Annotated in this window: 52 protein-coding genes and 1 riboswitch (2 of these 53 running past the window's edge); of the genes, 36 read left to right on the forward strand and 16 right to left on the reverse strand. The window is 73.0% G+C overall.

Annotated features, from left to right (window positions below; translation table 11 throughout):
- The 3 genes from murQ to Psi01_RS19740 form a co-directional block, all read left to right on the forward strand.
- Positions 1–689: the 3' portion of an N-acetylmuramic acid 6-phosphate etherase gene (murQ, locus tag Psi01_RS19730; protein WP_204065507.1), read on the forward strand. The gene continues 229 nt to the left of window position 1, outside the view; 689 of the gene's 918 nt are visible here — the last part of the coding sequence; its start codon lies off the left edge, out of view; the stop codon is at positions 687–689.
- Positions 682–1824, forward strand: coding sequence for a serine hydrolase domain-containing protein (locus tag Psi01_RS19735; RefSeq protein ID WP_239127854.1), 1143 nt, complete (start codon positions 682–684; stop codon positions 1822–1824). Before murQ ends, Psi01_RS19735 begins: the two co-directional genes overlap by 8 nt.
- Before the next feature lie 114 nt (positions 1825–1938).
- Positions 1939–2934 (forward strand): alpha/beta fold hydrolase, encoded by a 996-nt coding sequence (locus Psi01_RS19740; protein WP_204065509.1) that lies wholly within the window; start codon positions 1939–1941, stop codon positions 2932–2934.
- Positions 2935–2938: 4 nt separating this feature from the next.
- Here the strand turns inward: Psi01_RS19740 and Psi01_RS19745 are convergent, their stop codons facing one another.
- The gene (locus tag Psi01_RS19745) at positions 2939–3157 is read right to left on the reverse strand and encodes a hypothetical protein (protein ID WP_204065510.1); all 219 of its coding nucleotides are present in this window, start codon (positions 3155–3157) and stop codon (positions 2939–2941) included.
- 101 nt (positions 3158–3258) lie between these two features.
- Here Psi01_RS19745 and Psi01_RS19750 point away from each other — a divergent pair, with 101 nt between their 5' ends.
- Positions 3259–3747 carry a GNAT family N-acetyltransferase gene (locus Psi01_RS19750; protein ID WP_204065511.1) on the forward strand — a complete coding sequence of 163 codons (489 nt, stop codon included), beginning with the start codon at positions 3259–3261 and terminating at the stop codon, positions 3745–3747.
- 3 nt (positions 3748–3750) lie between these two features.
- On the opposite strand, the gene Psi01_RS19755 is transcribed toward Psi01_RS19750, so the two are convergent.
- Complete coding sequence (locus tag Psi01_RS19755) at positions 3751–4299, reverse strand: GNAT family N-acetyltransferase (RefSeq protein ID WP_204065512.1); 549 nt, start codon at positions 4297–4299, stop codon at positions 3751–3753.
- A gap of 139 nt (positions 4300–4438) precedes the next feature.
- Between Psi01_RS19755 and Psi01_RS19760 the strand changes: the two genes are divergently transcribed.
- Entirely contained in the window at positions 4439–4918 is a 480-nt protein-coding gene (locus tag Psi01_RS19760; RefSeq protein WP_204065513.1) for an NUDIX domain-containing protein, read from the forward strand.
- A gap of 12 nt (positions 4919–4930) precedes the next feature.
- On the opposite strand, the gene Psi01_RS19765 is transcribed toward Psi01_RS19760, so the two are convergent.
- Positions 4931–5380 carry a nuclear transport factor 2 family protein gene (locus Psi01_RS19765; protein WP_204065514.1) on the reverse strand — a complete coding sequence of 150 codons (450 nt, stop codon included), beginning with the start codon at positions 5378–5380 and terminating at the stop codon, positions 4931–4933.
- A 165-nt stretch (positions 5381–5545) separates the two neighbouring features.
- Here Psi01_RS19765 and Psi01_RS19770 point away from each other — a divergent pair, with 165 nt between their 5' ends.
- From Psi01_RS19770 to Psi01_RS19790, 5 genes are all read left to right on the forward strand, one after another.
- Complete coding sequence (locus Psi01_RS19770) at positions 5546–6796, forward strand: sensor histidine kinase (RefSeq protein WP_204065515.1); 1251 nt, start codon at positions 5546–5548, stop codon at positions 6794–6796.
- Positions 6793–7461 (forward strand): response regulator, encoded by a 669-nt coding sequence (locus Psi01_RS19775; RefSeq protein ID WP_204065516.1) that lies wholly within the window; start codon positions 6793–6795, stop codon positions 7459–7461. The genes Psi01_RS19770 and Psi01_RS19775 overlap by 4 nt, the downstream gene beginning before the upstream one ends.
- A gap of 109 nt (positions 7462–7570) precedes the next feature.
- Positions 7571–8173 (forward strand): PadR family transcriptional regulator, encoded by a 603-nt coding sequence (locus Psi01_RS19780; RefSeq protein WP_204065517.1) that lies wholly within the window; start codon positions 7571–7573, stop codon positions 8171–8173.
- Positions 8174–8390: 217 nt separating this feature from the next.
- The gene (locus Psi01_RS19785) at positions 8391–8804 is read left to right on the forward strand and encodes a hypothetical protein (protein ID WP_204065518.1); all 414 of its coding nucleotides are present in this window, start codon (positions 8391–8393) and stop codon (positions 8802–8804) included.
- Positions 8805–8959: 155 nt separating this feature from the next.
- Positions 8960–9916, forward strand: coding sequence for an SDR family oxidoreductase (locus tag Psi01_RS19790; protein ID WP_204065519.1), 957 nt, complete (start codon positions 8960–8962; stop codon positions 9914–9916).
- Between the two features lie 12 nt (positions 9917–9928).
- Here the strand turns inward: Psi01_RS19790 and Psi01_RS19795 are convergent, their stop codons facing one another.
- Positions 9929–10333: a nuclear transport factor 2 family protein gene (locus tag Psi01_RS19795; protein ID WP_204065520.1), complete on the reverse strand. Its 405-nt coding sequence runs from the start codon at positions 10331–10333 to the stop codon at positions 9929–9931.
- An 84-nt stretch (positions 10334–10417) separates the two neighbouring features.
- On the opposite strand from Psi01_RS19795, the gene Psi01_RS19800 reads away from it, so the two are divergent.
- On the forward strand, positions 10418–10999 hold the full coding sequence (locus Psi01_RS19800; RefSeq protein WP_204065521.1) for a TetR/AcrR family transcriptional regulator: 582 nt from the start codon (positions 10418–10420) through the stop codon (positions 10997–10999).
- Positions 11000–11104: 105 nt separating this feature from the next.
- On the opposite strand, the gene Psi01_RS19805 is transcribed toward Psi01_RS19800, so the two are convergent.
- Complete coding sequence (locus Psi01_RS19805; RefSeq protein WP_204065522.1) at positions 11105–11587, reverse strand: MarR family winged helix-turn-helix transcriptional regulator; 483 nt, start codon at positions 11585–11587, stop codon at positions 11105–11107.
- Here Psi01_RS19805 and Psi01_RS19810 point away from each other — a divergent pair.
- The 3 genes from Psi01_RS19810 (at position 11586) to Psi01_RS19820 (ending at position 17391) form a co-directional block, all read left to right on the forward strand.
- Entirely contained in the window at positions 11586–12077 is a 492-nt protein-coding gene (locus Psi01_RS19810; RefSeq protein ID WP_204065523.1) for a pyridoxamine 5'-phosphate oxidase family protein, read from the forward strand. The genes Psi01_RS19805 and Psi01_RS19810 overlap by 2 nt on opposite strands.
- A gap of 121 nt (positions 12078–12198) precedes the next feature.
- On the forward strand, positions 12199–13212 hold the full coding sequence (locus tag Psi01_RS19815) for a hypothetical protein (protein ID WP_204065524.1): 1014 nt from the start codon (positions 12199–12201) through the stop codon (positions 13210–13212).
- 48 nt (positions 13213–13260) lie between these two features.
- A complete protein-coding gene (locus Psi01_RS19820; protein WP_204065525.1) occupies positions 13261–17391 on the forward strand; it encodes a chemotaxis protein CheB in 4131 nt (1376 codons plus the stop codon).
- Between the two features lie 25 nt (positions 17392–17416).
- Here the strand turns inward: Psi01_RS19820 and Psi01_RS19825 are convergent, their stop codons facing one another.
- Positions 17417–17845 carry a MarR family winged helix-turn-helix transcriptional regulator gene (locus tag Psi01_RS19825; RefSeq protein ID WP_204065526.1) on the reverse strand — a complete coding sequence of 143 codons (429 nt, stop codon included), beginning with the start codon at positions 17843–17845 and terminating at the stop codon, positions 17417–17419.
- Positions 17846–18044: 199 nt separating this feature from the next.
- Between Psi01_RS19825 and Psi01_RS19830 the strand changes: the two genes are divergently transcribed.
- The 3 genes from Psi01_RS19830 to Psi01_RS19840 are packed head-to-tail and all read left to right on the forward strand — an operon-like array spanning position 18045 to position 20071.
- A complete protein-coding gene (locus tag Psi01_RS19830; RefSeq protein WP_204065527.1) occupies positions 18045–19001 on the forward strand; it encodes an RNA ligase family protein in 957 nt (318 codons plus the stop codon).
- 45 nt (positions 19002–19046) lie between these two features.
- On the forward strand, positions 19047–19766 hold the full coding sequence (locus Psi01_RS19835) for a restriction endonuclease (protein ID WP_204065528.1): 720 nt from the start codon (positions 19047–19049) through the stop codon (positions 19764–19766).
- Entirely contained in the window at positions 19763–20071 is a 309-nt protein-coding gene (locus Psi01_RS19840; protein ID WP_204065529.1) for an antibiotic biosynthesis monooxygenase family protein, read from the forward strand. The genes Psi01_RS19835 and Psi01_RS19840 overlap by 4 nt, the downstream gene beginning before the upstream one ends.
- A 23-nt stretch (positions 20072–20094) precedes the next feature.
- Here the strand turns inward: Psi01_RS19840 and Psi01_RS19845 are convergent, their stop codons facing one another.
- The 3 genes from Psi01_RS19845 to Psi01_RS19855 form a co-directional block, all read right to left on the reverse strand.
- Positions 20095–20301, reverse strand: coding sequence for a hypothetical protein (locus Psi01_RS19845; protein ID WP_204065530.1), 207 nt, complete (start codon positions 20299–20301; stop codon positions 20095–20097).
- A 61-nt stretch (positions 20302–20362) separates the two neighbouring features.
- Positions 20363–21793: a rhamnulokinase gene (locus tag Psi01_RS19850; RefSeq protein ID WP_204065531.1), complete on the reverse strand. Its 1431-nt coding sequence runs from the start codon at positions 21791–21793 to the stop codon at positions 20363–20365.
- Entirely contained in the window at positions 21790–22779 is a 990-nt protein-coding gene (locus tag Psi01_RS19855) for a LacI family DNA-binding transcriptional regulator (protein ID WP_204065532.1), read from the reverse strand. Before Psi01_RS19855 ends, Psi01_RS19850 begins: the two co-directional genes overlap by 4 nt.
- A 191-nt stretch (positions 22780–22970) precedes the next feature.
- Between Psi01_RS19855 and Psi01_RS19860 the strand changes: the two genes are divergently transcribed.
- The 9 genes from Psi01_RS19860 to metH all read left to right on the forward strand — a co-directional run bounded on the left by Psi01_RS19860 (position 22971) and on the right by metH (position 36215).
- Entirely contained in the window at positions 22971–24473 is a 1503-nt protein-coding gene (locus tag Psi01_RS19860; RefSeq protein WP_204065533.1) for a sugar ABC transporter ATP-binding protein, read from the forward strand.
- Positions 24470–25540: an ABC transporter permease gene (locus Psi01_RS19865; RefSeq protein ID WP_204065534.1), complete on the forward strand. Its 1071-nt coding sequence runs from the start codon at positions 24470–24472 to the stop codon at positions 25538–25540. The genes Psi01_RS19860 and Psi01_RS19865 overlap by 4 nt, the downstream gene beginning before the upstream one ends.
- On the forward strand, positions 25530–26504 hold the full coding sequence (locus Psi01_RS19870; protein ID WP_204065535.1) for an ABC transporter permease: 975 nt from the start codon (positions 25530–25532) through the stop codon (positions 26502–26504). The genes Psi01_RS19865 and Psi01_RS19870 overlap by 11 nt, the downstream gene beginning before the upstream one ends.
- Positions 26501–27583, forward strand: a complete 1083-nt coding sequence (rhaS, locus tag Psi01_RS19875; RefSeq protein WP_204065536.1) for a rhamnose ABC transporter substrate-binding protein — start codon at positions 26501–26503, stop codon at positions 27581–27583. Before Psi01_RS19870 ends, rhaS begins: the two co-directional genes overlap by 4 nt.
- Positions 27584–27647: 64 nt before the next feature.
- Positions 27648–27965 carry an L-rhamnose mutarotase gene (locus Psi01_RS19880; RefSeq protein WP_204065537.1) on the forward strand — a complete coding sequence of 106 codons (318 nt, stop codon included), beginning with the start codon at positions 27648–27650 and terminating at the stop codon, positions 27963–27965.
- A 13-nt stretch (positions 27966–27978) separates the two neighbouring features.
- On the forward strand, positions 27979–29127 hold the full coding sequence (gene rhaI, locus Psi01_RS19885) for an L-rhamnose isomerase (protein WP_204065538.1): 1149 nt from the start codon (positions 27979–27981) through the stop codon (positions 29125–29127).
- Positions 29128–29239: 112 nt separating this feature from the next.
- Positions 29240–31285 (forward strand): bifunctional aldolase/short-chain dehydrogenase, encoded by a 2046-nt coding sequence (locus Psi01_RS19890; RefSeq protein WP_204065539.1) that lies wholly within the window; start codon positions 29240–29242, stop codon positions 31283–31285.
- Between the two features lie 174 nt (positions 31286–31459).
- Entirely contained in the window at positions 31460–32344 is an 885-nt protein-coding gene (locus tag Psi01_RS19895) for an NmrA family NAD(P)-binding protein (RefSeq protein ID WP_239127855.1), read from the forward strand.
- A gap of 132 nt (positions 32345–32476) precedes the next feature.
- A riboswitch (S-adenosyl-L-homocysteine riboswitch) is annotated at positions 32477–32553 on the forward strand.
- Between the two features lie 14 nt (positions 32554–32567).
- Positions 32568–36215, forward strand: coding sequence for a methionine synthase (metH, locus tag Psi01_RS19900; RefSeq protein ID WP_204065540.1), 3648 nt, complete (start codon positions 32568–32570; stop codon positions 36213–36215).
- A gap of 4 nt (positions 36216–36219) precedes the next feature.
- On the opposite strand, the gene Psi01_RS19905 is transcribed toward metH, so the two are convergent.
- Together Psi01_RS19905 and Psi01_RS19910 are read right to left on the reverse strand one after the other, a co-directional pair.
- Complete coding sequence (locus tag Psi01_RS19905; RefSeq protein WP_204065541.1) at positions 36220–37053, reverse strand: metallophosphoesterase family protein; 834 nt, start codon at positions 37051–37053, stop codon at positions 36220–36222.
- A gap of 121 nt (positions 37054–37174) precedes the next feature.
- Positions 37175–38434 carry an amidase gene (locus tag Psi01_RS19910; RefSeq protein ID WP_204065542.1) on the reverse strand — a complete coding sequence of 420 codons (1260 nt, stop codon included), beginning with the start codon at positions 38432–38434 and terminating at the stop codon, positions 37175–37177.
- 278 nt (positions 38435–38712) lie between these two features.
- Here Psi01_RS19910 and Psi01_RS19915 point away from each other — a divergent pair, with 278 nt between their 5' ends.
- The gene (locus tag Psi01_RS19915) at positions 38713–39048 is read left to right on the forward strand and encodes a YciI family protein (protein ID WP_204065635.1); all 336 of its coding nucleotides are present in this window, start codon (positions 38713–38715) and stop codon (positions 39046–39048) included.
- 75 nt (positions 39049–39123) lie between these two features.
- On the opposite strand, the gene Psi01_RS19920 is transcribed toward Psi01_RS19915, so the two are convergent.
- Complete coding sequence (locus Psi01_RS19920; RefSeq protein WP_204065543.1) at positions 39124–39981, reverse strand: class I SAM-dependent methyltransferase; 858 nt, start codon at positions 39979–39981, stop codon at positions 39124–39126.
- A 93-nt stretch (positions 39982–40074) separates the two neighbouring features.
- Between Psi01_RS19920 and Psi01_RS19925 the strand changes: the two genes are divergently transcribed.
- The 6 genes from Psi01_RS19925 (at position 40075) to Psi01_RS19950 (ending at position 45807) form a co-directional block, all read left to right on the forward strand.
- Positions 40075–40668 carry a TetR/AcrR family transcriptional regulator gene (locus tag Psi01_RS19925; protein ID WP_204065544.1) on the forward strand — a complete coding sequence of 198 codons (594 nt, stop codon included), beginning with the start codon at positions 40075–40077 and terminating at the stop codon, positions 40666–40668.
- Between the two features lie 141 nt (positions 40669–40809).
- On the forward strand, positions 40810–42021 hold the full coding sequence (locus Psi01_RS19930) for a cytochrome P450 (RefSeq protein ID WP_204065545.1): 1212 nt from the start codon (positions 40810–40812) through the stop codon (positions 42019–42021).
- A gap of 281 nt (positions 42022–42302) precedes the next feature.
- Positions 42303–43067 (forward strand): lytic polysaccharide monooxygenase, encoded by a 765-nt coding sequence (locus tag Psi01_RS19935; protein ID WP_204065546.1) that lies wholly within the window; start codon positions 42303–42305, stop codon positions 43065–43067.
- 156 nt (positions 43068–43223) lie between these two features.
- Positions 43224–43901: a DUF305 domain-containing protein gene (locus tag Psi01_RS19940; protein WP_204065547.1), complete on the forward strand. Its 678-nt coding sequence runs from the start codon at positions 43224–43226 to the stop codon at positions 43899–43901.
- 113 nt (positions 43902–44014) lie between these two features.
- Entirely contained in the window at positions 44015–45154 is a 1140-nt protein-coding gene (locus tag Psi01_RS19945; protein ID WP_204065548.1) for a sensor histidine kinase, read from the forward strand.
- Entirely contained in the window at positions 45151–45807 is a 657-nt protein-coding gene (locus Psi01_RS19950; protein ID WP_204065549.1) for a response regulator, read from the forward strand. The genes Psi01_RS19945 and Psi01_RS19950 overlap by 4 nt, the downstream gene beginning before the upstream one ends.
- Here Psi01_RS19950 and Psi01_RS19955 read toward each other — a convergent pair.
- Entirely contained in the window at positions 45780–46541 is a 762-nt protein-coding gene (locus tag Psi01_RS19955) for a DUF2306 domain-containing protein (protein ID WP_204065550.1), read from the reverse strand. The genes Psi01_RS19950 and Psi01_RS19955 overlap by 28 nt on opposite strands.
- A 174-nt stretch (positions 46542–46715) precedes the next feature.
- Between Psi01_RS19955 and Psi01_RS19960 the strand changes: the two genes are divergently transcribed.
- Together Psi01_RS19960 and Psi01_RS19965 are read left to right on the forward strand one after the other, a co-directional pair.
- Positions 46716–47702: an NAD(P)-dependent alcohol dehydrogenase gene (locus Psi01_RS19960; RefSeq protein ID WP_204065551.1), complete on the forward strand. Its 987-nt coding sequence runs from the start codon at positions 46716–46718 to the stop codon at positions 47700–47702.
- 356 nt (positions 47703–48058) lie between these two features.
- Positions 48059–49423: a phosphoribosyltransferase gene (locus tag Psi01_RS19965; RefSeq protein ID WP_204065552.1), complete on the forward strand. Its 1365-nt coding sequence runs from the start codon at positions 48059–48061 to the stop codon at positions 49421–49423.
- 54 nt (positions 49424–49477) lie between these two features.
- Here Psi01_RS19965 and mmsB read toward each other — a convergent pair whose 3' ends face one another.
- The 3 genes from mmsB to chvE all read right to left on the reverse strand — a co-directional run bounded on the left by mmsB (position 49478) and on the right by chvE (position 53500).
- Positions 49478–50743, reverse strand: coding sequence for a multiple monosaccharide ABC transporter permease (gene mmsB, locus Psi01_RS19970; RefSeq protein WP_204065553.1), 1266 nt, complete (start codon positions 50741–50743; stop codon positions 49478–49480).
- Complete coding sequence (mmsA, locus tag Psi01_RS19975) at positions 50740–52269, reverse strand: multiple monosaccharide ABC transporter ATP-binding protein (protein WP_204065554.1); 1530 nt, start codon at positions 52267–52269, stop codon at positions 50740–50742. Before mmsA ends, mmsB begins: the two co-directional genes overlap by 4 nt.
- Positions 52270–52366: 97 nt before the next feature.
- The gene (chvE, locus tag Psi01_RS19980) at positions 52367–53500 is read right to left on the reverse strand and encodes a multiple monosaccharide ABC transporter substrate-binding protein (protein ID WP_275424578.1); all 1134 of its coding nucleotides are present in this window, start codon (positions 53498–53500) and stop codon (positions 52367–52369) included.
- 369 nt (positions 53501–53869) lie between these two features.
- On the opposite strand from chvE, the gene Psi01_RS19985 reads away from it, so the two are divergent.
- Positions 53870–56315, forward strand: partial view of an AfsR/SARP family transcriptional regulator gene (locus Psi01_RS19985; RefSeq protein ID WP_239127856.1) — the 5' portion only. Its footprint extends 722 nt past the window's final position; the window shows 2446 of its 3168 coding nt (coding positions 1–2446); the start codon lies at positions 53870–53872; the stop codon falls past the right edge of the window.

Genomic DNA, 56315 nt, shown 5'->3' on the forward strand with positions numbered 1-56315 from the left:
GGCTGGCCGTCCTGGACGCCTCGGAGTGCCCGCCCACCTTCGGCACCGATCCGGAGCTGGTCCAGGGCGTCATCGCGGGCGGCGTGCCCGCCCTGACCAGGTCGGTCGAGGGGGCCGAGGACGACGCCGGCGCCGGCGCCGGCGCGATGGGGGAGCGGGAGGTGGGCCCGCTCGACTCGGTGGTGGGCGTCTCGGCCAGCGGGCGGGCGCCGTTCGTGCTCGGAGCGCTCCAGGAGGCCGCCCGCAGGGGAGCGCTGACCGTGGCGCTGTCCTGCAACGCCAGGACCCCGATCTCGGCCGCGGCCCGGTACCCGATCGAGGTCATCGTCGGGGCGGAGGTCGTGACCGGCTCGACCCGCCTGAAGGCGGGCACCGCGCAGAAGCTGGTCCTCAACATGATCTCGACGATCACGATGATCGGGCTGGGCCGGACCTACGGCAACAACATGATCGAGGTGTCGGCGGCCAACTCCAAGCTCGCCGACCGGGCCGCCCGGATGGTCAGCGACATCACCGGCGCCGACCTCTCGGCGGCCCGCCCCGCCCTGGAGGCGGCGGACTGGAACGTGAAGGTGGCGATCGTGATGATCCAGCAGGACCTGGACGCCGACGATGCGCGGGCCCTGCTGTCGACGTACGGTGACAGCCTGGAGGCGGCGCTGGCCGCCGGAGGGGTGCGCGGTGCTTGAACGGGTGCTCGCCGGAGCCGTGCCGCAGGTGTGCTCGGCGGCGGTGGCGGTGATCGCCGTGGGCGGGCGGGTGGTCGCGGCGGCGGCGACGGGCGAGGCCGTACGCTACGCCGGGGTGTCGGAGGAGCTCGTGCCGGGGCCGCCCCCGGCCCGCCGTGACTCGGTCTTCGACCTCGCGTCCGTCACCAAGCTGTTCACCACGGCCGTCGTCCTGTCGCTGGCGCAGGAGGGGCGCCTCGATCTCGACGAGCCCGTCGCCGCCCGGCTGCCCGCCTGCTACGGCGGCCACCCGCGGACCACGCTCCGCCATCTGCTCACCCACACCGCGGGCCTGCCGCCCGGCCGCCGGGTGGACCGGGAGCTCCCCGGCGCCGGTCCGGAGGTCCACGCCGCGCGGATGGAGCGGATCCTGTCCACGCCGCCGCCGTACGCGCTCGGCGAGCGCTATCTCTACTCCGACCTCGGGATGATCACCGTCGGCCGGGTGGCCGAGCTCGCCGGGGGAGCGCCCCTCGACGAGCTGCTCCGCGAGCGCGTCACCGGCCCGCTGGGCCTGGCCGACACCGGCTACCGCCCGCCCGCGTCGATCCTGCCCAGGACCGTCGCCACCGAGTACAAGGCCGAGCGCCCCCACCCGGGCTGCGTGCGCGGGGAGGTCCACGACGAGACCGCCTACGGCCTGGGCGGGGTGGCCGGGCACGCGGGCCTGTTCTCCACCGCCGACGACCTGCTCCGGTTCGCCGAGACGCTGCGCACCGGCGGAGCCCCGATCCTGGGCGCGGACAGCGTCGCGGAGATGACCCGCGACCACGGGGTCGGGGACCCCGACTTCCGCCACGGCCTGGGCGTGCGGATCGGCGACCCGGCCATCGTCGGCCCGCTGCCCGACGCCTACGGCCACTCCGGCTTCACCGGCACCTCCCTGGTCGTCGACGCGGCCCGCGCCCTGACCGTCGTCCTGCTGACCAACAACGTCCACCCGCTGCGCGGGCGCCCCGGCATCCGGGCCCTGCGTCACGCCGTCGCCGCCGAGGCGCTGCGCCTGTCAGGGGACGGGGACCTGTCAGGGGAGGGGCCGGATCATTCCCGGGTCGTAGACCGCGGTCCCAGAGGCCGGACCGGACCGGTCGGCTGAAGGGCCGATCCGCCCGGCGGGCTCCCGATGGAAACCTGATCACCGGGGGACGGCGGCCGGTCATCGCCGGACGCCGTCCCCGCGACCATCCGGCGGCACGTGGGGATCGGGCAGATGAGAGCGGAATCGGGGACCGGCGGAGAACGGGCCGGGCACGGGAGCCGGTTGCGGCGGGCGGCCCGGATCGCGGGCCGGGCGGCGGCCGTCCTGCTCGCCCTGGCCGGGATCGCCTACGGGGCCGAGACCGTCGCCGGGGCGGGGGACGGCACCCGGCATCCGGCGCCCGGCCGGCTCGTCGACGTCGGCGGGCACCGGCTCCACCTGCACTGCGAGGGACCCCGTTCCGGCGGTCCGACCGTCCTGCTCGAAGCGGGGTGGGGCGAGTCCTCGGCCAACTGGTCGCAGGTGCGCTCCGCGCTCGCCGCCCGCTCGATCCGGGCCTGCGCCTACGACCGCGCCGGATACGCCTGGAGCGAGCCCGGTCCCGGCCCCCGGGACGCCGCCAGGGCCGCGGCCGAGCTGAACACGCTGCTGGAGCGGAGCGGCGAGACCGGGCCGTTCGTCCTGGCCGCCCACTCCTACGGCGGCAACGTCGCGCGCCTGCTGGCCGGCCGCCACCCCGGACGGGTCGCCGGGATGGTCCTGGTGGACGTCACCGACGCGTCGGGGAGGTCGGACGCCGCGACCGAGCAGGCCGTCCCGCTGATGATCGGCCAGATGCGCCTGTACGGCCTGGCCGCCCGGCTCGGGCTGGTCCGGGTGGCCGGGGACCGGCTGCTCCCGCGGGGCACCCCCGCGATGGGCCGCGAGCACGCGGCGGTGGTCTACGGTCCCGGCACGATGGCGGCGGCCGTACGGGAGGCGGAGGCGAGCACGGCCGGTATCCGGCAGGTCCGCGCGGCCGAACGGCCGGGAGCGTGGGGGGACATGCCGGTCGTGGTGATCGCCGCCGGGAGCGCAGGCCCGGCCGGGGTCCACGAGGCCCTGGCCGGGTTGTCCGCCCGCGGCCGGTACGTCCGGGCCGCGACCGGCGAGCACTACGTCCACCTCGCCCAGCCGCACCTGGTGATCGATGCCGTCGCCGGAGTGGTCGCCGCCGCCCGGCCCTGAGGTCTCAGCTCTGCGGCTGCGCGGGCAGGGGCGGGGACGGGGGCGGGACCGGCTGGTGGCGCGGGTCGGCCAGGTCGTGGGCGGAGCGGGCCAGCCAGACCATGGTCAGGGCGTCGGCGGTGACCGCGGCACTGGTGTAGACGTCCCCCATGTCCGTCAGCAGGCCCGCCAGCACGAGACCGAGCGGCGCCAGCAAGGCGGCCGCCGCGCCGTACAGCGCCACCCGCAGCCACCGCTCGCCCTGAGCCGGGGCGACGAATCCGGTCGAGCCTCCGGGCGGAAAGCGGTTGGCGGTGACGCCCGCTCGCCCGGCATCATGGCCGGATGCTGATCAGGGAAGTCACCGCGGAGGACTGGTCCGCCATCTGGCCGTTCTTCCAGAAGATCGTCGCGGCGGGTGAGACCTTCACGTATCCGGTCGAACTCGGTGAGGAGGAGGCCCGGGGCTGGTGGGTGCTGCCGTCGCCGAACCGGACGGTCGTCGCCGTCGACGAGGCCGGCACGGTCATGGGGACGGCCAAGATGAACAACAACCAGTGGGGCAACGGATCGCATGTCGCCAGCGCCAGCTACATGGTCGATCCGGCGCACTCCGGGCGCGGCGTGGGCCGGAGGTTGTGCGAGTACACGCTGGACTGGGCGCGTACGGCGGGCTTCCGGGCGATGCAGTTCAACGCGGTCGTGGAGACGAACGTGCGCGCCGTGGCGCTGTACCGGTCGCTGGGCTTCGAGGTGCTGGGCACGGTTCCGGAGGGTTTCCGGCATCCGGTGGAGGGATTCGTCGGGCTCCACGTCATGCACAGGACTCTTTGAGGGTCACGCCGGGAGGGCGTCGTGGTCGGCCCTGCCGATCTCGTGGACCGCGACGGGCCGCCCGGTGGCGGGCACCAGGGTCTCGAACCCGAAGCGCATCCCGAGCTTGTCCATCACCCGCTTCGAGCGCAGGTTGTCGACGTGCCGGATGCTGACGACGCGGTCGAGCCCGCAGCCGTCGAACCCGAAGCGCAGCATCGCCCGGGCCGCCTCGGTGGCGTAGCCGTACCCCCAGCACTCACGCCGCAGCCGCCACCCGATCTCCACGGCCGGGAGGACCTCCGGCAGAAAGGCGGGCACGGTCAGGGTCACCCACCCCGCGAACTTCCCGGTCTCGGCGATGACGACGGAGAGCATGCCGAAGCCGCGCTCGTCCCACTCCTGCCGGACGCGCGCGATCCCCGCCGCGGTCCGGTCGCGGTCCGGCGGTGGGACCGAGCCGTCGCCGATGTACCGCATGACCTCCGGGTCGCTGTTCATCACGGTGAGCGGCTCGACGTCCTCCTCGCCCGGCCGGCGCAGGAGGAGTCGTTCGGTCCTCGTCGGGATCATCCGGCAATCGTCTCAGAGCGATATGCCGGAGATCGAGGTGTTCCTGCCGTGCGGAAAGCGGCCGAGCCGCGCGAGCGGCCGGTCGCCCCCGGTTACGCTGTGGCCATGACCTGCTCCCTCGCACGTGACCGCCGATAGCATGCCGATCTCTCCCTTCCTCGCCTCGCTGCGGGCCCGTGTCGGAAACGACCTCCTCATCCTGCCCTCGGTGTCCGCCTGCGTGTTCGACGACGACGGCCGCCTGCTCATGGCGCGGCACGAGGACGGCCGGTGGGCGCCGCCGGGCGGGCTGATCGAGCCCGACGAGGCCCCCGCCGCCGCCCTGGTCCGCGAGGTCCGCGAGGAGGTCGCCCTGGAGGTGGAGATACGCGGTCTCATCGGGGTCTACGGGGGCCCCGAGTTCCGGACGCGCTATCCCAACGGCGATCTGGCCTCGTATGTGATCACGGCGTACGGCTGCGCGGTGGTGAGCGGCGAGGTCGTCCCGGACCAAGAGGAGATCAGCGAGGCCCGTTTCATGGCCGAGCACGAGATCGGCGGCCTGCGGCTGACCGACTGGGCGCCCGTCGTGCTGCCGGAGGTGTTCGCCTGGTGGCGGGCGCCCGGGAAGGCCTCCTGACCGGGCCGGTCCTCACTCCCCCGATCCGCCGGAGCCGGAGCCGGAGCCGGAGTCGGAGTCGGCTGACGGATCCGGATCCGGATCCGGGTCCGGGGCCGGGAGGGGCCGGGTGACCGAGTCGATCCGGTGCACCCGCCCGTCCGGCGCGAAGCGCGCGAACATGTAGATCTCCGTCGTCACGGCTTTCCCCTTCCGCATGACCGCGTGCAGGGTGTAGCGGGCGGCGGCCCGGTCGCCGGACACCAGCGTCTCGTGCACCTCCACCCGCAGGAGGCGCCCGTTCCTGCGCGCGGGGCGGACATGGGCGACGAGCCTGTCCCGGTCGAGGGCGATCCCGTCGTTGACGTGAACGATCTCGGGTGTGTAGTAGCGGTCCAGGATCACCCCGGGCTCCTCCTGCCCGAAGGCGAGCTCCTGCGGCAGGACGGTCAGCACGGCGACGAGACGTTCTTCGAGGTCCATGCCGGCAATCGTCGCCCGGCGGCGTGCTGCCGGGCGTCGTTCCTGGGGCGGCTTCCGCGGCTGCCGCCGGGGACGCAGCCGGCGCGGGTCTACGCCGCCGGGAGTAGCGGGAGCTCCCTCCCTCCGGGGAGGCGGGCGGGCCGGGAGCGGGGTTAATGTGCGGGAATGAGCAGTGATCACGCAGGGCCGCGGACCTGGCGGGGAGGGACCGGGCGACGCCGGGATGTGCCCGAGGCGGCGCTCGCGGGGGCGGTCACGGTGTTCCTCTTCGCCGGAGCGCTGTCCGCGCCGCCGCCGGCTCCCCGGCCGCAGGTCGCGGACTATCTGCTCATCCTGGCCGGCGGGTCGGCGATCGCCGTATGCCGCAGGGCGCCGGTCGCGGCGCTGCTCGTCGCCGCGGCGTGCATGACCGTCTACTCCCTGCGGGCGCATCCCGGTCCCCCGGCAGCGGTACCGGTCCTGGCCACCGTCTACGCCGCGGTCGGAGCGGGCCACCGGGCGCTCGCGGCGGGCACGGCCTCCGTCTTCCTCGGCGTCTTCCTGGCGACCGATCTGAGTGCCTCCGCCGGGCAGCCCGCCGAACAGGTCACCCAGCGCACCATCCTGTTGCTCGGCTGGTTCGTCGCCGCCGCGGTGGCCGGGACGGTGTCCCGGCACCGCCGGGCCTACCTCCACCAGGTCGAGGAACGGGCGGCCGAGGCCGAGCGCACCCGTGAGGAGACCGCGCTCCGCCGCGCCGGAGAGGAGCGGCTGCGCATCGCCAGGGAACTGCACGACTCGCTCACCCACACCATCTCGATCATCAAGGTGCAGGCCGGGGTCGCCGTCCACCTCGCGCGCAAGCGGGGGGAGGAGGTGCCCGCCGCTCTCCTGGCGATCCAGGAGGCCAGCCGGGAGGCGATGCGCGAGCTGCGCGCGACCCTGGAGGTGCTGCGCGACCCCGGTGACGAACCGGCTCCCAACGGGGTCGAGCGCCTGGCCCGCCTGGTGGAGCGGGCCCGCGCCACGGGCCTGTCCGCCACCCTCGTGGTCAGGGGATCCCGGCGGGACCTGCCCGCCGAGGTCGACCGCGCCGCCTACCGGATCGTGCAGGAGGCGCTCACCAACGTCGCCCGCCACGCCGGCCCGGCGTCGGCGTCGGTGTGCGTCGGGTACGGCCCCGGCGAGCTGAGCGTGCGGATCGACGACGACGGCGGCGGCACCGCCCGGGACGCGGCTCCGGAGCCCGGCGTGGGACTGACCGGTATGCGCGAGCGGGTCACGGCGCTCGGCGGGCGGCTGCACGCCGGTCCCCGTCCCGGGGGCGGCTTCACCGTCCACGCCGTCCTGCCCACGGGGGAGGATCCTGTCGAGGAGACGGAGTCCCCTCCGGAGGATGCGAGCAAGGAGAGATCGTCCGTGGAGGGTACGCCGTGATCCGTGTGCTGCTCGCCGACGACCAGGCGCTCATCCGCGCCGGGTTCCGTGCTCTGCTGGAGGCCGAGGACGACATCGAGGTGGTCGCCGAGGCGGCCGACGGGGCGCGGGCCGTCGAGCTCGCCGTACGGCACCGGCCCGACGTCGTCCTCCTCGACATCCAGATGCCGGGGACGGACGGCATCGAGGCGACCCGGCGGATCGCGGCCGATCCGGACCTGGCCGGGGTGCGGGTGGTGATGCTGACCAACTACGGCCTGGACGAGTACGTCTTCGACGCGTTGCGCGCCGGAGCCGCCGGGTTCCTGGTCAAGGACACCGAGCCGGAGGACCTGCTGCACGGCGTCCGCGTCGCCGCGCGCGGAGACGCGCTGCTGTCCCCGGCGATCACCCGCCGGCTGATCGGGGAGTTCGTCGCCCGGCGTCCCGCGGCGTCCTCACCCGGGCTGGGGGCCCTCACCGCCAGGGAACGCGAGGTGGTCGCCCTGGTCGCCCGCGGCCTGTCCAACGACGAGATCGCCGCGCACATGGTGATCAGCCCGGCGACCGCCAAGACCCATGTCAGCCGGGCCATGATCAAACTGCACGCCCGCGACCGCGCCCAGCTCGTCGTCCTGGCCTACGAGTCGGGTCTGGTCACCCCGCGGAACACCCCGTCGCTGTGACGTCGGCGTTGTGATCCGGTCGTCCGTGCGGTTTCCGGACCGGCCGGCCTTTCCCGCCCTTTCTTGCGACTGCTATATTGCAAACTGCAATATAGAGAAAGGCATCACCATGGCGCGACGCCCCGATCTGGTCGGCCTGACCGTGCTGGCCATGCTCTCGGTGCGCGCCGCCCACCCGTACGAGCTCCACCGCTTCATCGTCGACACGCATAAGGACTACGTGACCGGCCTGCCCAGGAGCCTCTACCACGCGGTGGAGAAACTCGCCGGCGAGGAGCTGATCGTTCCGGTCGAGACCGGCAGGCAGGGGCGCCGGCCGGAGCGCACGGTCTACGAGATCACCGACGAGGGCCGCCGGCAGCTGGCGAGCAGGCTCCACGCACTCCTCGAGACCCCCCACCCCGACCGCCGTACGTTCACCGCGGCCGTCTCCCTCGTCGGCACCCTTCCGGCGTCCGGCGCGCTGCGGGCCCTGCGCGCCAGGGCCGCGACGATCGAGGGACTGCTGGCCGGGATGGACGCGCACCTGCGCGCGATGAAGGACGGCGGCCTGCCCGACCTCCTGATGATCGAGGTCGACTACGAGCGCGCGCTGAACGAGGCCGAGCTGGCCTGGGTGCGGCGCGTCATCGCCCGCCTGGAGTCGGGGGAACTCGACTGGGCGGGCACCGTCCGGCAGGACCTGCTGTCGCAGGTGCTCGACGGACCGTGAGAAGAGGGCCGCCGGGGTGCGCCAACACCCCGGCAGCCGGACATCCGAACAAGGCGCCTGCCCTGCCTGGACTCGCGACCTCCAGGATAGGCGCCGCGACCATGAGGACGACCATGAGGAATCGCGCCATGTCCGTGAACACGGAGATCGCCGGCCCGCCGGGCCGGGCCGGGGGCCGCGCCGTACCCGCCCCCGACGGGGACGCCGGAGCGGCGAGATGAGAGGGAAGAAGCTGATCGCCGAGGTCGCCGGAATCGTCGAGGCGCCGGTCGCCGTGGTCTTCGACGACCTGACCGGCGCACTCCTGCCCGACGGCGGGCGCACCGGCCGCTTCACCGTCGAGGATCTGCCCGGGCACACCTCCACCGTCGAGGTCGCCGGCCACACCGTCTCCTTCCAGGGCGGCTGGTGGTACCGGGGCGAGTGGAGCGTCGAACCGCACCCCCGGGGCTCGCTGCTCGTGCACCGCGTCTTCAACGTCGCGCAGTCGATGCGGTGGGGGGTGCCACTGGCCAACCGCTTCTTCGTCGGCTTCGCCGGCAGCACGCGGCGGGCGTTCGCCGAGAGTCTCACCCAGACGGGCCGCCGCCTGGGCTGCGCGACCCGTCTGGCCGCCCCCGGGACTTTCTGAAACCACGACCGGGATTCGGCGGCGGTGGCCGCCGGATCCCCGGTGCCGTGTCTCCCGGTGCGCGCGGCTGGTAGTGTCGGTGATCCAGATCCGCAACCCTCCCGCGGTCGCCGGGGCGGCGCAAGATCTCCACTTTCGCATTGGAGGGTCTTGCCATGGGTGGAATCGAGCGGGTCACGAGCGCGTCGCGTCCCCTTCTGCACCTGCTGACCGTCGTCGGCGCCAGGAAGGACGCGGGCAGCAGTCCCACCGGGATCGTCGGGCGGAGCCTGGCACGGCAGCTGCTGGCTGCCGGGGATCGGGTGCGGGTGCTCGCCGAGGCCGGTCAGCCGGACGGCTGGCCCGACGGGACCGAGGTCGTCGAGGGGTCCGTCATCCGGCCGGCGGAGCACGCCGGGGTCTTCGCCGGAGCCGACGGCGTCTTCCTGGCCGGAGCCGTACCGGCGACGGTGCCGGACGCGCTGGCGCTCGCCCGGGAGGCCGGTGTGCGGCGGATCGTCGTGCTGTCCTCGCACGGGCCGGAGTACGAGGAGGCCTACCCGCCGGAGACGTGGTTCTGGCTGGCCGTCGAGCGGGCCGTCGAGCGCTCGGGCATGGAGTGGACCCACATCCGTCCGTCGGCGGTGATGGGGGCGATGATCGAGGGCACCTATCCGGCCACGGGCTCGGACTGGCCGGACACGATCCGCAGCGAGCGGACCGTGCGCGAGGCCTTCCTGGACGACGGCTGCTACCCCTTCATCCACGAGGACGACCTGGCCGCCGTCGCGGCGGCGGCGCTGCGCACCGGCGACCACGCCGGCGCGGTCCTCGAGGCGGTCGGACCGCCGATCGCCACCCGCGCGCGCGTGGCCGCCATCGCCGAGGCCATCGGGTGCGACATCGTCGCCGTCGACCTGCCACCGGAGGCGGGCCGCGCGCGCTGGAGGCGTCGCGGCTGGCCGGACGGCGGCATCGACGTGACGCTGTACGCCCTCCAGGAGTACGGCGCGCGGTCCGCCGAGCTCACCCGGTGGACGCTCGACCAGCGCCCGTCCGTGCGTGAGATCATCGGCCGCCCGCCGCGCGGCTTCGGCGAGTGGGCGGCCGAGAACGCCCACCTGTTCCGCTGAACGCCCACCCCGTCACGCGTGGCCGGCGGCCTCGGCGCCGACGGCCAGGGGAACGGCGGGCGCCGTCTTGCTGTAGCCCAGCGCCTCGGTGATCTGACCGTCGCGTACCCGCATGAGATTGACTCCGCGCACCGAGTCGGCGGGGCCGTCGCCGTAGCGGTAGCGCCAGCGGATCGTCGCCCGGTCCCCGTCGACCGCGACGTCCTCGGGCTCGAACTGCATGGTGCGGTCTCCGGCGAGCGCCCGCCAGAACGCCAGGCACGCCTCGCGCCCTTCGACGCGCTCCCCGTCGGGAGCGGGCTGGATCGCCTCCATGACGCAGTCCTCGGCGACCAGGTCGGCGAGGATCTCGGGGGCGTGGTGGACGAACGCGTGGTTGAACCGGTCGATGACCTCGGCCGTGGTCCGGATCGGCATTGCGGCTCCTAGAGATAGAACGATCGATCTACCCGTTTATATAGACCGGTTGATCTACTCGTCAACGGCTGCGATGCTGTCCGGATGAGGACGCGCACCGGGCCGGGACCCCGAGAACGTCTCCTGGAGGCGGCCCGGGAGCTGACCTACCGTCAGGGGGTCGGCGTGGGCGTCGACGCCCTGCTGAAGGCCGCCGACGTGGCGCGCCGCTCGCTGTACGAGCACTTCGGCGGCAAGGACGGACTGATCGCCGAGGTGCTGCGGCGCAGCACCGCCGAGGACGAGGAGAGATACCGGCAGGTGATGCGGTCGGCCGGGGACGATCCGCGCGCCCGGCTGCTGGCCGTCTTCGACGAGCTCGCCGAGGTCGTCCGGGGGCCGGACTTCCGGGGCTGCCGTTATCTGGCCGCCGATCTCGCGCTGGCCGACCCCGGGCACCCCGCCCATGCCATCACGCGCGACTACCGTGAGCGCGTTCACCGGCTGCTGGAGGACGAACTGGTCAGGCTCGCGCATCCACGGCCCGCGCACGCCGCAGACCAGCTTCTCCTGCTCGTCGACGGTGTCCTGGCGGCCGGTGCGACCAGGCCCCGGACCGAGCCCGCGCGATCGGCGCGCGAGCTCGCCGAGCACGTCATCGACGGCGGACGCCCCGCCTCAAGCTGACCGGAGGCCGTCCGGGCCGGCGGCGGGGACCGGGCGGGCGGTCGGACGCGTGGGCGGTCAGGCGGGCGGGCGCTCAGGCGGGCGGGCGCTCAAGCGGGCGGGCGCTCAGGCGGGCGGGCGGACCCGGCGGTTGCGGATGGCGTCGTCGTGGTCGAGGTGGGCGAGGACGGCCGCAAGCACCGCGCGGGTCTCGGCGATCCGGTCCGCGCCGAACCGCTCGGCGAGCTCGGCGTCCAGCGCGGCGCGCCGGACGCGGGCCGCCTCGACGGCGGCCGTGGCGTGCGGGGTCAGGCGGAGCAGGCGGGTGCGGGCGTCGCCGGGGGCGGGCTCGCGGGTGAGCAGGCCGCGGCGTTCCATGTCGCCGACGGCCTTGGACGCCGCCTGCTGGGTGACGCCCATGCGCTCGGCCAGGGCGGTGATGGACAGCGGCGCCCGCAGGAGGTGCTGGATGACCACGCCGTCGTTGAAGCGCAGGCCGCCGAAGCCGTCGTCCGCCAGGCGGCGTTGCACCTCCTCCGTCATGGCCCAGCCGGCGAACAGGGCCACCAGAGACAGATCGAGGGCCTCCGCGCTAGGATTCACAACCATGGTTGTGAATTCTAGCATTCCGCCCGCCGCGTTACTCGACGAATTCGTGAGGATCGCCCACCGCGTCGTGTGGTGCAGCCTCGCCACCGTGGACGGCCGCGGCCGGCCGCGCTCGCGCGTCGTGCACCCGTACTGGGAGCGGACCGGCGCCGGCGTCGTCGGATGGGTGTTCACCCGGCCCGCCTCGCCCAAGGTGGCGCACCTGTCGCGCTGCCCGTACGTGTCGTGCTCGTACTGGGACCCGGTCCAGGAGGTGGCGGTGGCCGAGTGCGAGGCGGCCATCGCCGACGACGAGGCGACCAGGGAGAAGGTCTGGAGCCTGTTCGAGGACGCCGACGAGCCGCTCGGCTACGATCCGCGCATCATGGGCGTGGAGGACCACCGCGACGAACGCGTCACCGTCCTCAAGCTGACGCCCTGGCGGCTCGGCACGCTCAAGGCGGCCTGGCGGCGCCCCGCGGACGACCGTCCGCCGGGACGGCCTTCCTGACAGGACGGCGGCCCGAAGGGCTCCATCGCTGAACGGGCTCTCAGCGTCTCTCAGCGAGATCAAAGCTCGTACGGGACAGACTTCTCCGGACTGTTCGATCAAGGTGACCGCGGGAGTCCGGATGGCGGGTTCGCCGAGCAGATGGCGAAGGTGGCGAAGGTGGCCCTCGTGGGCGGGATACGCCGCCGGCGGGCTGGCCGCCGTGTACGGCGCCGCCCTCGTGGTGGCCGCGTCGGCGGGATACCGCTCGTTCCTCGGCCTGCCGGACATCGGCCTGCCGGACCTCACCTGGCCGGGTGCCGGAATCCTGCTGGCCGGGTCCGTCGTCGCGGCCGCCGCGGTACGCCCGTGGGGACGGCGGGTGCCGCCCCGGGCCGTGACGGCCGGAGCGTGGACCGTGGCCGCGCTCGCCCTGACGGGCAGTTGCTGGGTCCTGCTGAACCTGGTCGAACTGGTGTTGACCGGTTCGGTCCGGAGCGTCGACGGTGACAGCGACTGGGTGACCTTCGGCGAACGGCTGTGCCTGGCCGCCGTCGGAGCGCTGTTCGCGGCCACCGCGCTGTCGTACGCCCGCCGTACGGCCGGCCGTTGCGCGCGTTGCGGTCGCACGCACGCGCCGGAGACGGCGGGGCTGCGCTATCCGGAGGCGCACGCGGCGCCGCCCGCGGTGCTGCGGACCGCCTACGCCGGCTGTTGCGCGTTCCTTCCCTATCTGACGCTGCACACCCTCGGCGCGGCCGGTTACCCCGGGATCGAGCCCGGCGGGTACCGGCCGCCCTGGTATGCGCTTGCCGCCCTCGTCTGCGGCATCGCGCTGGCGCTCTTCCTGCTGCTCGGACTGGTCCGGCCGTGGGGGATGGTCTTCCCCCGCTGGACGCCGTGGCTCGCCGGCAGGCGGGTACCCAGGTTCCTGCCGCTGGTGCCGGTCTGGCTGGTGGCCCCGACTCTCGCGCTGTACGGCACCGGCAGCCTGATCCTGGCCGCCGCCGGTGTCCTGCGGGACGACGGGGGAGGGGGAGTGCTCGGGCTCGGCGGGGCGGCCTCGCTGGCGTTCGCCGGATACGGGTGGGCGCTGGCCGTCGCGTCCGTCTCCTACCAGCTTCGGACCCGGCCGTCCTGCGTCGTGCGGCGGTGAGGACGCCGGGGGCTGGGAGCGCGGGTCTCCGGTTGAGAGACTCGAAGGATGGACGGGCACCTGGAGCGGCGGGTCGAGGTGGTGGCGCTGGTCGCGTCGGCCGGAGGGATGGACGCGTTCTCCGCGGTGCTGCGGGACCTGCCGGTGGAACTGCCGGTGGCGGTGCTGGTGCAGCAGCATCTGGGCGGCCAGGCGAGCGTGCTGCCCAGGGTGCTGTCCCACCGCTGTGACCGGGAGGTCGGCTGGGCGGCCGACGGCGCGGTGCTGGCGCCTGGGCGGGTGACGGTGTGCCCGGCGCGGACCCGGCTGGAGGTGCTGCCGGACAGCACGTGCGTGCTGACGCCGCTGACGTCGCCGGGCGTCCGGCCGCATGACTCCCTGCTGGCCTCGCTGGCCGACTCGTACGGGTCGGGGGCGCTCGCGGTGGTGCTGAGCGGTGCGGGCAGCGACGGCGCGGCGGGGACGGCGGCGGTGAAGGCGGCCGGCGGCACGGTGCTGGCCCAGAGCGAGGAGACGGCGGAGTATCCGGCCATGCCCAGGGCCGCGGCCGAGGCCGGCGCCGATCTGGTGCTGCCGCTGCACGAGATCGGCGCCGTGATCGTCAATCTGGTGCGGGGCGGGCCGCTTCCCCGTCCCAGCTCAGAGACCGAGGCGCTCTGGGAGGTCTTCGGCGGCGGCTCGGTGATGGAGGGCATCGCACGCGGGATCGACTGGTCGCGCACGCCGCTGGGCTCCGTGAGCACGTGGGGGCCCGTGCTGCGGACCATGGTGCGGCTGGTCATGTCCGCGCCCCAGCCCCTGGACCTGATCTGGGGCGAAGAGCACATCGTCCTCTACAACGACGGCAACATCGGGCAGGGCGGGGCGAGGCACCCCGAACAGTTCGCCCGCCCCAGCTTCGAGATGTGGCCGGAGGCCCGGTCCATGCTGGAGCCGCTGTACGACCGCGTGATGCACGGCGAGCCGGTGCACCTGCCCGGCAGCCGCCGGGTCCTCAGACGCCGGGGCAGACCCGAGTACGCCTGGTTCGACGTGTCGTACACACCCGTGCGCGACGAGCACGGCGCCGTCACCGGGATGCTCCAGACGTCCCACGAGCGCACCGCCGAGGTGCTCGCGGTCCGCCGGCTGCAGACGCTCAACCAGCTCGGGGCCGCACCGGCCGCGCACAGCCGCCGGCAGGCCCTGCAGGGGGCGCTGACGGTGCTCGAACACGCCGACGACATCCCGTTCGCCGCGGCGTACCTGATCGACGCGGCCGGCGCCCGGGCGAACCTGGTCGGGGCCGCGGGAGTCGAGGAGGGCGGGGCGATGGCGCCCCGGGAACTGCGGCTGGCCCCCGGCGACGAGTGGCCGCTGCGCCGGGCCGTCACGCGGCAGAGCCCGGTGGTGCTCGACGACGTCGGCGCGCGGTTCCGGGGACATCTGATCGGGCCCGAGCGGATCACGCCGGAGTACGCGGTGCTGCATCCGCTCTACGACCAGGCGGAGGACGGGGCCGTCGGAGTGCTGGTGCTCGGTGTGCACCCGCGCCTGCCGCTGGACGATCCGTACCGCGAGTTCCTGAGGCTCGCGGGGGACGCGATCGCCGCGCGGGTGGCCGACTCGCACGCGCGTCAGCGCGAGCGGCAGCGGCTGGAGAAGCTGGCCGAGCTGGACCGGGCCAAGACCGAGTTCTTCTCCAACGTCAGCCACGAGTTCCGTACTCCGCTGACGTTGATGCTCGGCCCCCTGGAGGAGATGCTGCACCGGACCGGGGAGCTGCCCGAGGGCATGGCGGGCGAGGTCGAACTGGTGCACCGCAACGCGCGACGGCTGCTGCAGCTGGTCGGCACGCTGCTGGACTTCTCCCAGGTCGAAGCCGGGCGGCTGCGGGCACGCCCCGCGCCGGTCGACCTCGCGCGGCTCACGGCCGGGGTCGCCGCGATGTTCCGCGGCGCCGCCGAGGCCGTCGGCCTGAGGCTGGCCGTCGAGACGCCGCCCCTTCCCGGACCGGTGTGGGTGGACGCCGAGATGTGGGAGAAGATCGTCTCCAACCTGATCTCCAACGCGCTGAAGTTCACCTGGGAAGGCGGCGTCGAGGTCAGGCTCCGCGCGCTGCCGCAGCACGCCGAGCTCGTGGTGCGCGACACCGGCGTCGGCATCCCCGCCGAGGAGCTGCCGTTCGTCTTCCAGCGCTTCCACCGGATCCACGAGACGCGGGGGCGCACCCACGAAGGGGCCGGGATCGGTCTCGCACTCGTCCACGAACTCGTCCGCCTCCACCACGGCCGGGTCCGCGTCACCAGCGCGGCCGGCTCGGGGTCGACGTTCACGGTGTGGATCCCGCTCACCCGCCGGCCGTCGCCGCCGGAGACGCCGGCGCGGACGGCGGGGACCCGCATCCCGGTGGCCGCGACGATGGCCGAGGAGGCGTCGCGATGGGGCCGGGAGGAGACGGCTCCGGCGCTGCCGGCGATCGACGACGCGATGCCGCGGCAGCCCCTGCGGTGCTACGCGCCGGGCGCGCGCATCCTCGTCGCCGACGACAACGCCGACATGCGGGACTATCTCGTCCAGCTGCTCGGCGCGCACTGGAGCGTCGCCGCCGCGCCCGACGGACATGAAGCGCTGCGGCGCGCGCGTCACGACCAGCCGGATCTCGTCGTGGCGGATGTGATGATGCCCGGCCTGGATGGATTCGCCCTCCTGGCGGCGATCCGCGCCGACGAGCGGCTCCGTACGACGCCCGTCGTCCTCCTCACCGCCCGGGCCGGTGAGGAGACCGCGATCGAGGGCCTGCTCGCCGGGGCCGACGACTACATCGTCAAGCCGTTCTCGGCACGTGAGCTGCTCGCCCGTGTCGGCGGTCAGCTGGAGCTCGCGCGCGTGCGCCGCCGTACCGCCGAGCTGAACGTGTTCCGGGTGCGGTTGTCCGACACCCTGCGAGGGCTCTCGGACCCGCGTTCCATCAAGAGGACGGCGTGCCGGATGCTCGTCGAGCAGCTCGGCGCCGGACGCGCGTTCTTCGCCGAGATCGACGGCGTGTCCCGCGAGTTCGTCGTCGACTCCGGCTTCTACCGGCCCCCGGCCCCGGAGATCACCGGCCGCTTCCCGCTGGACGCCTTCGAGCCGTTCGCCACCGAGTACCAGGCCGGCCGGCCCGTCGTCATCGAGGAGGTGCCGACGGATCCGCGGCTGGACGAGGCGGTCAAGGCCCGCCTCCGCGAGCTGGGCATCGGCGCCTCCGTCGGGATGCCGATGCTGCGCTCCGGAGAGTTCCGCGTGCTGCTCGGCGTCAGCCAGTCCACCGCGCGCGCGTGGAGCGAGGAGGACGTCGCGCTCGTCGAGGAGACCGCCGGGCGCGCCTGGGCGGAGGTCGAGCGCGCGGTGGCCGAGGAGGCGCTGCGCCTGTCCGAGCAGCAGCTGCGCATGGCGGCGCGCTCGGCGCGGATCGCCGCCTTCGAGGTCGACGTGGCCACGGGCAGGGCGCGCTACGACGACAACGCCGCCGACGTGTACGGCTTCGGCATGGAGGGTGACGAGACGCCGCACGACTGGATGTCGCGCGTGCGGGCGGTGATGGAGCCTGAGGTCGCGCAGCGGCACCGGGAAAGGGTGCTGGCCACGATGCGCGGCGAGGGGGACCTGCACAGCGAGCTGCGGCTGTCGAACCCGGTCACCGGCGAGCCGCTCTGGGTGGAGGCGCACGCCACCCTGCTGCGCGGCCCCGACGAGCCGGGCCGCGTCGTCGGCATCGTCCGCGACATCACCGAGCGCAAGCGCGCCGAGGAGGCGCTGCGCGACAGCGAGGAGCGCTTCCGCGGTCTGGTGGAGTCCTTCGCCCAGGCCGTGTGGGAGACGGAGGCCGACGGCGTCGTGACCCGCGACAGCCCGACCTGGCGCGCGTACACCGGGCAGGCGCTCGGCGAGTGGCTCGGGTACGGCTGGCTCGACGCCGTCCACCCGGACGACCGCGAGCAGGTTGAACGACGGTGGCGCGAGTCCGTCATCGCGCGGCGTGAGGTCAACGCCGAGTTCCGGCTGCGTCACGCCACCGGCGGATGGCGCTGGACGAACCTCCGCGCCGTCCCGCTCCGGGGCGACGACGGTTCCGTCCGCAAGTGGGTCGCCATGAACATCGACATCGACGCGCGCAAGCGCGCCGAGGACACGCTCCGCGACCCCACGCGGAGATGACCGCCACCCGGCTTCGGGAGAGGCCCTAGTCGTCGACGGCCTTCGTCAGGACGGCGAGAGCGCGCATGACCGCCTCGCGTTCACCGGCGGGGATGCGGTCCAGCGCGGCGTCGAAACGGGTCCGGCGGGCCTCGGCCAGGCGCTCGGCCGCCTGGTGTCCCTCGGCCGTCAGCCGCAGCAGGACCCCGCGGCCGTCGCCGGGCGCGGCGGCCCGTTCGGCCCAGCCCCGCCGCACCAGCTGGGCGACGATGCGGCTGGTGGTGCTCTTCTCCAGGCGCAGCCGGTGCACGAGTTCGACCTGCCGCAGCTCCCCCTCGCGGGCCAGCTCGCCCAGCGCGTGCGCCTCGGAGACCGGGACGGGAGTGCCGCACGGGGTGCGGTCCGGCTGGTGCAGGCCGAAGGCCCGGACGAACCGGGCCACCGCTTCCTGGAGGTCTGCTGCCTCGGACGACATGGTTCGACCGTACAACCACCTGATCCGGCGGCGCAAACCACGCGACCACGCGACCACGCGACCGCCCGGCTCACCCGGCTCACCCGGCTCACCCGGCTCACCCGGCTCACCCGGCTCACCCGGCTCACCCGGCGGGAGGTACGGCCGCGCGCCCCGATATTCGGGTGCCCGCCCGAACCGGACCGGTGATACTGCTCCGATGCGCCACCTCGCCTATCCCAAGATCCCCGCGATCGGATCATCCGGCCCGGCGGCCGCCCGGGGTCACCGGGAATGGGTGGCGACGGAGAAGCTCCACGGAGCCCAGATGGTGATCGCCTACGACGGCCGGAAACTGTCCGTGGGCAAGCGCAAGGCATGGCTGCGCGAGGACGAGCCGTTCTTCGGCTGGCAGCTCCTGCGCGCCGCCTTCGCCAGGGTGGGGGAGGCCGCTCTGAGCCGGGGCGGTGCGGCGGTGCGCGTCTACGGCGAGCTGTACGGCGGCCGCTACCCCCACCCCGAGGTCCCGCCGGCGCCGGGCGCGGCCCCGGTCCAGACGGGGGTGTGGTACAGCCCGGAGATCCGCTTCGCCCTCTTCGACGTGCTGCGTCACGAGGACCCCGACGATCCCGGAGTCTTCCTCCCGTACGCCGACGTCGCCGGGATCGCCGCCGACGCCGGTCTCGACGTCGTTCCGCTCCTCGCCGGGGGAGGCCGGCCGGAGATCGAGGCCCTGCCGGTTCGGTTCCCCACCCGCGTGCCGCGGATGCTCGGTCTGCCGGAGCTGCCGGGCAACCTGGCCGAAGGGCTGGTGCTCCGGCCGGACGCCCCGTCGGCCCTCGGGCACCGCCCGGTTCTCAAGCGGAAGATCGAGGAGTTCGACGAGCAGCGCTTCGACCGGAGCCGTCCCTGGGATCCGCACGCGTTCCTCACCTTCGAGGAGCTGACCCGGGTCGCCCAGGCGATGGTCAACGAGCCGAGACTGGCCGGCGCGCGGTCCAAGGCAGGGCCGTCCGCCCTTGAGGCTCTCCTGGACGAGGTGGTCCTCGACGTCATGGCGGACCTGTCCATGGCCTTCCCGGCGGCCGTGGCGGCCCTCGGCGAGGATGAGAACCGGCTGCAGGCGGCCGTCCGCGGCGCGGCGATGATCCGGGCCGGTGGATTCTGTCGGGGGTGAGGTTCACACTCGGCGCATCTTCTCCGTTTCTTTCTGGAGGTCTCGATGGCGAGGGGCAGATCACCAGGATCACCGGCGCGCAGGCGCGCCGCCCGGCGGAGCCGGAGGAAGAGTCAGCTCAGCCCGGCGTGGCTGCTCGTCCCGGTGGCCGCCGTCGTCGCGGTGCCCGCGGCGTCGGAGGCCCTGTCCTCGGTCTGGGCGGTGCTGCTCGGTGTCGCCGCCGGGCTCGCGGTCGCGCTGGCCGCCGCCGTCCTGGTGGTGCGCCGGATGGGCGCGGCCTACCGCAGGGACGCGCTGCTGCGCGTGGGACTGGACCGGCTGGACCCGCGCCGGTTCGAGGAACTGGCCGCCGAGCTGCTGCGGCGCGACGGCTTCGGCCGGGTCCGCGTCGTCGGCGGGGCCGGGGACGGGGGCGTGGACGTGTGCGGTGTCGCGCCGGGCGGCCGGCCGTACGCGGTCCAGTGCAAGCACTACACCCGGCCGGTCGGCCCCGGCGCGGTGCGCGACTTCGTGGGCGCGTTGCAGTCCCGGCCGTACCGCGGGCACCAGGGAGTCCTGGTGACCTCCAGCCATCTCAGCGCGCAGGCCGCCGGTACGGCCCGTGAGCACGACGTCGTCGTCATCGACCGGGACCGGCTGGCCGACTGGCTGCTGGGCGCCTACCGTCTCGGCTCCGGCCGGGGGGCCGCACCGGCCTGGCTGGCCCGGCTGCGCGGCGGCAGGCGGGCGGAGGAGAGCCACGAGCCGGCGGGGGAGGCGTGGTGATCGCCCGGATCTGGTGCGCGACCGCGACGCCCGAGGGCGCGGACGCCTATGAGCGGCACTTCGCCCAGTCGGTCCTGCCCGCCCTGCGGGGCGTCGCCGGGCACCGCGGCGCCTACCTGCTGCGGCGCGACGGCAGCCATGTCGAAATCCAGGTGGTGACCCTGTGGGAGTCGCCGGACGCGATACGGGACTTCGCCGGCCCCGAGATCACCGCCGCCGTCGTCGAACCGGAGGCCCGGGCGGTGCTGATCGACTATGACAGGACCGTCACCCATCACACCGTCGTCGTCACCACGGCCGGCTGACCCCGGTCACCCGCCCGGGGGCCTCAGGCGACCTTGGCGGAGGCTGCCGTCCAGGTGTTGCACGCGCCCGGGCTGCCCGAGGCGTAGCCCTTCTCGAACCAGTAGAGGCGATTGGCGGGCTTGCCGTCCCAGTCGAACCTGTCGTACTCGGGGGGCGTCTCGGCGTCGAGGAGGGGCTTCCAGTCCTTGGCCGAGCGGCCCAGGGTGATGGCTCCGGCGGTGGCCGCCAATGCGCGGATCGTCGTGGGCGATGATCGTAAAGGTGGCACGGTCCAGGTGGCCGGCGCTGTCTCATCCCCGCCCGGGCCGGGTGCGCTCCAGCAGCGCCTCGGCCTCGGCCCAGGGGGCGTCGTCCCCGGCGGGCTCGTAGCGCCTGAGCGGCTGCGCCGCCGACAGGGCGCGCATCTCGGCCAGGTCGGCCACCAGGCCGGCGGTCCGGGCCTGGACGAGGATGTTGCCCAGCGCGGTGGCCTCCACCGGACCGGCCACCACGGGCAGGCCGCAGGCGTCCGCGGTGAGACGGCACAGCAGGTCGTTGCGGCTGCCCCCGCCCACCAGGTGGATCACCTCGACCTCCCGCCCCGACAGGGCGACCGCCTGCCGGATGGCCCGGCGGTGGCCCAGGGCCAGGCTCTCCAGGATGCACCGCACGACCTGCGGTGGATCGGCGGGAGGCTCCTGGCCGGTGCGCCGGCACTCGGCGGCGATCCTGGTCGGCATGTCGCCCGGCGGCAGGAACGCGGGCGTGTCGGGATCGACGACCGCGGCGAACGGGCGCGCGGCCCCGGCCGCGGCGAGCAGCGGGACGAGCTCCGGATCGCCCCAGGCGCGCAGCGACTCCTGCAGCAGCCACAGGCCCATCACGTTGCGCAGATATCTGACGGTCCCGTCGACGCCCGTCTCGTTGGTGAAGTCGGCGGCCAGGCTCTCGGGGGTGAGCACGGGCTCGCTCAGCTCGACCCCGGCCAGCGACCAGGTGCCGCAGGAGATGTAGGCGAAGCGCGATCCCGCGGCGGGCACGGCCGCGACCGCGGAGGCCGTGTCGTGCGAGGCGACCGTGGTGACGGCGGTGGTCCAGCCGAGCTCGCCGGCGACGTCGGGGCGCAGGGTCCCCGCCGGGTCGCCCGGCGCGCGCAGCGGGGGGAAGATCCGCTCCGGCAGGCCGAGGTCCTTGATCAGCGGCCAGGCCCACCCGTGGGTGCGCACGTCCAGCAGGCCCGTGGTGGAGGCGTTGGTGAGCTCGGCGCCGATCTCGCCGGTGAGCCAGTAGGACAGCAGGTCGGGGATGAGCAGCATGCGCTCGGCCCGCTCCGGCCGGTCGGCCAGGAGCTGGTAGACCGTGTTGAACGGCAGGAACTGCAGCCCGGCCACGTCGTACAGCTCGGCGGCCCCGACCGCGGCGGTCACGCGCTCCATCACCCCGTCGGTACGGCCGTCGCGGTAGTGCACCGGGTTGCCCAGCAGCGCGCCGCCGGAGTCCAGCAGTCCGTAGTCGACGGCCCAGGAGTCCACCCCGACCGAGTCCACCGGGCCGGCCAGGCGCAGGCCGTGCACGACCTCGCGGTAGAGGCCGAGGATGTCCCAGTGCAGCGTGCCGCCCACCCGGACGGGACGGTTGGGGAAGCGGTGGGCCTCGGACAGGCGCACGCCCTCGCCGGAGAGCTCGCCGAGCATGACCCGGCCGCTGGAGGCGCCGAGGTCGACGGCGGCGAAACGGCTCATCGCGTCGACTCCCTGACGATCAGCTCGGGCTGGAACATGATCTGCTGGTGCGCGTGGGTGGCGGGGTTGTCGCACTCGTCGAGCAGGAGCTCGGTGGCGACCCTGCCCAGCTGGTAGGTGGGCTGGCGGACCGAGCTGAGCGAGACCGCCGAGGCCGCGGCGAAGTCGATGTCGTCGTAGCCGATCAGCGCCACGTCGCCGGGCACCCGTACCCCCGCGTGCAGGAGCCCGCGCAGCATGCCGAGCGCGAGCAGGTCGTTGGCGCAGAAGACCGCGTCGGGCAGACCGCCCTCGGAGATGAGCTTCTCGGCGGCCTGCTGGCCGGCGCGGGGGGTCATCGCGGCCATCTCCACGACCCGCAGCGGCCGCCCGCCGAGCGCCCGCTCCGCGCCGAGGCGCCGGTCCAGGCACTGCCGGATGGTCAGCGGGCCCGTCACGTAGGCGATGTCCGTCGCGCCTCCGGACAGCAGGTGGGCCACGGCCGTCTCGCCGCCGCCGATGTCGTTGACGGCGACCGAGCACTGGTCGGGCCGGTGCGCCGGGTGGTCGACCAGCACGACGCTGATCCCGCGGTCGCGCAGCCGGTCGAGCCGGGTGGGGTCCTCGTCAGAGGGGGTGATCAGCACCCCGCGGACCCGCTGCTCGGCCAGGACCAGCAGGTTGCGCTCCTCCTTGCTCCGGGAGCCGGCGGAGTTGCTCAGCAGTACGGCGTAGCCGCGGTCGCTGGCCACGTCCTCGACACCGGCGGTGACGTCGGTGAAGAACGGGTTGCCGATGTCGATGACCGACAGCCCCACGGTCTTGCTGTGCCCGGCGCGCAGCGTCGAGGCCGAGCCGTGCCGGACGAACCCCAGCTCGCGGATGGCGGCCTCGACCCGGGACCGGGTCGAGGCGGACACCTTCTCCGGCCGGTTCAGCACGTTCGACACGGTCCCCGGGGACACGCCGGCGTGTTCGGCGACTTCCTTGATGCCCACCGCGCTCATCGTCGGTCCCACCGCTCTCTGGCCATGGACCTTGATTAAAACGTAACAACTACCGCTGAGCAAGAGCTTCCCTCTTCAGGACGCCATCGGGCGGAAACATCCAGGAAACCGGCTATTGACGGGGAAAGGCAGCTGACCTAGTGTCCACTCAAATTTGAAACGTTTTTCTCGAACTCCCGTGGAGGGAGCTCATGGTCGACAAACCCCCCGCCCTGGCGTTGCGTTCGGTGAGTAAATCGTTCGGAGCCGTGCAGGCGCTGCGCGAGGTGTCGCTGCAGCTGTACGCCGGGGAGGCCCACGCCCTCGCCGGGGAGAACGGCGCGGGCAAGTCCACGCTCGTGAAGACCCTCTCCGGGCTGTACCGCCCGGACTCCGGTCAGATCCTGCTGGACGGCGAGCCGGTGGAGTTCCACGGCACCGCCGACGCGCAGCGGGCGGGCGTGGAGGTGATCTACCAGGAGCCGACGCTCTTCCCCGACCTGTCGGTGACCGAGAACATCTTCATGGGCCGCCAGCCGCGCACCGGCCTGGGCCGGATCGACCGGCCCGCCATGCGGGCCCGCGCGGTGGAGCTGTTCGGCAGGCTGGGCGTCCCGCTCGACCCCGACCAGCCGGCCCGCGGCCTGTCCATCGCCGACCAGCAGCTCGTGGAGATCGCCAAGGCCCTGTCGCGGTCCGCCCGGGTCCTCATCATGGACGAGCCGACCGCGGCGCTGTCGGGCAACGAGGTGGCCCGGCTGTTCCGGGTGGTCAAGGCGCTGCGCGAGCAGGGCTGCGCGGTGCTGTTCGTCTCCCACCGGCTGGAGGAGATCTTCGAGCTCTGCCAGCGGGTCACCACGCTGCGGGACGGCGCCTTCGTCGCGAGCGACCTCATCACCGACATCACCCCCGACGACCTGGTACGGCGCATGGTGGGCCGGGAGCTGGAGGCGTTGTTCCCCAAGCTGGAGGCCGTGCCGGGGGAGGTCGCCCTCACCGTGCACCGGCTGACCCGCGAGGGCGTGTTCACCGACGTCTCCTTCGAGGTGCGCAAGGGGGAGATCGTCGCCCTGGCGGGCCTGGTGGGGGCGGGCCGCAGCGAGGTGGCCCGGGCGATCTTCGGCATCGACCGGTGGGACGCCGGCCGGGTCGAGGTGGCCGGACGCCGGCTGCGCCCGGCCAGCCCGTCCGCCGCGATGGCCGCGGGACTGGCGCTGGTGCCGGAGGACCGGCGCCAGCAGGGGCTGGTGATGGACCTGTCGATCGAGCGCAACATCGCGCTGGCCGGGCTGTCGGCCGTACGGCGCGGCGCGCTGATCTCCCGCGCCGCCGAGCGCGACCGGGCCCGCGACTGGGCGCTGCGGCTGCAGCTGAAGTTCTCCCGGCTGTCGGACGCGGTCGGCGTGCTGTCCGGCGGCAACCAGCAGAAGGTCGTGCTGGCCAAGTGGCTGGCCAGGAAGCCGTCGGTGATCATCGTGGACGAGCCGACGCGCGGCATCGACGTCGGGACCAAGGCCGAGGTGCACCGGCTGCTGTCGGAGCTGGCGGCGGAGGGCGTCGCGGTCCTCATGATCTCCTCCGAGCTGCCCGAGGTGCTCGGCATGGCCGACCGGGTGCTGGTGATGCACGAGGGCCGGCTGGTCGCCGAGATCCCCCGGGCTGAGGCGACCGAGGAGAGCGTGATGGCCGCCGCCACCGGAAGGAGCGCGGCATGAGCGGCCCGGAGACCGGGCTCGCGGCACCGGCCGCCGGGTCGGCGGCGTCGCCGCGGCCGCCGGCGCCGCGCGGCGACCGGCTGGTCAGCCGGGTGGCGCGGGTGCGCGAGCTCGGCATCGTGGTCGCCCTCGGCGTGCTGTTCGGGTTCACCGGCGCGGTCAACCCCGCGTTCCTGTCCTTCGACAGCCTGCGCGACATCCTGCTGAACTCCTCGATCGTCGCCATGCTGGCGGTCGGGCAGACGCTGGTGGTCATCACGCGCAACGTCGACCTGTCGGTCAGCTCGGTCGTGGGCCTGTCGGCGTTCGGCGGGGCGCTGATCCTGGCCGACCACCCCGGGGTGCCGATCCCGCTGGTGATCGCCGGCTGCGTCCTGCTCGGCGCGCTGTGCGGCGCGATCAACGGCCTGCTCGTCGGCGTGGCCGGGGTGCCCGCCCTGGTGGCCACGCTCGGCACGCTCTACACCTTCCGCGGCATCGACTACGCCTGGGCGGGCGGCCGGCAGGTGAACGCCGCCGACATGCCCGAGGGCTTCCTGTCCCTGGGCTCCGCCTCGGTGTCCGGGCTGCCGCTGCTGGCGCTCGTCGCGCTGGTGACGGTGCTGGTCGTCGGCTGGATGCTGCGCAACCTGCCGGCGGGCCGCGAGCTGTACGCGATCGGCTCCAGTCCCGAGGCGGCCGTGCTGGCCGGCATCCGGGTCCGGCGCCGGATCATCGCGGCGTTCGTCGCCAACGGCGCGCTGGCCGGGCTCGCGGGCGTCATGTGGGCGGCGCGGTTCGGCACCGTCGACGCCACCGTGGCCACCGGCAAGGAGCTCGACGTGATCGCCGCCGTGGTGGTCGGCGGCGTGGCGATCTTCGGCGGGAGCGGCACGGTGTACGGCGCCGCGCTCGGCGCGGTGCTGCTGGCCAGCATCACCAGCGCGCTCGCCGTCCTGCGGGTCGACGCGCTCGCGCAGACCGCCATCAGCGGCGCCCTGATCATCGCCGCCATCGTCCTCGACCGTGTCCTGGCGCTGCGGGTGGCCGCCGCGCTCCGCCGCCGGAGGTACCGCGATGCCACGTGACCTGGTCCGCCGCTGGGAGGGACTGATCTTCGTCCTGCTCGTCGCCGTCGTCCTGTGGGCGTCGGTGTCGGTGGACGGCTTCGCCAACCCCTCCAACGTGTCGTTCCTGCTGCTCGACACCACCGAGATCGCCCTGATGGCGCTGACCATGACGCTGGTCGTCGTGGCCGCCGAGATCGACCTGTCGGTCGCCTCCACGCTCGGCCTGTCCTGCGCGGTGCTGGGCTGGTTGTGGAACGCCGGGCTGCCGATCGAAGCGATCATGCCGATCTGCCTGCTGGCCGGCGCGCTCTGCGGAGCCCTGAACGGCCTGCTCGTTACCCGCCTCGGGCTGCCGTCGCTGGCCGTGACGATCGGCACGTTCGCGCTCTACCGGGGCCTGGCCTACGTGATCCTCGGCGACCAGGCCGTGGCCGACCTGCCGTCCGCCTACACCGGCCTGGCCACCCAGACGCTGGGGCCGATCCCGCTGGTGACCATCCTGGTCGCGGTCCTGGCCGTGGTGGCCGGGACGGTGCTGCACGCCACCGGCGTCGGCCGGTCGATCTTCGCGCTGGGCGCCAACGAGGAGGCCGCCTACTTCTCGGGCGTGCGGGTCAAGCGGATCAAGTTCTGGCTCTTCGTCGCCTCGGGCGCCTGCGCCGCGCTGGCCTCGCTCGTCTACACCTTCCGCTACGCCAGCGCCCGCGCCGACAACGGCGTCGGGCTGGAGCTGGCCGTGGTGGCGGCGGTCCTGCTGGGCGGGGTGTCCATCTTCGGCGGGCGCGGCACGCTGCCCGGCGTGCTCATGGCCGTCCTGCTGCTGGGCGTCGTACGCAACGCGCTGATCCTGGCCGACGTGGCCAACGAGGTCCTCAACTTCGTGACGGGCCTGCTGCTCGTCGCATCCGTGCTGGCGCCGAACCTGGGGGCGGCCTGGCGCCGGCGCTCCTCACCCCAGAAGGAAGGGAAGTCGGTTTCATGACAACGCGCACCCCCTGGCGCCGCATGGCGCTCGTCGCCGGACTGGCGCTGATGGCCACCGCCTGCGGCGGCACCACCAAGAGCGACGTGGCGCAGCAGACCTCCGCTCCGGCGGCCGCCCCCGCGTCGTCGGCCGCGGCCGACCCCAACGCGCCGATCAAGCAGGGCCTGAGGATCGCCTTCCTGCCCAAGCAGGTCAACAACCCCTACTTCACCACCGCGAACACCCAGGGCATCGCCGCCACCGAGGAGTTCGGCGGGGAGGGAAAGGAGGTCGGCCCGTCCGAGGCCAGCGCGTCCTCGCAGGTCTCCTACATCAACACGCTCATCCAGCAGAAGCAGGACGCGATCGTCATCTCCGCCAACGACCCCAACGCGGTCGTGCCGGCGCTCAAGCAGGCCAGGGCCGCGGGGATCAAGGTCGTCAGCTACGACTCCGACACCGCCCCCGAGGGGCGCGACATATTCGTCAACCAGGCCAGCGCCGAGGACCTCGGCCGCACCCAGGTCCAGCTGCTGGCCGAGCAGATCGGCCGCAAGGGCAAGATCGCGATCCTGTCCGCGACGCCGAACGCGACCAACCAGAACACCTGGATCGACTTCATGAAGGACGAGCTGGGCAAGCCCGAGTACAAGGACATGGAACTGGTCAAGATCGCCTACGGCAACGACGACGACCAGAAGTCCTTCACCGAGACCCAGGGCCTGCTGCGTTCCTACCCGGACCTGGCCGGCATCATCTCCCCGACCACCGTCGGCATCGCCGCCGCGGCGCGCTATCTGTCGGACTCGCCGCACAAGGGCAAGGTGAAGCTGACCGGCCTGGGCACCCCCAACCAGCTGCGCCAGTTCGTCAAGGACGGCACCATCGAGGGCTTCGAGCTGTGGAACCCCGGTGACCTCGGCTACCTGGCCGGCTACGCCGCCGCGGCGCTGGCCTCCGGCCAGATCACCGGCGCCGAGGGCGAGAAGTTCAAGGCCGGAAAGCTCGGCGAGTACACCGTCGGCGCCGACGGCGAGGTCCTGCTCGGCAAGCCCACGGTCTTCAACAAGGACAACATCGACGACTTCGACTTCTGATCCGTGACCACACCCCGGTACGGCTCCCGTCGCGGGAGCCGTACCGGGACCGAGAGGACATCCGTTGGAACGCGTCTGTTTCCTGTTGAAGGTCCGGGCCGAACGGCTGGCGGAGTACCGGGAGCGGCACGCGGCCGTCTGGCCGGAGATGCTCGAGGCGCTGCGCGCCACCGGATGGCGCAACTACTCCCTCTTCCTGCGCGAGGACGGCCTGCTGGTCGGCTATCTGGAGACCGACGACTTCGCCGAGGCCCGCGAGGGCATGGCCGCCACCGAGGTCAACGCGCTCTGGCAGGCGGAGATGGCGCCGTTCTTCGAGGACCTCGACGGGCGGCCGGACGAAGGCATGCGACCACTGACAGAGGTGTTCCACCTTGACTGAATCGGGGACTCCCATGGACATCATGTCCCGCCTGCGGGCACAGCACATCGAGACGCCCTCGTGGGCGTACGGCAACTCGGGAACGCGCTTCAAGGTCTTCGCCCAGCAGGGCGTGCCGCGCGACCCCTACGAGAAGCTCGCCGACGCCGCCCAGGTGCACGCCTTCACCGGCGTGGCGCCGACCGTGGCGCTGCACATCCCCTGGGACCGGGTGGACGACTACGCCGAGCTGTCCGCCCACGCCCGCGAGCTCGGCATCGGCATCGGCGCGATCAACTCCAACGTCTTCCAGGACGACGACTACATGCTGGGCAGCGTCACCCACCCGGACCCGCGGGTGCGCCGCAAGGCGACGGACCACCTGCTGGAGTGCGTCGACATCATGGACGCCACCGGCTCCGACACGCTCAAGCTGTGGTTCTCTGACGGCCTGAACTATCCCGGCCAGGACGACATCCGGGCCCGCCAGGACAGGCTGGCCGAGGCGCTGGCCGAGGTGTACGGGCGGCTGGGGGAGGGACAGCGCTTCCTGCTGGAGTACAAGCTGTTCGAGCCGGCCTTCTACGTCACCGACGTGCCCGACTGGGGCACCGCCTACGCGCACTGCGTCAAGCTCGGGCCGAAGGCGCAGGTCGTGGTGGACACCGGGCACCACGCGCCCGGCACCAACATCGAGTTCATCGTGGCGTTCCTGCTGCGCGAGGGGAAGCTGGGCGGTTTCGACTTCAACTCGCGCTTCTACGCCGACGACGACCTGATGGTGGGCGCGGCCGACCCGTTCCAGCTGTTCCGCATCATGTGCGAGGTGGTGGGCGGGGGCGGGCTGGACGGCGGGGTGGCCTTCATGCTGGACCAGTGCCACAACATCGAGCCGAAGATCCCCGGCCAGATCCGCTCGGTGATGAACGTGCAGGAGGCCACCGCCAAGGCGCTGCTGGTGGACCGCGAGGCGCTGGCCGCGGCGCAGCGGTCCGGTGACGTGCTGGGCGCCAACGCCGTGCTGATGGACGCCTACAACACCGACGTGCGGCCGCTGCTGGCCGAGCTGCGCGCCGGGATGGGGCTGGAGGCCGACCCGATGGCCGCCTACGCCCGGTCGGGCTACTTCGAGAAGGTCGCCGCCGAGCGGGTCGGCGGCACCCAGGCCGGCTGGGGCGCCTGAGAGGCCTGTCCGAGGCACGTCCATCCGGTGGAGGGCCGCCTGTCCGAAGTGTGCCCGCCCGCCGGGAGGTACCCGCTGTTGTGATCATGTTCGTTTGTTTGGGGGATATTTCATGACATCGTCACCGGTTGAGCAGCTGCTCGGCCGTTCCCACGCGCTGGGGGCCGACCCGCGCAACACCAACTACGCCGGTGGCAACGCCTCGGCCAAGGGCACCGCCACCGACCCGGTGACCGGCTCGGACGTCGAGCTGATGTGGGTCAAGGGGTCGGGCGGGGACCTGGGCACGCTGACCGCCGAAGGGCTGGCCGTACTGCGCCTGGATCGGCTGCGGGCGCTGACGGGGGTCTACCCCGGGGTGGAGCGCGAGGACGAGATGGTCGCCGCCTTCGACCACTGCGCCTTCGGCAAAGGCGGCGCCGCGCCGTCCATCGACACCGCCATGCACGGCCTGGTGGAGGCCGCCCACGTCGACCATCTGCACCCGGACGCGGGCATCGCGATCGCGACGGCCGCCGACGGCGAGGAGCTCACCCGGGCGATCTTCGGCGACCGGGTGGCCTGGGTGCCCTGGCGGCGGCCGGGCTTCCAGCTCGGGCTGGACATCGCCGCGATCAAGCGGGACAACCCGCAGGCGATCGGCGTGATCCTCGGCGGCCACGGCATCACCGCCTGGGGCGCGACGTCGCAGGAGTGCGAGGCCAACTCCCTGGAGATCATCCGCACCGCCGAGGCCTACATCGCCGAGCACGGCCGGCCCGACCCGCTCGGGGCGGTGATCCACCCGCCGGTCGAGCCCGCCGTACGGCACGCGCGGGCCGCCGAGCTGTTCCCGCTGGTGCGCGGGCTGTGCTCGACCGACGCGCCGCAGGTGGGCCACTACACCGACAGCCCCGAGGTGCTGGACTTCCTGGCCCGGGCCGGGCACCCGCGCCTGGCCGCGCTGGGCACCTCCTGCCCGGACCACTTCCTGCGCACCAAGGTGCGCCCGATGGTGCTGGACCTGCCCCCGGACGCGCCGCTGCAGCAGGTGGCCGACCGGCTGCGCGAGCTGCACGCCGCCTACCGCACGGAGTACGCGGCCTACTACGACCGGCACGCGGGCCCGGACTCCCCGCCGATGCGCGGGGCGGACCCGGCGATCGTGCTGGTGCCCGGGATCGGCATGTTCTCCTTCGGCAAGGACAAGCAGACCGCCCGGGTGGCCGGGGAGTTCTACGTCAACGCGATCAACGTGATGCGCGGCGCCGAGGCGCTGTCGTCGTACGCGCCGATCGACGAGGCCGAGAAGTTCCGCATCGAGTACTGGGAGCTGGAGGAGGCCAAGCTGCGCCGGATGCCCGCGCCCAAGCCGCTGGCCACCCGCGTCGCGCTGGTGACCGGCGGCGGTTCGGGCATCGGCGCGGCCACCGCCCGGCGCCTGGCGGCCGAGGGCGCCTGCGTGGTGGTGGCCGACCGTGACCTGGGCGCGGCCGAGAAGGTCGCCGCCGAGATCGCCGCCGGGGCCCACCGGCCCGGGGACAGGGCGGTCGCGGTGCGGGCCGACGTGACCTCGGAGGAGGAGGTCGCCGAGGCGGTACGGCAGGCGGTGCTGGCCTTCGGCGGGGTGGACCTGGTGGTCAACAACGCCGGGCTGTCGCTGTCGCGCTCGCTGCTGGAGACCACCCTGGCCGACTGGGACCTGCAGCACGGCGTGATGGCGCGCGGCTCGTTCCTGGTCTCCCGGGAGACCGCCCGGGTGATGATCGACCAGGGCATGGGCGGCGACATCGTCTACATCTCCTCCAAGAACTCGGTCTTCGCCGGGCCCGACAACCTGGCCTACGGCGCGGCCAAGGCCGACCAGGCCCACCAGGTCCGGCTGCTCGCGGCCGAGCTGGGCCAGCACGGCATCCGGGTCAACGGCGTCAACCCCGACGGGGTGGTGCGCGGCTCGGGCATCTTCGCCTCCGGCTGGGGCGCCAACCGGGCGGCGGTCTACGGGGTGGAAGAGGAGAAGCTGGGAGAGTTCTACGCCCAGCGCACCCTGCTCAAGCGCGAGGTGCTGCCCGAGCACATCGCCGCGGCGGTCTTCGCCCTGACCGGAGGTGAGCTGTCGCTGACCACCGGCCTGCACGTGCCCGTCGACGGGGGGGTGGCGGCGGCGTTCCTGCGCTGACGGCCGTGCCTCCGGGCTGACGGCCGCTCCTGCGCGCCGTCAGCCGTTCTCCGTGCTGACGGGCGGGTCCGGGCGCCACCGGCGTCCGGGCCCGCCCGCGGCGGTTGACCTCAAGTTTGGTTGAGATCTTAGCGTTCCCTCGAACGACCCGATCGTCGGCGAAGGGAAACGGCTGTGAGTGAATCCGATGTGATCCTGGTGACCGGGGCCACCGGCAAGGTGGGCGGGCAGGTGGTGTCCCTCCTGCTGGAGGCGGGGGCGCCGGTGCGGGCGCTGGTCCGGGATCCGGCCTCGGCGGTCCTGCCGTACGGCGTGGAGGTCGCCGCCGGTGACCTGGCCGACCCGGCGAGCCTGGACGCCGCGCTGAAGGGGGCCGGGTCGGTCTTCCTGCTCTGGCCGACCCTGGCGGCCGACCACGCCGCCCCCGCCACCATCGGTGTGATCGCCGGATCGGCGCGCCGCATCGTCTACCTGTCCGCCAACGGGGTCCCGGAGGAGGCTCCGGACGATCCGCCGCGGGAGCTCGGAGGGATCATCGGCTCCCACGCGCTCATCGAGCGGCTGATCGCGCGTTCCGGTGCGGAGTGGACGTTCCTGCGGCCCACCGGGTTCGCCGCCAACACCCTGGGCTGGGCCGACCAGATCCGGGAGGACGGTGTCGTGCGGGCGCCCTTCGGGCGGGCGGCGAGGTCGCTGATCCACGAACGGGACATCGCGGCGGTGGCCGCCCGGGTGCTGACCGAGGAGGGGCACTCCGGAGCCCGGTACGTGCTTACCGGCCCGCGGGCGGTGAGCCAGATCGAGCAGGCGCACGCCATCGGGGAGGCGATCGGCCGGGAGGTGAGGTTCGAGGAGGTCCCGGCCGAGACCGCCCGCGAGCAGATGCTGGCCGCCTGGGGCGACGCCCCGACCGTGGACGGCATGCTGCGGGCCTGGGCGAAGATGGCCGAGGAGCCCGAGCCGGTCACCGCAACGGTGGAGGAGATCACCGGTACGCCCGCGCGGACGTTCCGGGAGTGGGCGGCCGACCACGCCGCCGACTTCGGCCCCCGGGCCTGAGGACTTTCCCCTGTCCCCGAGGGGACGGCGGGGCTACCCCCGCTGTCCCGGAGGGGTGGCGAGGCTTTCCCGGCCGGCCGATCTGGGTCACGGGCGTTCCCGCGGCCACCCCCTCTTGCTAACCTTGCGAACCAGGCCGAGAGGCGCTGCAACGGGCCCCGCCCGCCACGCTCGGCCTGCATCCACGGCATCAAGGGCGCCTCCGATGATCGGAGGTGACGAGATGCGATCGAATCGCGGTGACGCGGCCCGTGCTCTGAAGGAGATCCTCGACCGGCGGGTCGCGGTGCTCGACGGCTCCTGGGGCGTGATGCTGCAGGGCTCCGGGTTCACCCCGGCCGACTATCGCGGCGAGCTGCTGGCGGACCATCCGTACGACGTGACCGGCGACCCGGACCTGCTGAACCTGACGCGCCCGGACGTCATCCTGGACGTCCACCGGCGCTATCTGGCGGCGGGCGCGGACATCACCACGACCAACACCTTCACCGCCACGAGCATCGCCCAGGCGGACTACGGCCTGCAGCCGCTGGTGCGGGAGATGAACCTGCAGGGGGCCCGGCTCGCGCGCCGGGCCGCCGACGAGGTGGGCGGCCGGTTCGTGGCCGGCTCGGTCGGCCCGCTCAACGTCACGCTCTCGCTGTCGCCGAAGGTGGACGACCCCTCCTACCGTACGACGTCGTTCGACGAGGTCCGCGCCGCCTACGCCGAGCAGATCCAGGCGCTGGACGAGGGCGGCGTCGACCTGCTGCTGATCGAGACGATCTTCGACACGCTCAACGCCAAGGCCGCGATCGCCGCCGCGCGCGAGGTCGCCCCGCACCTGCCGCTGTGGATCTCGGTGACGATCGTCGACCTGAGCGGGCGCACCCTGTCGGGGCAGACCGTCGAGGCGTTCTGGCGGGCGATCGAGCACGCCGAGCCGCTGGTGGTGGGGGTGAACTGCTCGCTGGGCGCGGCGGAGATGCGCCCGTACGTCGCCGAGCTGTCCCGGCTGGCCGGCGTCTACACGGCCGCCCACCCCAACGCCGGGCTGCCCAACCCGTTCGGCGGCTACGACCAGACGCCGCAGGAGACCGGGCGGCTGCTCGCGGAGTTCGCCACGTCCGGGATGGTCAACATCGTCGGCGGCTGCTGCGGGACCACGCCCGCGCACATCGAGCGGGTCGCCGCCGAGGTCTCCGGCCTGCCGCCGCGCCCGGTCGCGGCGCCCGCGGCGCGCACCCGCCTCAGCGGCCTGGAGCCGTTCGAGATCGGCCCGGACACCGGGTTCGTCATGATCGGGGAGCGCACCAACGTCACGGGCTCGGCGCGCTTCCGGCGCCTGATCGAGGCCGGCGACTACCAGGCCGCCGCCGACGTCGCGCTGGAGCAGGTGCGCGGCGGGGCCAACCTGCTCGACGTCAACATGGACGCCGACCTGCTCGACAGCGAGCGGGCCATGACCACGTTCCTGAACCTGATCGCGACCGAGCCGGAGATCGCCCGCATCCCGATCATGGTCGACAGCTCGCGCTGGAGCGTGCTGGAGGCCGGTCTCAAGTGCGTGCAGGGCAAGGGCGTGGTCAACTCCATCAGCCTCAAGGAGGGCGAGGGCCCGTTCCTGGAGCAGGCCCGGCGCATCCGCGACTACGGCGCCGGCGTGGTCGTCATGGCCTTCGACGAGAAGGGCCAGGCCGAGACCGCCGAGCGCAAGGTGGAGATCTGCGCCCGCGCCTACGACCTGCTCACCCGGGAGGCCGGCTTTCCCGCCGAGGACATCATTTTCGACCCCAACGTGCTCGCCGTGGCCACCGGCATCGCCGAGCACAACGGCTACGCCAAGGCGTTCATCGACGCGTTGCCGCTGATCAGGGAACGCTGTCCCGGGGCGCGCACCAGCGGCGGCGTCTCCAACCTGTCGTTCTCCTTCCGCGGCAACGAGGTCGTGCGCGAGGCGATGCACTCGGCGTTCCTCTTCCACGCCGTGCGCGCCGGGCTGGACATGGGCATCGTCAACGCCGGCCAGCTCGCCGTCTACCAGGACATCCCCGCCGACCTGCTCGAACTCGTCGAGGACGTCATCTTCGACCGGCGTCCCGACGCCACCGACCGGCTGGTGGCCTTCGCCGAGACGGTCAGCGGCAGCGGCACCCGCCGTACCGTGGACCTGTCCTGGCGCGAGGCCCCGGTGGAGGAACGGCTGGCGCACGCGCTCGTGCACGGCGTCGTCGACTTCGTCGAGGCCGACACCGAGGAGGCCCGCAAGTCGGCGGCGCGCCCCCTCGACGTGATCGAGGGCCCGCTCATGAGCGGCATGAAGATCGTGGGCGACCTGTTCGGCGCGGGCAAGATGTTCCTGCCGCAGGTGGTCAAGAGCGCGCGGGTGATGAAGCGGGCGGTGGCCTACCTCGAACCCTTCATGGAGGCCGACAAGGAACGGGCCCGGCTGGAGGGGCGCGCCGAGGGCGGCAGGGGCGCCGGCAACGGGAAGATCGTGCTGGCCACGGTCAAGGGCGACGTGCACGACATCGGCAAGAACATCGTGGGCGTCGTGCTCGGCTGCAACAACTACGAGGTCATCGACCTCGGCGTCATGGTCCCGGCCGACAGGATCCTCGACACCGCGGTCGCCGAGGGCGCCGACGCGATCGGGCTCTCCGGGCTGATCACCCCGTCGCTGGACGAGATGGCCGGCGTGGCCGCGGAGATGCAGCGCCGCGGGCTGAAGCTGCCCCTGCTGATCGGCGGCGCCACGACCTCGCGCCAGCACACCGCGGTGCGCATCGCCCCCGCCTACGACGGCACCACGGTCCACGTGCTGGACGCCTCCCGCGTCGTCGGCGTGGTCTCCGACCTGCTGGACGACGAGCGGGCCGGAGAACTGGCCGTGCGCAACCGCGCCGAGCAGGAGCGCCTGCGCGAGCAGCACGCCGCCAGGGAGCGCAGCCCCATGCTGAGCCTCGAGCGGGCCCGGGCGAACCGCGAGCGGGTCTCCTTCGAGGAGCTGCCCGTGCCCGCCTTCACCGGGGTCCGCACGGTCGAGCCGGACCTGACCGCCCTGCGCGAGATGATCGACTGGCAGTTCTTCTTCCTGGCCTGGGAGCTGAAGGGCAAGTATCCGGCGATCCTCGACCAGCCGGTGGCCCGCGAGCTCCACGACGAGGCCAACGCGCTGCTCGACCGGATCGCCGCCGACGGCTCCCTGCGGGCCCGCGGTGCCTACGGCTTCTGGCCCGCCCGCTCCGAGGGCGACGACATCCTCATCGAGGCGGGCACGCCGTACGACGGCGGCGTCCTGCGCCTGCCGATGCTGCGCCAGCAGACGGCCAAGCCCGAGGGGCGGGCCAACCGCTGCCTGGCCGACTACGTGGCCCCGGACGGGGACCACATCGGCGGGTTCGCGGTGGCCGTGCACGGGGCCGAGGAGCTCGCCGCCGGGTTCGCGGCGCGCAACGACGACTACCGCTCCATCATGGTCAAGGCCCTGGCCGACCGCCTCGCCGAGGCGTTCGCCGAGCACCTCCACCTGCGGGCGCGGCGCGAGTGGTACGAGCCGGACGCCGCCCCCTCGCTGGAGGACCTGCACGCCGAGCGCTTCCGCGGCATCCGCCCCGCGTTCGGCTATCCCGCGAGCCCGGACCACAGCCAGAAGCGGGACCTGTTCGACCTGCTGGGCGCCGAGCGGATCGGCATGGGCCTGACCGAGTCGTTCGCGATGACCCCCGCCGCCAGCGTCAGCGGGCTGCTGTTCGCCCACCCGTCCTCGCGCTACTTCACCGTGGGACGCCTGGGCAGGGACCAGGTCGAGGACTACGCCCGGCGCCGGGGTCTCGACCTCGCCGAGGTCGAGCGGTGGCTGCGGCCCAACCTCGCCTACGACCCAGAGTGAGGCGTCAGCGGGAGTCCCCGGCGATGGCTTGAGGGCCGGGGGAGCGGCGGGCGGGGTTCTCGACGAGGACGGTCCGCCCGCCGGGCTCGCGCTCCAGGAGGGCGAGCGCGGCGGGCCCGGAGCGGATGTGGCCCAGGCACACGACCCGGGCCGGGCCGATGGAGGCCCGGTTCGGCCGGTGCATGTGACCGCAGAAGTACCAGTCCGGCCGGACGCGCTCACACAGGTCGCGCAGTTCGGGACGGCCTACGTGCTCGCCCAGGTCGCGGCCCGCTATGCCCGAGGGCCAGTCGTGGGTCAGCAGGACGTCGACCGGTCCCTGCCGGCGGGCGGCCGCGGCCACCTGCTCCAGCTCCTCGCGGGTGTAGTAGTTGCGCTCCTTGAGCGTCTCCCTGGGAGCCCCGGGGACGTCGGTGACGCGCGGCGCGTAGATGCCCGACAGGAACGCCACCCGCAGCCCGGCGACCTCGGCGGCCCCGGCCCGGCCGAGGAAGTAGGCCTCGCCGCCGCTCCACCAGCCGGGGCCCTCCGCGTCCAGCGCCGGCCAGGGCTCGTGGTTGCCGCCGATGAAGTACAGCGGCGCCCCCAGGTCGAGCTGCCGCTGCGCCACCTTGGGGAAGTCGCCGAGCGTGCGGTACTTCGCCGGGCCGTGCACCCCGGCCGCGTCGATCTCGTCACGGTTGGGCTCGACGTCGCCGACCGCGAGGATGGCGTCCAGGGGCCCGCGGGCCCGCTGTACGGCCGCCGACCATCCGGCCAGCCGTTCGAACTGGCCGTGCACGTCGCCGACCACCAGCACCCGCGTGGGCCGGGCCTGCGCCCCGTCGCCGCCCGTCATGATCCGCCCCCTCCTTCGACGACCACCCGACGCTATGCGGACCGCCTGCCCCCGCACCACCGGTTTAGGCGGCGCCTCGCGGAGACGGTGATTCGGGCCGTGCCCCCCGGAGACGGCGGGTTCAGGCCGTGCCCTCGGAGACGGACGCCGGGTCGCCCCGGCCGACCCGCCCGTGCTCGATCCGCAGGGCGGCGGCCAGGGCGACGTGGTCCTCCCAGGGGCGGGCGACGACCTGCACCGATCCCGGCAGGCCGGCCACCGTCCCCGAGGGCACGACGACGACCGGGGCGCCGGTCAGGCTCCACGGGAGCGTCCAGGCGTAGTCGGCCTCGGCCGACTCCCGCCAGGGCGGCGCGGGCTCGGTGACGGCGGGGGTGAGGAGCACGTCCAGGTGGGCCGTGGCCAGGAGCATGCGCCGGCGGAAGCGGTCCCAGTCCCACAGCAGCCGCACGTTCTCCGCGCCCGGCAGCTCGGCGCGGCCCCAGTGGCGGCGGGTCAGCTCCAGGGCCTCGCGCCGTATGTCCGGCACCGGTTCACCCGCGACGATGGCGCCCGCCGCGGCGAGCGTCTCCACCGCCAGCGCCATGGGCTCGTCGTCCTCCGCGCCCGCCGTCACGCCGACGCGCAACCCCCTCATCCCGACCGCGCCGGGATCGCGCAGGGGCACCGGCGGCACCCCCGCGTCCATGCCGTCGGGACCGGCGATCACGCGGAGCGCGACGGCGAGGTCGCCCACGTTCGAGGCCAGCGGGCCGATGACGGTCCTGCCGTCCTCCAGCGCGCCGCAGCGCGGGAAGTGGCCGGTGAGCGGGACGCGGCCGAACGTGGGCTTCAGCGCGGCCACCCCGCACCACGCGGCGGGCAGGCGCAGGCTGCCGCCGGAGTCGCTGCCCAGCCCCAGCGGCACCGTCCCCGCCGCCACCAGCGCCGCGGTGCCCGAGGAGGAGCCGCCGGGCGCGCGCGAGGGGTCGCGCGGGTTCCTGGTCACGCCGTGCAGGGCGTTGTCGGCCATGGCGCTGCTGACGGCGACCACGATCGCGCCCGCGGCCCGCAGCCGCGCCACCGCGGGGGCGTCCGTGCCCGGCCGCCGGCCCGGGTCGCCCCGCAGGCTCCCGGTGCTGCCCGATACAGGCCAGCCGGCCACGTCGATCCAGTCCTTGACGGTGAGGGGCACCCCCTCCAGGACCCGGGCGTTCCCGGTGCGCACCCGCAGGTCGGCCCGCGCCGCCTCGGCCAGGCTGCGCTCGTGATCGGTCGCGGCCACCGCGCCGATCCGCTCGGAGACCTCGCCGAGCTCGTCCAGTACGGCGCGCACGGTCTCGGTGACCGTCCTGCGGCCCGCCCGGTAGTCCCGGACGAGGTCGAGCGCGGCCGGCCTCACCGCCTCACCGCCGATCCCGGGGCCCCGCGTGGCGGGCGCGCACGGCGGGCATGCGGGGGGCGCACATGACGGGCATAGTCCGCAGTATCGGCGATGAACCCCGTTCCGGACAGCGGTCCGGGCCTGCTCGGGGCCGTTCGGAGCCGGTCAGAAAATCCGTTCGGAAAAAAGTCCGCGGCCCTGTCGATACCGTCGTATCCCGTTCGTCGTCATCATGTACGGCGACCCCGCCGTGCGAGGGACACCGCGGCAGACGAAGGAGCCGGACCGTGAAGTACATGCTGCTGATCTACAGCCCCGACACGACCGAGGAGATCGAGGAGGCCTCCTTCGAGGACTGGGTGGCCTACGACAAGACCGTCAGGGAGTCGGGAGTCTGGGTCTCCGGGGAGTCGCTGGCCGATCTGACCACCGCCACGAGGGTCCGGGTCGACGAGGCCGGTGAGCGGACCATCACGGACGGGCCGTTCGCCGAGACCCGCGAGCTCCTGGGCGGCTACTACGTCATCGACGTGCCGGACCTCGACGTCGCGCTCGACTGGGCCGCCCGCTGCCCCGGCGCCCGGTACGGCGGGACGGTCGTGGTGCGGCCGGTCGCCGAGTTCGACTTCTGACGGCTTCCGGCGTCCGGCTTCCGACGCCGAGAGCCGGACGGCGCCCGCGGGCCGGGTCCCGACCGTGAGGCCGGGTCACGCCCGCGGGCCGGTTCCGGCGGTGCCGGTACGGGTCGTGGCGACCGCCACCGTGGCGTAGCGCATCGTGAAGGCGCCGCCCATCGCGTCGACCGCGGCGCCGACGCTCTCCAGCACCTCCGCCAGCGCGTCCGGCGGGAGCCGGGTGAGGGCGCCGGAGGTGGGCATCTGGTCCAGCCACTCCTCCCGCGTGTAGGACCGCTCCCAGTCGAACCGCCACTGCTCCGGCTCGCCGAACGCGCCCGCCTCGCGGATCCCGTCGACGACCTTGGCGAGCAGCCCCTGATACGTGTCCGGGGCCGACATCGCCGCCCGGAAGTCGAACGGCGAGTCGGGCACCGCCCGCCGGTAGGCCTCGGCGAAGGCCTCCGCCACGTCGGGCGGGAGCTGGAACACGTGCCAGAACGCCGCCAGCAGGCCGCCGGGCCGCAGCACCCGCGCCGCCTTGGCCGCGCCCGCGACCGGGTCGACCCAGTGCCAGGCCTGTCCGGCGACGACCGCGTCGAAGGTCCGGCCGGCGGGATCCCAGGCCTCGAACGTGGCCACCTCGACCTCGACCCCGGTGCGCCGGGCGAACTCGGCCATCCGCTCGTCGGGCTCGACGCCCAGCACCGTGCAGCCGGCCGCCTGGAGCTGCCGGGCCTCGATCCCGGTCCCGGCGCCGACGTCGAGGATCTCCGGGCCCGGGCTGGCGGAGACGACCGCCTCCACCAGGGCTTCGGGATAGGCGGGCCGGGTCCGGTCGTAGCGTCCGGCGTCCGCACCGAACGACTCGGCGATCTCCCGGGCGCGGTGCGGCTCCCGCCCGGGAGAATGCTCAGGAGGAGGGACGTGCCCCCGCGATATAGTGGGCATGCGCCCACTTTAGTGGGCACATGCCCACTAGGCAATGGGCAAGTGCCCACTCATTGACGGGCGGGCCGGGACGAGGAAGGCGAGGGGTCTGCGGTGCCGACAGGTGTGGCCCTGCGTGACGTACGCGAGCAGCTGTTCGGCGCCGCCGAGCGCGTCCTGCTCAGGGACGGGCCGAGCGCCCTGACCAGCCGGGCGGTCACCGACGAGGCGGGCTGCGCCAAGGGCGTCCTGCACCGGCACTTCGCCGATTTCGACGCCTTCCTCGCCGAGTTCGTACTCGACCGCGTCGACCGGATGGACTCCGAGGCCGCGGCCCTGCGCGAGGCCGCCGGGACCGGCACCGTCGCCGGCAACCTCGCCGCCGCGCTGACGGCGCTGTTCGAGTCGGTGGCCGTGGCGATCGTCGCCCTGGTCACCTTCCGCGACGAGTTGCGCGCCCGGCTGCGCGAGACCTGGCCGGCCGGGGTCCCGGTCCTGACGGAGGCCGTGGACATGATCGCCTCCTACCTGGCCGCCGAGCGCGACCTGGGCCGCATCGCGCGGGACGCCCCGGTCGACATGCTCGCCCCCACCCTGATCGGGACCGCCCACCTGCTGTTCGCCGACCGCAAGGGCGCCCGCCCGGAGCCCGGCGCCGTCGACAGGATGGTGGACACGATCATCGGCGGCGTCGTACGGGAGGCGTGAGAGCGCCCCCTGCGGCACCGGGGCTCCGGGTGCGGGTCATTGCTGCCGAAAAGCCGGGCGCGAACGGGTGGAAGTTCACCATCGGCGGCCCGTCGGGCGCGGGGGTACGGTCGAGGTCGGCCCGAGACGGGTGGAGGCGTCGTGACGATCGTGACCGAGCTGGACCTGCCGGAGTTCGACTACTCGGCGCCCGATCTGACGGGAGAGGTCTACCACCGGCGGCTGGCCGAGGCGGCCGGGCGGGGCTGGCTGGCACAGGGGCCGCTGTCGTACGTGGTCCTCGACCGGGAGTCGGGGGAGTTCTTCCTGCGCTCGCGGGCCGCGGCGTTCCCCGGCCGGCAGATCGCCGAGCTGTTCGGCGCCGTCACCGGCCGGCTGTGGGAGCAGATCGACGCCAACATCCTCAACCAGGGCGGCGAGCGGCACCGGAGGCTGCGCGCCCTGGTGGGTCCGGCGTTCACCCCGCGCGCCGCGGACCGCTGGCGCCCGGCCATGCGGGGGTTCCTCGAGGAGCTGTGGGACGCGAAGGCGACCTCGTGCGAGTTCGTCGCGTCGGTGGCGCGGCCGTACCCGGCCCTGACCGTCGCGGCGGTGCTCGGCGCGCCGCCGCAGGACGCGCCGAGGCTACACGAGTGGTCCAACTGGGTGCAGCGCCAGTTCGACGTCCGGGCGCTGGCCACCGAGCTGCCGCGCATCGAGCGCGCCGTCGCCGAGGTCTACGACTACGTCGAGGCGCTGCTGGCCGAGCGCCGCGCCGCTCCCGGTCACGACCTGGTCAGCGCCCTGCTGGCCACCGAGGAGCAGGGCGACCGGCTCTCCCACGCCGAGTGCGTCAACCTGGTGCTGAACGTGCTGGCCGGCGGGGTGGACACCACGCAGGCGCAGCTGTCGCACGCCCTGCGGCTGTTCGCCGGGCACCCCGGCCAGTGGGCGCTGCTGGCCGACGACCCCGGCCTGGCCGCGCGGGCGGTGCAGGAGGTGCTGCGCTACGAGCCGATCACCCCGTTCACCGCGCGGATCTGCGTCGAGGACGTCGAGCACCGCGGCGTCGTCTTCCCGGCCGGGACGATCGTGGCCATCTGCGCCGAGCGCGGCAACCGGGAGATCGAGGCGGGGGAGGAGTTCGACGTCACCGCCGAGCGGGACCCCCGGATCCTCACCTTCGGCGCCGGCGCCCACTACTGCCTGGGCGCGAACCTGGCGCGGGCGGAGCTGGAGGAGGCGCTGGCGTTCCTGGCGCCGCGCATGCCGGAACTGGCCCTGGACGGCGAGGTCGGGTTCGGCGGGGTCGAGGGAATCTACGGGCTGCAGTCCCTGCCGCTGCGCTGGTCGGAGCCGTACGACCGGCCCTGAAAACAATTCCATGCCGGCCGTTGACTTCCCGGCCGGGATTATGGAAATTCAATTCAAGTGATTTGTCGGCAGAGATGGACGCATTTCCCCGCCCGCCCACCCATAGGCCTGTGGGCTGCCGTTATGGTCGCTCTAAACGAGACTTAAGCCGCTCATAAGCTTTGTGTGCCTTCCTCCGTGCTATAAAAACATCACCTTTGTTCCGCACGGAGGAGTCGCCGATTATTTCTCCGCGAGAAATCCCTGCTCGTTTTCCGATATCCCCTAGCAAGGAAAAGCACATGCGCAAATCAGTCATGGTCGCCGCGATGGCGTCGCTCACCTTCGGTGCCACGGTTCTCACGGCCCCGCCGGCGATGGCCCACGGGTACGTCTCGTCGCCGCCGAGCCGGCAGGCCATGTGCGCCCAGGGAAAGGTCGCCAACTGCGGCGCCATCGTCTACGAGCCGCAGAGCGTCGAGGGCCCCAAGGGACAGCGCAACTGCCACGGCGGCGTGGCCCGCTTCTCCGTGCTGAGTGACGAGAGCAAGGCCTGGCCGGCCACCTCCGTCGGCAACAGCGTCACCTTCAACTGGGTGCTGACCGCCCGGCACGCGACCAGCACCTGGGAGTACTACATCGGCAACACCCGGATCGCGACCTTCAACGACAACGGCAAGCAGCCCGGCGCGACGGTGTCGCACGTGGTGAACCTGTCGGGTTACAGCGGCCGTCAGAAGGTCCTGGCGATCTGGAACATCGCCGACACCGTCAACGCCTTCTACTCGTGCGTCGACCTGCAGATCGGCGGTGGCGGCGGCGGGAACACCCCTGCGCCCACGCCGACCAAGACCCCCGCCCCCACGCCGACCAAGACCCCCGCGCCGACGCCCACGAAGACCCCGGTCCCCACCGCCCCCGCCGGGACGTGGGCCGTGGGAGGCAAGTACGCGGTGGGCAGCACGGTCACCTACGCCGGGGTGAAGTACCGCTGCATCCAGGCGCACACCGCCTACCCGGGCTGGGAGCCGCCGAAGGTTCCGGCGCTCTGGCAGAAGCTGGGCTGACCCGCCGGCGGGCGCCGTGCCGTACGGTACGGCGCCCGCCGGGAGCCGTACGCGCCGCCAGAGAGAAGCGAACCGGGAAAAGCAACACCCAGAGAAGCGCCACCCAGAGAAGCGCCACCCAGAGAAGCGCCACCGAGAAAAGCGACACAGACACAGATGAAACGCTCCGCCATCGCCCTCGCCTGCGCCGCCGTCGCGGGCACGCTGACGGTCTCCGCCTGCGGGGCCGGGTCCGCCGCCCACGGTGAGGCCGCCGGGCACGGCGGGCACGCCGTACCCGCCGCGTCCGCCTCCGCCACCCCCGCGGGCGGCGACGAGGCGCCCGCCGGGACCGATGACGCCTCCGCGCCCGCCGGGACCGGCGCGTCCGGCTCCTTCAACGACGCCGACGTGATGTTCCTGCAGATGATGATCCCGCACCATCGCCAGGGAACGGAGATGGCCGTGGTGGCGAAGACCCGTTCTCCCCGTGAGGAGATCAGGACGATGGCGGCGGCGATCGAGGCCACCCAGGGGTACGAGGCCGAGACCATGACCGGCTGGCTGGAGGGCTGGGGACAGCCCCTGACCACCGCGGACCCGCACGCGCACGACGCGCACGGCGGCCTGCACGCCACGAGCCCGGCGGAGATCGTCAAGCTCAGGAGGCTGAAGGGCGCCGCCTTCGACACCCGGTTCCTCAACGTGCTGGTCGCCCACCAGCACAACGCCGTCGAGATGGCGCGCACCGAGATCCGCACGGGCCACAATGCCCGGGTGGTGGAGCTGGCCCGTCAGATCGAGCAGTCCCGGCTGGCCCAGATCAAGCAGATGCTCGCGGAGATGAACCCCTGAGGCCGCCCCCGGCGTCACGGCGGTACGGCGGCCCCCGCGTCCCGGAAACCTCCCTGGTGAAAGGGAGGTTTCCGGACGATACATGGCAGCACGCACTCTCGTAGCATGATGGGGTGCACGACCTCATCCGTTCCGTATGGAACGAGCCCCGACCTCCCGACCCACCGGCACGGACGTGGCGGGACTGGGCGCTGGTGGCGGTGATCGTGCCGGTCGCGCTGCTCGAAGGGGTGCTACGGCCCGACCTTCCCTGGCGTGTCCTGGCGGTGGTCGTCACCATCGCGCTGGTGCCCACGCTGCTGTGGCGGCGGACCAGGCCGCTGCTGATGGTCGCGATCGTCTTCGGCGCCACGAGCCTGCTCCCGCTGCTGACCGGCGGACAGGCGCCCGAGACGGGCACGCAGGTCTACCTGCTGATCCTGATGTACGCGCTGTTCCGCTGGGGGTCCGGGCGCGAGATCGTGATCGGGGCGGTGATCGTCATCGGCTCGATCCTGCTGTCGATCCTCTCCGGCCGGCTCGTCTCCGCCGACGCGGTCGGCGCCTTCGCCGTCGTGTTCTCGGCCATGACCCTGGGCGGGGTCTTCCGCTACCGGGCCGGGGCGCGGATGCGCGAGCTCGACCAGGTCAAGCTGCTCGAACGCGAGCAGCTGGCCCGTGACCTGCACGACATCGTCGCCCATCACGTCTCGGCGATGGCGATCCGCGCGCAGGCGGGCCTGGCGACCTCGGAGTCACGGCCGGACGCCGCGACCGAGGCGCTGCGCGTGATCGAGGCCGAAGCCTCGCGCGCCCTCACCGAGATGCGCGCCATGGTCCGCGTCCTGCGCAGGAACGAGCCGGCCGAGTGGGCGCCCGGCCGGCAGCTCACCGACCTCCGGCAGCTGGCCGGCGACGCCCGGTCCGGCCCGCCGGTCGAGGTGGAGATCTCCGGCGACCTCGGAGAGCTGCCCCCGTCGGTCGAGGCCGCGGTCTACCGCATCGCCCAGGAGTCGGTCACCAACGCCCGGCGCCACGCCCGGCACGCCACCCGGATCGAGGTGAGCGTCTCCGCCGACGAGACGTCGGTGCACCTGCGCGTGAGCGACGACGGCGACACCGGCGCCGGGCGCCCGCCCGTCTCGCCGGGATACGGCCTCATCGGCATGACCGAACGCGCCGACCTGCTCGGCGGGACCTGCGAGGCCGGTCCGAACCCCGGCCGGGGCTGGACCGTGACCGCCGTGCTGCCCCGGGCGGGGGCGGTCGCGTGAGCATCAGGGTGATCGTCGCCGACGACCAGGAGATCGCCCGCACCGGGCTCAGGATGATCCTCGACGCGCAACCGGGCATCGAGGTCGTCGCCGAGGCCGCCGACGGGCGGCGGGCCGTCGAGCTCGCCCGGCGCCTGCGCCCCGAGGTGTGCCTGTTCGACATCCGCATGCCCCACCTCGACGGCATCGAGGCCACCCGCGCGCTGGCCGGACCGGGCGTCGACGACCCGCTCGCGGTCGTCGTCATCACCACCTTCGACCTCGACGAGTACGTCTACGCCGCCCTCCAGGCCGGCGCCCGGGGCTTCCTGCTCAAGGACGCCGGCCCCGCTCTGCTCTCCCAGGCCGTCCGCGCCGCCGCCGACGGCGAGGCGCTCATCGCCCCCAGCGTCACCGCCCGCCTGCTGGAGACCTTCGCCGGAACGCGGCCCTCCGCCCCGCCGCCGCAGCCCATCGAGCCGCTCACCAGCCGGGAGGAGGAGATCCTGGTGACCGTCGCCCGCGGGCGGACCAACAACGAGATCGCCGACGAGCTCCACATCTCCCTCAGCACGGTCAAGAGCCACATCGCGAGCCTGATGACCAAGCTCGGCGTGCGCAACCGCGTCGAGATCGCGATGTGGGCCTACGAGACCAAGCGCGTGCGGAGCTGACCGCGGCGGATGATCCACTCGGCCACGGCGAGGTTGATCACCCATCCGGCGCCCATGAGGAGCGCCCTGGGGACCTCGCCGGGCGCCCCGGCGATCAGGAACCAGGGCAGATGGGTGAACACCTGCGTGCCCGCGCCGAGGCCGATCGCGTAACCGCGCGTCATCCAGGCGCGGTGCCGGGCGACGTCCCGCCGCCGGATCGCGATGAAGCCGAGGACGATGGACAGGACCATGGCCGAGCCGAACACGAGCCGGAAGCCGACCAGGAGGGGGCCGTCGGCCTCGCCGGGGGGATAGAACAGGGTCATCCACAGTCCCGACAGCGCCGCGGCGATCCCGCACGGGACCACGATCCGCCCGGCGGCGCGGTGCCAGCCGGGCCTGCGGCGGCGCAGCCCCGGCGCGAACTGCAGGGCCCCCAGGACGCTGTACACGCTGACGGCGAGGATGTGCAGCACGATGGGCACGGGCGAGGCGACGAACCGCGCGTTCTGCGCAGTGATCTCCGCCCCGCCGGCCAGTTCGCTGAGGCGGACGGCCCCGGCGATGAAGGGGACGACGCTGAGCGCGATCAACCCGGCGGGCGCGAGCCATCCCGCCCTTCCCGTGCTCCCGGCCGTCCCGGGCGCGGTCCCGGCTGTTCTGCCTGCGGCCGCGGCCGCCCTGCGGGTGTTCCGGCCGCCGCCCGGCCGTCCGCCCCCGTGGGGCTGTCCCGTCGTTCTCGTGTCGGTCATGGCCTGATCGTGACGCCCGGGGCGGTGGCGGCTCATCGCCAGAACGGCCCGATCCCGACCGGCCGATCAGCCACGGAACGGTCGTACTTTCGGCCGTTGAGCCGCCGTGCGGGGCCTGCGCACACTGATCCCGGTGGCCGGCCCCCCACTTCCACAGCGGATCAGGAGAATGTGATGAAGGCGTTCGTTCTGCGCTCGTACGGCTCACCCGACGTCCTCGACCTCACCGACGTCGACGACCCCGCACCCGGCGACGACGAGGTGCTGGTCCGGATCCGGGCCGCCTCCGTCCAGCCCGCGGACTGGCACCTCATGAGAGGCGAGCCGTACGTCTCGCGCCTGATGCCCGGCCCCCTCGGACTGCGCACACCGAAGATCAAGATCTTGGGCGCCGACATGGCGGGGCTGGTCGAGGCGGTCGGCAAGGACGTGACGGAGTTCCGCCCGGGCGACGAGGTGTTCGCGATGCCCAAGGGGGGCGGCTTCGCCGAGTACGTGTGCGTCAAGGAGAGCGAGCTGGCGCCGAAACCGGCGAGCCTCACGTTCGAGCAGGCGGCGGCGGTGCCGCTGGCGGCCCTCACCGCCCTGCTGGCCCTGCGCGACAGCGGGGGGATCCGGCCGGGGCAGCGGGTCCTCGTCAACGGCGCCTCGGGAGGCGTGGGCACGTTCGCCGTACAGCTCGCCAAGGCGTTCGGCGCCGAGGTGACGGGCGTGTGCAGTACGCGCAACACCGACCTGGTCCGCTCGCTCGGCGCGGACGAGGTCGTCGACTACACCAAGGAGGACTTCACCCGGGCCGGGCGCCGTTACGACCTGCTCCTGGACATCGCGGGGAGCCGCCCGGGATCGGCGTGCCGCCGGGTGCTGACCCGCAAGGGGACCTACGTCGCCGTCGGCGGCCCGGGCGGCCGGTGGCTGCAGCCCGCCGGCCACATCTTCGGCGCGCTCGCCTCGGGGCCGTTCGTGTCCCAGAGGATGCTCATGGCGGACGTGATCGGGGCCGCGGACAGCAAGCGGAACCTGGTGACGCTGACCGGGCTCATCGAGGCCGGCAAGGTCACCCCGGTCATCGACCGGTGCTACCCGTTCGCGGAGATCCCGGCGGCCATCAGGTACCAGGAGGAGGGCCGCTCCCGGGGGAAGGTCGTCGTCGCCTTCTGAGACCTGTCCGGGACGTCCTCCCGGCGCCTGTACGGCGGGCGCGGCGCTCCCTGCGCTCCCGGTGCGGCGATGGTGCACGGCGGGGAGGGGGCCTAATGTGGTGCGGAGAGGGGCATCGGGGAAACCCCCGAGAGGGAGGGCGGCCGGCCTCCGGGAGCACCGTTCCACGCCCGGCGGCGGTCGCACGGGCCGCGCCTCCACGGACCTTGTGATCTTTTTGCGGCTCCGTGCCGACACATGACCCGGCCTCCCGTGTCCGCCTCCCGCGGCGGGGAAGCGAACATCGCGTGGCAGGGGCCGTACCGCCCACGGCGCACGCTCCTGCGGGCTCCTGCAGGAACTGGAGGTGAGCCGAGGTGTTCATCGACCGAAGCGACGCCGGACGGCGCCTGGCCGTACGGCTGCGCCATCTGCGCGACGCCGATCCCGTGGTCCTCGGGCTGCCGCGCGGCGGCGTCCCGGTCGCCTTCGAGGTGGCCGGGCGGCTCGGCGCGCCGCTGGACGTCATCGTGGTGCGCAAGCTCGGCGTGCCGGTCCAGCCCGAACTGGGCTTCGGGGCGATCGGCGAGGACGGCGTGCGCATCGTCAACCACGACGTGGTGCGGATGGCGGGGCTGTACCCCGAGCAGATGGAGGCGGTGGAGGAGCACGAACGCGCCGTGCTCGCGGAGCGGGCGCGACGCCTGCGCGCCGGGCGGCCGAGGGTCCCGCTGACCGGCAGGACCGCGATCGTGGTGGACGACGGGATCGCCACCGGCTCGACGGCCAGGGCCGCCTGCCACGTCGCCCGCGCCCACGGCGCCGCGCGGGTCGTCCTGGCCACGCCGGTGTGCTCGCCCGAGGTGGCGGCCCGGCTGGGCGACGCGGCCGACGAGGTCGTCTGCCTGCACACTCCCCGGACCCTGTACGCCATCGGCCAGTGGTACGACGACTTCTCCCAGACCGGGGACGCGGAGGTGACCGAACTGCTGAACCGGGCCGGGGCGGGGGAACACAGCGCGGCGGGTGGACACAGCGGAGCGGGGGAAAACGGCGGGGCGGGGGAGCGCGGCCGGGCCGAGGAGGTCCGGATCCCGGCCGGGAGCGTGGAGCTGCCCGGGACGCTCACCCTTCCCGGGCGGGCCGCCGGGCTGGTGGTGTTCGCGCACGGCAGCGGCAGCGGCCGGCACAGCCCGCGCAACCGGGCGGTCGCCGAGGCGCTGAACCGGGCGGGCCTGGGCACGCTGCTGTTCGACCTGCTCGTCGCCGAGGAGGAGGCCGACCGGTCCAACGTCTTCGACATCCCGCTGCTCGGTGGGCGGCTCGGCGAGGTCACCGGCTGGCTGCACAAGCAGGTGCCGGGAACCGGGATCGGCTGCTTCGGGGCCAGCACCGGCGCCGCGGCCGCGCTGTGGGCGGCGGCCGACGCCGGGGCCGACGTCGCCGCGGTGGTGTCGCGGGGCGGGCGGCCGGACCTGGCGGGCCCGCGCCTGACCGCCGTCCGCGCGCCCACCCTGCTGATCGTGGGCGGCCTCGACGGGCAGGTGCTCGAACTGAACCGGCAGGCCCGGAGCCGGCTGCGCTGCGAGAGCCATCTGGAGGTCGTCCCCGGCGCCACCCACCTGTTCGAGGAGCCCGGCACGCTGGAGCAGGTGGCCGTGCTGGCCTGCGACTGGTTCATCCGCCACCTCGCCGGGCCCGCGGGCGGACCGGCCCGGCCCTCCGCGATGGAACCGGACTGACGGTCTCGCGGGCCGCCGGGCCGGTGGGGGAGCGGCCCACCGGCCCGGCGGCCGTCATCCGGCCGAGCCGGTGCGGCGCTTGGTCCAGATGTCGAAGGCGACGGCGATGAGCAGCACCAGGCCCTTGAAGAGCATCACCCGCTCGCTGGGCGCGCCGATGAGGGACATGCCGTTGTTGATCACTGCCATGATGAGGCCGCCGGTGATGGCGCCGACGACCTTGCCGACACCGCCCTGGACAGCAGCGCCGCCGATGAACGCGGCCGCGATGGCGTCCAGCTCGAAGCCGTTGCCCGCCGTGGGGCCGGCCTGGTTGAGCCGCCCGGCGAAGATGACGCCCGCCAGCGCCGAGAGCACCCCCATGTTCACGAAGATCCAGAAGGTGACGGACTTGACCTTGATCCCGGACAGGGTCGCGGCGTGCAGGTTGCCGCCGATGGCGTAGATGTGGCGGCCGAAGACGGCGCGGTTGGTCAGCAGCGTGTAGCCCAGGACGAGCGAGGCCAGCAGCACCAGCACCCAGGGCAGGTTCTTGAACCTGGCCAGCTGGACGATGACCACCATCACCACCGCGGAGGCGGTGACCATCTTCAGGACGAACAGCGGCAGGGGGTCGACCTGCTGGCGGTAGCCGATGCGTCCCTGGCGGGCGCGCCACTGCGTGCCGACGATCCCGGCCACGGTGGCCACTCCCACCAGCAGCGTGAACAGGTCGGCGCCGTCGAGCGGGCCGAGGCCGATGTTGCCCAGGTAGGTCGGGAGGAACCCGTTGGCCAGGGTCCGCACCTCGTCGGGGAAGGGGCCGATGCCCTGGTTGCCCAGCACGGTCATCGTCAGCGCCCGGAACACCAGCATCCCGGCCAGGGTGACGATGAACGCCGGGATGCCGAAGTAGGCGATCCAGTAGCCCTGCCAGGCCCCGATCAGCCCTCCGGCCAGGAGCGTGATCAGGATGGCCAGCGGCCACGGGGTGTCCATCTCGACCATCAGCACCGCCGCGATCGCGCCGCTGAGGGCCACCACCGATCCCACGGACAGGTCGATGTGCCCGGCGATGATGATCAGGATCATGCCGATCGCCAGGATCAGAACGTAGGAGTTCTGAACCATGATGTTCGAGATGTTCTGCGGGCTGAGCAGCTCACCGTCGGTCAGGATGGAGAACAGGACGACGATCAGCGCGAAGGCGATGTAGATGCCGCTCTGCCGCAGGTTCAGCGAGAACCGGGTGCCCGGCGCCTTCGCGGGCGGCGGCAGGCTGCCGCTCGCCGGCGCTTCTTCGCGGGTCGTGACCTTGCCGCTGCTCATCTCGGCCGTCATTCCTTTTCCTTGGTCATGAGCTGCATGAGCCGCTCGGGGGTGGCGTCGGCGCGTGCGACCTCGCCGGTGACGCGCCCGGCCGACATGGCGTAGATGCGGTCGCAGAGACCGAGCAGTTCGGGGAGCTCCGAGGAGATCACCAGAATCGCCTTGCCCTGGTCGGCGAGGCGGTTGACGATGGAGTAGATCTCGTACTTGGCGCCCACGTCGATGCCGCGGGTGGGTTCGTCGAGGATCAGCACGTCGGCGTCAGTGAAGATCCACTTCGACAGCACCACCTTCTGCTGGTTGCCGCCGCTGAGCTTGCCGGTGACCGACAGGACGCCGGGGGCCTTGATGTTCATCTCGGCGCGGAATCCGTCGGCGACGCGGTACTCCTCGTTGTCGTCGATCCAGCCGCGCCTGGCCAGCTTGCCCAGCGCGGCGGAGGAGACGTTGCGCTTGATGTCCTCGATCAGGTTGAGCCCGTAGCGCTTGCGGTCCTCGGTGGCGTAGGCCAGGCCGTGGCCGATGGCCTCGCGGACCGTGCGGATCTTGATCTCCCGCCCGTCCTTGTAGACACGCCCGGAGATGTCCGTGCCGTAGCTGCGGCCGAACACGCTCATCGCCAGCTCGGTACGGCCGGCGCCGATCAGCCCGGCCAGTCCGACGATCTCACCGCGGCGCAGGGTCAGGCCGGCGCCGGAGACCACCACGCGACCGCGCTGGGTGGGGCTGTGCACGGTCCAGTCCTCGATCCGCAGCACCTCCTCGCCGATCTTCGGCTCGTGCGGTGGGAAACGGTGCTCCAGGTCGCGGCCGACCATGCCGGAGATGATCCGGTCCTCACCGACCTCCTCGCCCTTCATGTCCAGCGTCTCGATCGTGCGCCCGTCGCGCAGGATCGTCGTGGAGTCGGCGACGGCTTTGATCTCGTTGAGCTTGTGGGAGATGATCACCGAGGTGATGCCCTCGTCCCGCAGCCCGCGCAGCAGGTCCAGCAGGTGCGCCGAGTCCTCGTCGTTGAGCGCCGCGGTCGGCTCGTCGAGGATGAGCAGCCGTACCCGCTTGGACAGCGCCTTGGCGATCTCGACGAGCTGCTGCTTGCCCACGCCGATGTCCATCGCGCGCGTGGTGGGGTTCTCGCGCAGGCCGACCCGCTCCAGCAGCTCGGCGGCCTCGGCGTTGGTGCGGTTCCAGTCGATCAGGCCGCGCCGGGTCCGCTCGTTGCCCAGGAAGATGTTCTCGGCGATCGACAGGTACGGGCTCAGCGCGAGCTCCTGATGGATGATCACGATGCCGCGCTGCTCGCTGTCCCGGATGTCGGAGAACCGGCACGGCTCCCCGTCGAAGACGATCTCCCCCTCGTAGGAGCCGTGCGGGTAGACGCCGGACAGGACCTTCATCAGCGTCGACTTGCCGGCGCCGTTCTCCCCGCAGATTGCGTGTATCTCGCCTCTCCGCACCGTCAGGTTGACGTCCTGCAGCGCCTTGACGCCCGGGAACGTCTTGGTGATCCCGCGCATTCGAAGTATGTCGTCGGTCATGCCCTGCGCCTTCCGCGTCGCCGTTCCCCCGTGAGCCCCCGTGTCGGCCGCGGACGCGCCGCCGGCACGGGGTCCCACGCCGTCCCGAGGGTGCTCCCTACTTGAGCTGGTCGTCGGTGTAGTAGCCGCTCTCCACCAGGGCCTTGGCGTAGTTGTCCTTGTAGACCACGACCGGCTCCAGCAGGTAGGACGGGACGACCTTGTTGCCGTTGTCGTAGTCCGTGGTGTTGTTCACCTCGGGCTTGGCGCCCTTGAGCACGGCGTCGGCCATCTTGACGGTCACCGCGGCCAGCTCGCGGGTGTCCTTGTAGATCGTGGCGTACTGCTCGCCGGCGATGATCGACTTGACCGAGGCGACCTCGGCGTCCTGGCCGGTCACGACCGGGTAGGGCTGATCGGCGGTGCCGTACCCGCTGCTCTTGAGGGCCGACAGGATGCCGATGGACAGACCGTCGTACGGCGAGAGCACGCCGTCGACCTTGGTGCCGCCGGAGTAGGTTTTGGTGATCAGGTCCTCCATGCGCTTCTGCGCGGTGGCCGGGTCCCAGCGCAGGATGGCGACGGTCTTGAAGTCGGTCTCACCGCTCTTGACGACCAGGGTGCCCTTGTCGATGTAGGGCTTGAGGGTGTCCATCGCGCCGTTGTAGAAGAACGTGGCGTTGTTGTCGTCCGGGGAGCCGGCGAAGATCTCGACGTTGAACGGGCCCTTGGCATCGCCGTCGGAGCCATCCTGCTTCTTCAGGCCCAGGCCCACCAGGAGCGAGGTCGCCTGCTGCACGCCCACCTTGTAGTTGTCGAAGGTGGCGTAGTAGTCGACGTTGGGGGTGTTGCGGATCAGCCGGTCGTAGGCGATCACCGGGATCTTCTTGTCGGCGGCCTGCTGAAGCTGCGTGGTGATCGCGGTGCCGTCGATCGAGGCGATGATCAGCAGCTTGGCGCCCTTGGTGATCTGGTTCTCGATCTGGTTGACCTGCGTGGGGATGTCGTTCTCCGCGTACTGCAGGTCGACCTGGTAGCCGAGCTTCTCCAGGGCGCTCTTGACGTTGTCACCGTCGTGGATCCAGCGCTCGGACGACCTGGTCGGCATGGTGACGCCGACCAGGGCGGTGCCGGACGAGCCCGCCGCGCTCGGGGCGGCCTTGTCGACGGTCTTGGTGGTCGAGCCGCAGGCGGTCATCGCCATGGCGAGGGCCAGGCCCACCGGCAGGGCGGCCAGCTTCGCAAGCCTCATGTCTCTCCTTCGGGTACCGCGGTGTCGATCGTCGGGGGGTGCCGCAAGTGACGTTCACCCTGGTGAGCGCGCCGGGATGAGCTCGCCCCAATTTTGTTAGCGTTCACAATTTCAGTAACGGAAATTTCTTCAGGTACTGAGGTTGTGAGGAGTTATCAAAGGCCGGGGGCAGGAAAAGTGTCAAGACCTGTAACACCACCGTGATAAGGGGGCGCGTGGTGCGCAAGTGGCGGCCCGGCCTCGGCAGGGAGTCCGCCGCACCCGCCCCGGGGCCGCGACGGTAACGATCCGATGAAGGCGGGCGGTGTCCGGGGGTCCCGCGCGGTGACGGGTGATCGGTGGTCGCCGGGGTTCGGCACAATTACTGACGTGCGAGTCGGATTGCTCGGGCCGTTCGAGGTCCGCAACGGTGATGGGGCCGTGGTCGAGGTTCCTGGAGTTCGGCTGCGCGCACTGCTGGCCGCCCTCGCCCTCGAACCCGGCCGGATCGTCACGCGTGCGAGGCTGGTGGACTGGATCTGGGGGCGGCGCCCGCCCGCGGACGAGGTGAACGCCTTGCAGGCGCTGGTGTCCAGGCTGCGCAGGGTGCTGCCGGAGGGCGTGATCGAGGCGGACTCCGGCGGATACCGGCTGGCCGTGGCCCCCGACGCCGTGGACGTGTGCCGGTTCGAGCGTCTGGTCGGCCGGGCCCGGGCCGCCGAGCCCGCGGAGCGGGCCGATCTGCTGCACTCGGCCCTGGCGCTGTGGCGCGGTACGGCCATGGCGGACATCGCGCTGCAGGACAGCGACGCGTTCGACGCCGCGGCCGCGCGTCTGGAGGAGCTCCACGTCGCCGCGCTCGGGGACCGGGTGGATGCGGACATCCGCCTGGGCCGCGGATCGGAGCTGCTGTCCGAGCTGACCGAGCTGGTCGCCGCCTACCCGCTGCGGGAGGGGTTCGTGGCGGCGTTGATGCGGGCGCTGGCCGAGGCGGGACGCGGGAACGAGGCGCTGGCCCTGTACCAGCGCACCCGTGAGCGGCTCGCCGAGGAGCTGGGCGCCGATCCGTCGGCCGAGCTCTCCGCGCTGCACACCGCGCTGCTCCGGGGCGAGCTGGGCGAGCGGGCGGAGAACCGCAGGACGAACCTGCGCGCCGGGCTGACGAGTTTCGTCGGCAAGGACGACGACGTCTCCGCGGTCGCCGGCCTGGCCGCCGGGCACCGGCTGGTCACCTTGACGGGGCCGGGCGGCTCCGGCAAGACCAGGCTGGCCACGGAGACCGCGCGGACGATGCTCGCCGAGCTGCCGGACGGGGCGTGGCTGGTCGAACTGGCCTCGGTACGCACAGGCGGCGACCTGGCGCAGGCCGCTCTCACCGCGATCGGCCTGCGTGACCAGGCACTGCTCGGCGGCGCGCGGGGCGGGGAGACGATGGACCGGCTCATCACCGCGGTCCGGGAGCGCGCGGTCCTGCTGATCCTGGACAACTGCGAGCACGTGATCGAGGAGGCCGCGGCTTTCGCGGACCGGCTTCTGGGCGAGTGCCGGAGGCTGCGGATCCTGGCCACGAGCAGGGAGCCGCTCGGCATCACCGGGGAGGTGCTGTGGCAGGTCGAGCCGCTCGCGCTGCCCGCGCAGGGGGCCGACCCCTCGGCGGCCGGGTCCTCGCCCGCGGTGCGGCTGTTGCGGGACCGCGCGGAGATGGTGCGCAAGGACATTGGCTCCGACGCGCACACCCTGTCGGTCATGACGCGGATCTGCCGGGCGCTCGACGGGATCCCGCTGGCGATCGAACTGGCCGCGGCCCGGCTGCGCACCATGTCCCTGGAGCAGCTGGCGCACCGGCTCGACGACCGGTTCCGCCTGCTGACCGGCGGCAGCCGTACGGCGCTGCCCCATCACAAGACGCTGCGCGCGGTCGTGGACTGGAGCTGGGATCTGCTGAGCGAGGCCGAACGCGGCGTGCTGCGGCGGCTGTCGGTGTTCTCCGGCGGGGCGAGCCTGGAAGCGGCCGAACGGGTGTGCGGGGACGAGGCGTTCGGCGGGGATGAGGCGTTCGCCGGTGAGCAGGTCTTCGACGTGCTCACCGCGCTGATCGAGAAGTCGCTGCTGCTGGCCGACGGCGAGGGCACGCCGCGCTACCGGATGCTCGGCACCATCGGGGAGTACGCGGCGCACCGGCTCGCCGAAGCCGGGGAGACCGAATCGGCGCGCCGGGCGCACCTCGCCTACTTCACTGAGCTGACCGAGACGGCCGAGCCGTACCTGCGCCGGGCCGAGCAACTGGAGTGGCTGGCCAGGCTCGAGGCCGAGCACGACAACATCAGTACGGCACTGCGCTGGGCGGTCGCCGAGGGACTGGCGCATGAGGCGATGCGGCTGGCCGGGGCCGCGGGCTGGTACTGGTACCTCAGCGGGCACCGGGCCGAGGGCACCGAACTGGGCATCGCCGCGGCCTCGCTGCAGGGCGAGGTGACCGACGAGGTGCGGGCGGTGGCCTACCTCATGGTGACCCTGTTCGTGACCGCCGGGGTCAGCGGGGACCAGTACCAGGCGCGCGAGTGGATCCAGGAGGCGCATCGGCTCGCCCGGCGCAGCGGGTCCCGCCACCCGCTGCTCGGGTTCGCCGACCTGCTGGAGGCGACGCTGCGGGGTCCGGCGGACTTCCTGCCCGCGATCGAGCCGCTCATCGTCGCCGACGATCCGTGGGTGCGCGCGCAGGCCAGGCTCACCCGTGGCCGCTTCCGGCTCATACTCGGCGGTGACGAGACCGACGTGGACCTCGACGCCGAGACCGCCCTCGCCGAGTTCCGCACGCTGGGCGACCGGATGGGGA

Origin of the sequence: Paraplanobispora siamensis (genome assembly GCF_016863175.1) — a bacterium.
In the GTDB taxonomy this organism is placed as follows: Bacteria; Actinomycetota; Actinomycetes; order Streptosporangiales; family Streptosporangiaceae; genus Planobispora; species Planobispora siamensis.

Excerpts from the sequence above, each read along its gene's own strand:
- Psi01_RS19855 (WP_204065532.1), bottom strand. The coding sequence starts at position 22,779 with ATGAGCGCGGTGGGCATCAAGGAAGTCGCCGAACACGCCGGCGTGTCC.
- Psi01_RS19820 (WP_204065525.1), top strand. The coding sequence starts at position 13,261 with ATGGACGGGCACCTGGAGCGGCGGGTCGAGGTGGTGGCGCTGGTCGCG.
- Psi01_RS19890 (WP_204065539.1), top strand. The coding sequence starts at position 29,240 with ATGACATCGTCACCGGTTGAGCAGCTGCTCGGCCGTTCCCACGCGCTG.
- Psi01_RS19825 (WP_204065526.1), bottom strand. The coding sequence starts at position 17,845 with ATGTCGTCCGAGGCAGCAGACCTCCAGGAAGCGGTGGCCCGGTTCGTC.
- Psi01_RS19940 (WP_204065547.1), top strand. The coding sequence starts at position 43,224 with ATGAAACGCTCCGCCATCGCCCTCGCCTGCGCCGCCGTCGCGGGCACG.
- Psi01_RS19835 (WP_204065528.1), top strand. The coding sequence starts at position 19,047 with ATGGCGAGGGGCAGATCACCAGGATCACCGGCGCGCAGGCGCGCCGCC.
- Psi01_RS19905 (WP_204065541.1), bottom strand. The coding sequence starts at position 37,053 with ATGACGGGCGGCGACGGGGCGCAGGCCCGGCCCACGCGGGTGCTGGTG.
- Psi01_RS19960 (WP_204065551.1), top strand. The coding sequence starts at position 46,716 with ATGAAGGCGTTCGTTCTGCGCTCGTACGGCTCACCCGACGTCCTCGAC.
- Psi01_RS19850 (WP_204065531.1), bottom strand. The coding sequence starts at position 21,793 with ATGAGCCGTTTCGCCGCCGTCGACCTCGGCGCCTCCAGCGGCCGGGTC.
- Psi01_RS19750 (WP_204065511.1), top strand. The coding sequence starts at position 3,259 with ATGCTGATCAGGGAAGTCACCGCGGAGGACTGGTCCGCCATCTGGCCG.
- Psi01_RS19770 (WP_204065515.1), top strand. The coding sequence starts at position 5,546 with ATGAGCAGTGATCACGCAGGGCCGCGGACCTGGCGGGGAGGGACCGGG.
- rhaS (WP_204065536.1), top strand. The coding sequence starts at position 26,501 with ATGACAACGCGCACCCCCTGGCGCCGCATGGCGCTCGTCGCCGGACTG.
- mmsB (WP_204065553.1), bottom strand. The coding sequence starts at position 50,743 with ATGACGGCCGAGATGAGCAGCGGCAAGGTCACGACCCGCGAAGAAGCG.
- Psi01_RS19815 (WP_204065524.1), top strand. The coding sequence starts at position 12,199 with ATGGCGGGTTCGCCGAGCAGATGGCGAAGGTGGCGAAGGTGGCCCTCG.
- Psi01_RS19755 (WP_204065512.1), bottom strand. The coding sequence starts at position 4,299 with ATGATCCCGACGAGGACCGAACGACTCCTCCTGCGCCGGCCGGGCGAG.
- Psi01_RS19800 (WP_204065521.1), top strand. The coding sequence starts at position 10,418 with ATGAGGACGCGCACCGGGCCGGGACCCCGAGAACGTCTCCTGGAGGCG.
- Psi01_RS19955 (WP_204065550.1), bottom strand. The coding sequence starts at position 46,541 with ATGACCGACACGAGAACGACGGGACAGCCCCACGGGGGCGGACGGCCG.
- Psi01_RS19780 (WP_204065517.1), top strand. The coding sequence starts at position 7,571 with ATGGCGCGACGCCCCGATCTGGTCGGCCTGACCGTGCTGGCCATGCTC.
- Psi01_RS19795 (WP_204065520.1), bottom strand. The coding sequence starts at position 10,333 with ATGCCGATCCGGACCACGGCCGAGGTCATCGACCGGTTCAACCACGCG.
- Psi01_RS19765 (WP_204065514.1), bottom strand. The coding sequence starts at position 5,380 with ATGGACCTCGAAGAACGTCTCGTCGCCGTGCTGACCGTCCTGCCGCAG.
- Psi01_RS19740 (WP_204065509.1), top strand. The coding sequence starts at position 1,939 with ATGAGAGCGGAATCGGGGACCGGCGGAGAACGGGCCGGGCACGGGAGC.
- Psi01_RS19870 (WP_204065535.1), top strand. The coding sequence starts at position 25,530 with ATGCCACGTGACCTGGTCCGCCGCTGGGAGGGACTGATCTTCGTCCTG.
- Psi01_RS19760 (WP_204065513.1), top strand. The coding sequence starts at position 4,439 with ATGCCGATCTCTCCCTTCCTCGCCTCGCTGCGGGCCCGTGTCGGAAAC.
- Psi01_RS19935 (WP_204065546.1), top strand. The coding sequence starts at position 42,303 with ATGCGCAAATCAGTCATGGTCGCCGCGATGGCGTCGCTCACCTTCGGT.
- Psi01_RS19920 (WP_204065543.1), bottom strand. The coding sequence starts at position 39,981 with ATGCCCACTATATCGCGGGGGCACGTCCCTCCTCCTGAGCATTCTCCC.
- Psi01_RS19830 (WP_204065527.1), top strand. The coding sequence starts at position 18,045 with ATGCGCCACCTCGCCTATCCCAAGATCCCCGCGATCGGATCATCCGGC.
- Psi01_RS19790 (WP_204065519.1), top strand. The coding sequence starts at position 8,960 with ATGGGTGGAATCGAGCGGGTCACGAGCGCGTCGCGTCCCCTTCTGCAC.
- mmsA (WP_204065554.1), bottom strand. The coding sequence starts at position 52,269 with ATGACCGACGACATACTTCGAATGCGCGGGATCACCAAGACGTTCCCG.
- Psi01_RS19785 (WP_204065518.1), top strand. The coding sequence starts at position 8,391 with ATGAGAGGGAAGAAGCTGATCGCCGAGGTCGCCGGAATCGTCGAGGCG.
- metH (WP_204065540.1), top strand. The coding sequence starts at position 32,568 with ATGCGATCGAATCGCGGTGACGCGGCCCGTGCTCTGAAGGAGATCCTC.
- Psi01_RS19915 (WP_204065635.1), top strand. The coding sequence starts at position 38,713 with ATGCTGCTGATCTACAGCCCCGACACGACCGAGGAGATCGAGGAGGCC.
- Psi01_RS19860 (WP_204065533.1), top strand. The coding sequence starts at position 22,971 with ATGGTCGACAAACCCCCCGCCCTGGCGTTGCGTTCGGTGAGTAAATCG.
- Psi01_RS19810 (WP_204065523.1), top strand. The coding sequence starts at position 11,586 with ATGGTTGTGAATTCTAGCATTCCGCCCGCCGCGTTACTCGACGAATTC.
- rhaI (WP_204065538.1), top strand. The coding sequence starts at position 27,979 with ATGGACATCATGTCCCGCCTGCGGGCACAGCACATCGAGACGCCCTCG.
- Psi01_RS19865 (WP_204065534.1), top strand. The coding sequence starts at position 24,470 with ATGAGCGGCCCGGAGACCGGGCTCGCGGCACCGGCCGCCGGGTCGGCG.
- Psi01_RS19805 (WP_204065522.1), bottom strand. The coding sequence starts at position 11,587 with ATGGTTGTGAATCCTAGCGCGGAGGCCCTCGATCTGTCTCTGGTGGCC.
- chvE (WP_275424578.1), bottom strand. The coding sequence starts at position 53,500 with ATGAGGCTTGCGAAGCTGGCCGCCCTGCCGGTGGGCCTGGCCCTCGCC.